Source organism: Dyella sp. SG609 (assembly GCF_012275375.1).
GTDB lineage: Bacteria > Pseudomonadota > Gammaproteobacteria > Xanthomonadales > Rhodanobacteraceae > Dyella_D > Dyella_D marensis.
Map to the genome: position 1 here is coordinate 230,686 of NZ_JAAZQJ010000002.1, position 57,004 is coordinate 287,689.

General features: G+C 68.0%; 50 protein-coding genes (2 of these 50 running past the window's edge). 15 read left to right on the forward strand and 35 right to left on the reverse strand.

Features of this window, described 5'->3' with window-relative positions; all coding sequences use genetic code 11:
- From FHW85_RS04325 to FHW85_RS04370, 10 genes are all read right to left on the reverse strand, one after another.
- On the reverse strand, positions 1–74 hold the beginning of the coding sequence (locus tag FHW85_RS04325; RefSeq protein WP_167257384.1) for a class I SAM-dependent methyltransferase. It extends 787 nt beyond the left edge of the window; 74 of the gene's 861 nt are visible here — the first part of the coding sequence; it begins with the start codon at positions 72–74; the stop codon falls past the left edge of the window.
- 213 nt (positions 75–287) lie between these two features.
- A complete protein-coding gene (locus FHW85_RS04330; protein ID WP_168647473.1) occupies positions 288–1,121 on the reverse strand; it encodes a Wzz/FepE/Etk N-terminal domain-containing protein in 834 nt (277 codons plus the stop codon).
- Entirely contained in the window at positions 1,111–2,265 is a 1,155-nt protein-coding gene (locus FHW85_RS04335; RefSeq protein WP_168647474.1) for a hypothetical protein, read from the reverse strand. Before FHW85_RS04335 ends, FHW85_RS04330 begins: the two co-directional genes overlap by 11 nt.
- Positions 2,262–3,188 carry a glycosyltransferase family 2 protein gene (locus FHW85_RS04340; protein WP_168647475.1) on the reverse strand — a complete coding sequence of 309 codons (927 nt, stop codon included), beginning with the start codon at positions 3,186–3,188 and terminating at the stop codon, positions 2,262–2,264. The genes FHW85_RS04335 and FHW85_RS04340 overlap by 4 nt, the downstream gene beginning before the upstream one ends.
- A 2-nt stretch (positions 3,189–3,190) precedes the next feature.
- Positions 3,191–4,441 carry an O-antigen translocase gene (locus tag FHW85_RS04345; protein ID WP_168647476.1) on the reverse strand — a complete coding sequence of 417 codons (1,251 nt, stop codon included), beginning with the start codon at positions 4,439–4,441 and terminating at the stop codon, positions 3,191–3,193.
- Positions 4,438–5,550, reverse strand: coding sequence for a DegT/DnrJ/EryC1/StrS family aminotransferase (locus FHW85_RS04350; protein ID WP_168647477.1), 1,113 nt, complete (start codon positions 5,548–5,550; stop codon positions 4,438–4,440). The genes FHW85_RS04345 and FHW85_RS04350 overlap by 4 nt, the downstream gene beginning before the upstream one ends.
- Complete coding sequence (locus FHW85_RS04355) at positions 5,547–6,482, reverse strand: GNAT family N-acetyltransferase (protein ID WP_168647478.1); 936 nt, start codon at positions 6,480–6,482, stop codon at positions 5,547–5,549. Before FHW85_RS04355 ends, FHW85_RS04350 begins: the two co-directional genes overlap by 4 nt.
- Positions 6,469–7,452, reverse strand: a complete 984-nt coding sequence (locus FHW85_RS04360) for a hypothetical protein (RefSeq protein WP_168647479.1) — start codon at positions 7,450–7,452, stop codon at positions 6,469–6,471. Before FHW85_RS04360 ends, FHW85_RS04355 begins: the two co-directional genes overlap by 14 nt.
- A 5-nt stretch (positions 7,453–7,457) precedes the next feature.
- Positions 7,458–8,123 carry an acetyltransferase gene (locus FHW85_RS04365; RefSeq protein WP_168647480.1) on the reverse strand — a complete coding sequence of 222 codons (666 nt, stop codon included), beginning with the start codon at positions 8,121–8,123 and terminating at the stop codon, positions 7,458–7,460.
- On the reverse strand, positions 8,120–8,545 hold the full coding sequence (locus FHW85_RS04370; protein WP_167257393.1) for an FdtA/QdtA family cupin domain-containing protein: 426 nt from the start codon (positions 8,543–8,545) through the stop codon (positions 8,120–8,122). Before FHW85_RS04370 ends, FHW85_RS04365 begins: the two co-directional genes overlap by 4 nt.
- A gap of 364 nt (positions 8,546–8,909) precedes the next feature.
- Here FHW85_RS04370 and FHW85_RS04375 point away from each other — a divergent pair, with 364 nt between their 5' ends.
- The 8 genes from FHW85_RS04375 to FHW85_RS04410 all read left to right on the forward strand — a co-directional run bounded on the left by FHW85_RS04375 (position 8,910) and on the right by FHW85_RS04410 (position 15,596).
- Positions 8,910–9,485: a cytochrome b/b6 domain-containing protein gene (locus tag FHW85_RS04375; RefSeq protein WP_246866673.1), complete on the forward strand. Its 576-nt coding sequence runs from the start codon at positions 8,910–8,912 to the stop codon at positions 9,483–9,485.
- A 102-nt stretch (positions 9,486–9,587) separates the two neighbouring features.
- On the forward strand, positions 9,588–10,883 hold the full coding sequence (locus tag FHW85_RS04380; protein WP_246866674.1) for a cytochrome C: 1,296 nt from the start codon (positions 9,588–9,590) through the stop codon (positions 10,881–10,883).
- 79 nt (positions 10,884–10,962) lie between these two features.
- Positions 10,963–11,298, forward strand: a complete 336-nt coding sequence (locus tag FHW85_RS04385; protein ID WP_167257484.1) for a c-type cytochrome — start codon at positions 10,963–10,965, stop codon at positions 11,296–11,298.
- Positions 11,299–11,354: 56 nt separating this feature from the next.
- Entirely contained in the window at positions 11,355–12,011 is a 657-nt protein-coding gene (locus FHW85_RS04390; protein WP_343203671.1) for a hypothetical protein, read from the forward strand.
- A 98-nt stretch (positions 12,012–12,109) separates the two neighbouring features.
- Entirely contained in the window at positions 12,110–12,694 is a 585-nt protein-coding gene (locus tag FHW85_RS04395) for a sigma-70 family RNA polymerase sigma factor (RefSeq protein WP_167257396.1), read from the forward strand.
- Positions 12,691–13,338: a zf-HC2 domain-containing protein gene (locus FHW85_RS04400; RefSeq protein WP_168647483.1), complete on the forward strand. Its 648-nt coding sequence runs from the start codon at positions 12,691–12,693 to the stop codon at positions 13,336–13,338. The genes FHW85_RS04395 and FHW85_RS04400 overlap by 4 nt, the downstream gene beginning before the upstream one ends.
- Before the next feature lie 32 nt (positions 13,339–13,370).
- Positions 13,371–14,633: a S8 family serine peptidase gene (locus FHW85_RS04405; RefSeq protein WP_168647706.1), complete on the forward strand. Its 1,263-nt coding sequence runs from the start codon at positions 13,371–13,373 to the stop codon at positions 14,631–14,633.
- 210 nt (positions 14,634–14,843) lie between these two features.
- Positions 14,844–15,596, forward strand: coding sequence for a carbonic anhydrase (locus tag FHW85_RS04410; protein ID WP_167257398.1), 753 nt, complete (start codon positions 14,844–14,846; stop codon positions 15,594–15,596).
- A 365-nt stretch (positions 15,597–15,961) separates the two neighbouring features.
- Here FHW85_RS04410 and FHW85_RS04420 read toward each other — a convergent pair whose 3' ends face one another.
- Both FHW85_RS04420 and FHW85_RS04425 read right to left on the reverse strand, forming a co-directional pair.
- A complete protein-coding gene (locus FHW85_RS04420; RefSeq protein ID WP_167257400.1) occupies positions 15,962–16,501 on the reverse strand; it encodes a hypothetical protein in 540 nt (179 codons plus the stop codon).
- 136 nt (positions 16,502–16,637) lie between these two features.
- Positions 16,638–19,961 carry an autotransporter outer membrane beta-barrel domain-containing protein gene (locus FHW85_RS04425; protein WP_168647484.1) on the reverse strand — a complete coding sequence of 1,108 codons (3,324 nt, stop codon included), beginning with the start codon at positions 19,959–19,961 and terminating at the stop codon, positions 16,638–16,640.
- Between the two features lie 421 nt (positions 19,962–20,382).
- On the opposite strand from FHW85_RS04425, the gene FHW85_RS04430 reads away from it, so the two are divergent.
- Positions 20,383–20,829, forward strand: coding sequence for a GNAT family N-acetyltransferase (locus tag FHW85_RS04430; protein ID WP_168647485.1), 447 nt, complete (start codon positions 20,383–20,385; stop codon positions 20,827–20,829).
- Here FHW85_RS04430 and FHW85_RS04435 read toward each other — a convergent pair.
- Positions 20,821–21,675 carry an NmrA family NAD(P)-binding protein gene (locus tag FHW85_RS04435; protein WP_168647486.1) on the reverse strand — a complete coding sequence of 285 codons (855 nt, stop codon included), beginning with the start codon at positions 21,673–21,675 and terminating at the stop codon, positions 20,821–20,823. The genes FHW85_RS04430 and FHW85_RS04435 overlap by 9 nt on opposite strands.
- 111 nt (positions 21,676–21,786) lie before the next feature.
- On the opposite strand from FHW85_RS04435, the gene FHW85_RS04440 reads away from it, so the two are divergent.
- Entirely contained in the window at positions 21,787–22,704 is a 918-nt protein-coding gene (locus FHW85_RS04440; RefSeq protein ID WP_168647487.1) for a LysR family transcriptional regulator, read from the forward strand.
- Positions 22,705–22,728: 24 nt separating this feature from the next.
- Here the strand turns inward: FHW85_RS04440 and FHW85_RS04445 are convergent, their stop codons facing one another.
- Positions 22,729–24,108, reverse strand: coding sequence for a serine hydrolase (locus FHW85_RS04445; RefSeq protein WP_168647488.1), 1,380 nt, complete (start codon positions 24,106–24,108; stop codon positions 22,729–22,731).
- A gap of 236 nt (positions 24,109–24,344) precedes the next feature.
- Between FHW85_RS04445 and FHW85_RS04450 the strand changes: the two genes are divergently transcribed.
- Positions 24,345–24,791, forward strand: coding sequence for a hypothetical protein (locus FHW85_RS04450; RefSeq protein ID WP_168647489.1), 447 nt, complete (start codon positions 24,345–24,347; stop codon positions 24,789–24,791).
- A 176-nt stretch (positions 24,792–24,967) separates the two neighbouring features.
- Here the strand turns inward: FHW85_RS04450 and FHW85_RS04455 are convergent, their stop codons facing one another.
- Genes FHW85_RS04455 through FHW85_RS04465 form a run of 3 tightly spaced genes read right to left on the reverse strand, consistent with a single transcriptional unit; the run spans position 24,968 to position 28,793 of the window.
- Entirely contained in the window at positions 24,968–25,729 is a 762-nt protein-coding gene (locus FHW85_RS04455) for a LytTR family DNA-binding domain-containing protein (protein WP_168647490.1), read from the reverse strand.
- Positions 25,726–26,814 (reverse strand): histidine kinase, encoded by a 1,089-nt coding sequence (locus FHW85_RS04460; protein WP_168647491.1) that lies wholly within the window; start codon positions 26,812–26,814, stop codon positions 25,726–25,728. The genes FHW85_RS04455 and FHW85_RS04460 overlap by 4 nt, the downstream gene beginning before the upstream one ends.
- A gap of 2 nt (positions 26,815–26,816) precedes the next feature.
- Entirely contained in the window at positions 26,817–28,793 is a 1,977-nt protein-coding gene (locus FHW85_RS04465) for a CocE/NonD family hydrolase (RefSeq protein ID WP_210427707.1), read from the reverse strand.
- A gap of 304 nt (positions 28,794–29,097) precedes the next feature.
- On the opposite strand from FHW85_RS04465, the gene FHW85_RS04470 reads away from it, so the two are divergent.
- Genes FHW85_RS04470 through FHW85_RS04480 form a run of 3 tightly spaced genes read left to right on the forward strand, consistent with a single transcriptional unit; the run spans position 29,098 to position 34,203 of the window.
- Entirely contained in the window at positions 29,098–30,699 is a 1,602-nt protein-coding gene (locus FHW85_RS04470) for a DUF6531 domain-containing protein (RefSeq protein WP_168647492.1), read from the forward strand.
- Between the two features lie 5 nt (positions 30,700–30,704).
- Entirely contained in the window at positions 30,705–33,626 is a 2,922-nt protein-coding gene (locus FHW85_RS04475) for an RHS repeat protein (RefSeq protein ID WP_168647493.1), read from the forward strand.
- Positions 33,627–33,633: 7 nt separating this feature from the next.
- A complete protein-coding gene (locus FHW85_RS04480; RefSeq protein ID WP_168647494.1) occupies positions 33,634–34,203 on the forward strand; it encodes a hypothetical protein in 570 nt (189 codons plus the stop codon).
- Between the two features lie 25 nt (positions 34,204–34,228).
- Here the strand turns inward: FHW85_RS04480 and FHW85_RS04485 are convergent, their stop codons facing one another.
- Together FHW85_RS04485 and FHW85_RS04490 are read right to left on the reverse strand one after the other, a co-directional pair.
- Positions 34,229–35,074, reverse strand: a complete 846-nt coding sequence (locus FHW85_RS04485; protein ID WP_168647495.1) for a hypothetical protein — start codon at positions 35,072–35,074, stop codon at positions 34,229–34,231.
- A 9-nt stretch (positions 35,075–35,083) separates the two neighbouring features.
- Complete coding sequence (locus FHW85_RS04490; RefSeq protein WP_168647496.1) at positions 35,084–35,698, reverse strand: hypothetical protein; 615 nt, start codon at positions 35,696–35,698, stop codon at positions 35,084–35,086.
- 31 nt (positions 35,699–35,729) lie between these two features.
- Here FHW85_RS04490 and FHW85_RS04495 point away from each other — a divergent pair, with 31 nt between their 5' ends.
- Positions 35,730–36,221 carry a hypothetical protein gene (locus FHW85_RS04495; RefSeq protein WP_168647497.1) on the forward strand — a complete coding sequence of 164 codons (492 nt, stop codon included), beginning with the start codon at positions 35,730–35,732 and terminating at the stop codon, positions 36,219–36,221.
- A gap of 77 nt (positions 36,222–36,298) precedes the next feature.
- On the opposite strand, the gene FHW85_RS04500 is transcribed toward FHW85_RS04495, so the two are convergent.
- The 16 genes in view from FHW85_RS04500 to tssF are tightly spaced (at most 45 nt apart) and all read right to left on the reverse strand, a layout consistent with a single transcriptional unit that may run on beyond the window.
- Positions 36,299–37,396 carry a M91 family zinc metallopeptidase gene (locus tag FHW85_RS04500; protein ID WP_168647498.1) on the reverse strand — a complete coding sequence of 366 codons (1,098 nt, stop codon included), beginning with the start codon at positions 37,394–37,396 and terminating at the stop codon, positions 36,299–36,301.
- Between the two features lie 44 nt (positions 37,397–37,440).
- The gene (locus FHW85_RS04505) at positions 37,441–38,031 is read right to left on the reverse strand and encodes a hypothetical protein (protein ID WP_168647499.1); all 591 of its coding nucleotides are present in this window, start codon (positions 38,029–38,031) and stop codon (positions 37,441–37,443) included.
- A gap of 45 nt (positions 38,032–38,076) precedes the next feature.
- On the reverse strand, positions 38,077–39,210 hold the full coding sequence (locus FHW85_RS04510) for a hypothetical protein (protein ID WP_168647500.1): 1,134 nt from the start codon (positions 39,208–39,210) through the stop codon (positions 38,077–38,079).
- Positions 39,211–39,229: 19 nt separating this feature from the next.
- On the reverse strand, positions 39,230–39,811 hold the full coding sequence (locus tag FHW85_RS04515; protein WP_168647501.1) for a DNA/RNA non-specific endonuclease: 582 nt from the start codon (positions 39,809–39,811) through the stop codon (positions 39,230–39,232).
- A 25-nt stretch (positions 39,812–39,836) separates the two neighbouring features.
- Entirely contained in the window at positions 39,837–40,982 is a 1,146-nt protein-coding gene (gene tssA, locus FHW85_RS04520) for a type VI secretion system protein TssA (protein ID WP_168647502.1), read from the reverse strand.
- Positions 40,983–40,998: 16 nt separating this feature from the next.
- Positions 40,999–45,015 (reverse strand): type VI secretion system protein, encoded by a 4,017-nt coding sequence (locus FHW85_RS04525; RefSeq protein WP_168647503.1) that lies wholly within the window; start codon positions 45,013–45,015, stop codon positions 40,999–41,001.
- Entirely contained in the window at positions 45,012–45,779 is a 768-nt protein-coding gene (locus FHW85_RS04530) for a DotU family type IV/VI secretion system protein (protein ID WP_167257417.1), read from the reverse strand. The genes FHW85_RS04525 and FHW85_RS04530 overlap by 4 nt, the downstream gene beginning before the upstream one ends.
- Positions 45,776–47,182, reverse strand: a complete 1,407-nt coding sequence (tssK, locus tag FHW85_RS04535; protein ID WP_168647504.1) for a type VI secretion system baseplate subunit TssK — start codon at positions 47,180–47,182, stop codon at positions 45,776–45,778. Before tssK ends, FHW85_RS04530 begins: the two co-directional genes overlap by 4 nt.
- A 22-nt stretch (positions 47,183–47,204) precedes the next feature.
- Positions 47,205–47,669: a hypothetical protein gene (locus FHW85_RS04540; RefSeq protein ID WP_168647505.1), complete on the reverse strand. Its 465-nt coding sequence runs from the start codon at positions 47,667–47,669 to the stop codon at positions 47,205–47,207.
- A complete protein-coding gene (locus FHW85_RS04545) occupies positions 47,669–48,067 on the reverse strand; it encodes a DUF4150 domain-containing protein (RefSeq protein WP_167257420.1) in 399 nt (132 codons plus the stop codon). Before FHW85_RS04545 ends, FHW85_RS04540 begins: the two co-directional genes overlap by 1 nt.
- A gap of 4 nt (positions 48,068–48,071) precedes the next feature.
- Complete coding sequence (locus FHW85_RS04550; protein ID WP_167257421.1) at positions 48,072–48,623, reverse strand: DUF3540 domain-containing protein; 552 nt, start codon at positions 48,621–48,623, stop codon at positions 48,072–48,074.
- Positions 48,623–49,702, reverse strand: coding sequence for a pentapeptide repeat-containing protein (locus FHW85_RS04555; protein ID WP_168647506.1), 1,080 nt, complete (start codon positions 49,700–49,702; stop codon positions 48,623–48,625). The genes FHW85_RS04550 and FHW85_RS04555 overlap by 1 nt, the downstream gene beginning before the upstream one ends.
- A complete protein-coding gene (locus tag FHW85_RS04560; protein ID WP_168647507.1) occupies positions 49,699–52,317 on the reverse strand; it encodes a DUF2169 domain-containing protein in 2,619 nt (872 codons plus the stop codon). The genes FHW85_RS04555 and FHW85_RS04560 overlap by 4 nt, the downstream gene beginning before the upstream one ends.
- Before the next feature lie 7 nt (positions 52,318–52,324).
- The gene (locus FHW85_RS04565) at positions 52,325–54,907 is read right to left on the reverse strand and encodes a contractile injection system protein, VgrG/Pvc8 family (protein ID WP_168647508.1); all 2,583 of its coding nucleotides are present in this window, start codon (positions 54,905–54,907) and stop codon (positions 52,325–52,327) included.
- Positions 54,904–56,028 (reverse strand): type VI secretion system baseplate subunit TssG, encoded by a 1,125-nt coding sequence (gene tssG / locus FHW85_RS04570; protein WP_168647509.1) that lies wholly within the window; start codon positions 56,026–56,028, stop codon positions 54,904–54,906. Before tssG ends, FHW85_RS04565 begins: the two co-directional genes overlap by 4 nt.
- Positions 55,992–57,004: the 3' portion of a type VI secretion system baseplate subunit TssF gene (gene tssF / locus FHW85_RS04575; RefSeq protein ID WP_168647510.1), read on the reverse strand. 799 nt of this gene lie beyond the right edge of the window; 1,013 of the gene's 1,812 nt are visible here — the last part of the coding sequence; its start codon lies off the right edge, out of view — the gene reads right to left on this strand; its stop codon occupies positions 55,992–55,994. Before tssF ends, tssG begins: the two co-directional genes overlap by 37 nt.

A 57,004-nucleotide genomic window follows, 5' to 3' on the forward strand; every position in this document is an offset into this window, starting at 1 on the left:
TCGAACGCGCGCTGGGTGTCGAGCAGGCGCGCGTGGTCGAGGGCGGCCGGTTCCAGTTCGTGCGGACTGCTCATTTCCAACGTTGGTTCTCCACTTCAGTTTGGAATCCTTCTCCCCGCCGGGGAGAAGGTGGCGGCAGCCGGATGAGGGGTGGGGCTCGCGGAAAGGGATCGACAAGGCGTCGCCCGCTTTCCGCTCCTGCTTCTATGCTCCGCCCGCCCCCTCACCCCAACCCTCTCCCCGGAGGGGAGAGGGGGCTGGCGTTGTGGCTATTGGGTGAGTGCCGCTCAGCCCCGCATCGGTTGCGCCGCGCGCCGCCGCGCATCCAGCGCCACCGCCACGAACAGGCCCAGGCCCAGGCCGCCGAGCAGGCCCACGCCCAGGATCAGCACGCGGTTCGGCGCCACCGGGTGGTCCGGCTGGTAGATCGGCCACGGCATCGAGGTGGCGAACGTGTAGTTGGCGCTCATCCGCGCGGCCAGGTCGCTGCGCGCATTGCGCAGCTCGCGCACCTCGGTGTCCTTGTTCGCCAGCAGCAGGCCGGCGGCCACGGCATTGCCCTGCCCGGCCACGCCATCCTTGCCGGCCGCCTGCTGCAGGCCATCGCGTTCGGCGGTCGCCGTGCGCAGGTCGGCCTGCACTTCGTCCAGGCGCGCCCGCGCCTGCGCCAGGGGCTCGGCCAGCAGCTGGCCGTGGATGGCCTGCAGGCGCTCGACCGTCGCCAGCACCAGGCGCCTGGCCTGTTCCGGGGAGGCCGCGCGCACGCTGAGCTTGATCAGGCCGGCATAGAACGACGGCTCGGCCTTCAGGCTCGCGCGATATCCGCGGGCTTCGGGCGAATTCGCCGCCAGCCCCGCGCTCTGCGTCACCTCGTCCTGGAACGAGCGCGTCTGCAGGCGATCGAGCACGCGCTGGAACGGTTCCGGCCGCGGGTCCTGCCCCGCCGGCGCGGTACCGACCTGGCCCACCTGCACCCAGGCGGTGGCTTCGTAGCGCGGCTTGGCCAGGAACGCGTAGGCGACGGCCAGCGCCACCACGGCCAGCAGCGCCACGGCGAAACCGCGCCACTGGCGGGTGAGCAGGCGCCACAGATCGATCAGGTAGATTTCGTCATGGTGCATGGTGGTCGACTCGGGACAAGGAGAAGGAAGGCGGCGGCCGGCGCGGCAGCCAGGCGGCGAACAGCTGCATCAGCAGGCATAGCGCGATGAAACCCGCGCTCATGAAGGTGTAGGCCTGCGGCGCGAACGGCGCCATCGCGGCGACATAGGCCATGCGCAGGAAGATCAGCAGCGAGAACAGCGAGGTGGACGCGCACAGCCGCCGCGCGCTCCACACCAGCATCGCGTACAGCCCCAGCATCGCCGCCACCGCCCCGGCGGGACCCAGCGCGAGCAGGAACGGGAAATACTCGGTGCCGACATTGATCGTCGGCGAATCCAGCGGAATGCCGGTGCCGGCGGTGACGATGGAACCGCGCAGCGGCACCACCTGGTTCAGCAGGAAATCCGCGTTGTGATACCGCTTGGCCAGCATCGAGGCGAAGTTGTACGGCCCCGCGGTGAGATACAGCAGCAGCCATTTCACGCCAGGCGGCGCTTCGCGGTACAGCGCGCCGAACGGCAGGGTCACGCCCTCCAGCGGCCCCGAACGCAGGATGCCCAGCACCGCGAACAGCACCGCGCCCACCAGGCCCAGCAACAGCACCGCCGGCCACGGCAGGCGCAGCCCGCCCTTGCGCCGCAGCACCAGCACCAGGGCCACCGAGAACAGGCTGGCGAAGATGCGGTTGCGGTCGATCACCAGGATCGGAAACACGATGCCCGCCAGCACCATCGCATAGCGCAGGCCGCGATGGCGCACGCATAGCAACCCAACCGGCGGCAGCACCCAGCACCACGCGGAAAGATGCCGGATATGTTCGCGGCCGCCTTCCATCTGCGCATAGGCGGAAGGTTTATCCAGCAGCGGAATCGGAAACAGCGCCAGGTCCAGCACGCAGAACACCGCCACCAGCGCGCAGAACGCGAAGGCGACCATGGCCTCGCGCGTGCCCGCGTACTCGCGCAGCGCGAAGCGCTCGAACGGCGGCAGGCGCACGCCGCTCAGGGCATCCAGCGCCAGCATCGCCACCGCGCCGGCGATCAGCAGCAGCACGCCGTCGAGATAGCCTTCCGGCAGGTCGTACGTGAGCAGCGTCGCCCCGCAGGCCAGCAGCATCGGCAGGCCCAGGTACGTGGAGGGACGGCGCAACAGGGCTTTCATGCCCGTTCCGCCTGCGGATGCGCCGACGGCAGGCGCAGCTTCGCCAGGCCGCGCAGCGCCAGGCAGGCGGCCATGCGCCAGGCCAGCCGCAGCGGGCGGTGCTGCAGGAAGGCGATCTTGGCGCCGATGAAATGCGCCTGCGCCTTCAGCAGCTGGCGGTCCGGCCCGTCGAACAGTTCCACCCGGCGCAACGCCACCCGTCGCGACTCGGCCAGGTTGGCCACGCGCGTGGCGACGTGGCGGGTCTTGCTCAGGTTGGCATCGTGCAGGCGGTAGGCGCAGACCGGCCGGTCGATAAAGCCCAGCGCATCGCGCGCGACCAGGCGCAGGAAGAAATCCCAGTCGTCGATGCGCAGTTCTTCCGTCCAGCCGGAAATCGCGCCGGGCACGCTACGCCGCAGCAGCGCCACCGGGCCGCCGATCGCCCAATGGCGGATCACCGCGCGGCGGATGCCGTCGTCGGTGGCGTACTGGCGCTTGTCGGCATGGTGCAGGCTGCGCATGCCGCTTTCGTGCACGCGGTTGCCATAGCAGTCGACCACCACCGAATCGCCCACCACCGCCCATTTGCGCGGATGCGCCTGCAGATAGCGCACCTGCGCCTCCAGGCCGCCGGGCAACAGGAAATCATCGCTGGCGCCGAGCTTGAGGAAGTCGCCGCGCGCCAGCGAAGCCAGCTCGTTGAGCGTGGCCGCCACGCCGCGGTTTTCGCGGCGCCGGTAGACGATCGGCAGCGTGCTTTCGTGCCGCGCGATCCACTGCGCGATCTTGCCCGGCGTGCCGTCGATCGAACCGTCGTCGATGATCACCACTTCCTTCGCCGGGTAGGGATCCTCCAGCACGCTGTCCAGGCAGCGCAGCACGAAGCGCTCGTGGTTGTGCGCGGGAATCAGCACCGACACCAGCGGCCATTCGCTGCCCATGGCTACAAGCTCCTCAGGTAGCGGCGCGCCACCAGCAGATTGAAGGCGAGATAGAACAGGTAGTTCACCGCGAACGCGTACACGGCGCCGGGCAGCCCGTACCAGCGGGTAAATACGAAGACCAGGGCCAGATAGCTGGCGGCGAAGACGAATTCCGACAGCACGAACAGGCCGGTCATGGCCTTGGCCAGCATCAGGTACGACAGCACGAACGAGGCGATCTTGATCACGTCGCCGATCAGCTGCGGCCCGTACAGCGCATTGGCGGCGGCGAAGTCGGCGGTGAACAGCGCGCGCGTCACCCATTCGCGCGCCACGTACACCAGCAGGGCCAGCGTCGCCGCGGCCGGCAGCAGCTGGCGCCAGGCCTGGCCCAGCTCGCGCTTCAGCTCCTCGCGCTCGCGCACCGCGGCCAGCCTGGGCAGGTAATAGACGTTGATCGCGGTGGTGAGGAACAGCAGGTAGGCGTCCGACACCCGCGTCACCGCCTGCCAGTAGCCGACCTGCTCCCAGCCGAACTGCGCGGCCAGATGGTCGCGCACCGCGATATTGACCAGCGGCGCGCACAGCGCGGAACTGAGCGTCATCAGCGAGAACGTGGCCAGCCGCACGATCATGTCGCGGTCGTAGCCGGCGCGCAGCATGCCGGGGCGGAAATCCGGGCTGCGCCACCACGCCGGCAGGCCGATCGCCAGCCACAGCAGCTGGCCCAGCACCAGCGCCAGCAGCGCGCCGTACAGACCCTGCTGCCACGACAGCCACGCCGCCAGCAGGATGCTCAGCGCCGAACCCACCACCTGGATGAACACCAGCCGGCGCACGTCCATGAAGCCGTTGATCACCGCCAGCAGATAGTTGCTTACCGCAATGCCGACCTGCGCGAATGCCAGCACCCGCAGCAGGCCTTCGTAGCGCGCATCGTCCAGCAGCCACAGCGCGAGCTGCCGGCTGAACAGCAAGGCAGCCAGGCCCATCAGAATGGCCGCGCACAGCGCATAGCCCAGCGCCGCGCGCAGCAGGCGCGCCAGGCGTTCCGGATCGTCGCGGTACTCGGCCACGTATTTGACGATGGCCGCGCTGATCCCGCCGCCGGCCAGCACCGCCAGCAGCGACATCAGGCTCATGAACTGGCCGAGCTTGCCTACGCCGTCCGGCCCGGCCGCCCACGCCACCAGTTTCACCACCACCAGGCCCGCGAGCAGGCGCGCGGCGGTGCCGATGGCGCTGTACAGGCCGGCGCGGGCGATGCTCATGCGCTGCCCTTGAAGCTGCGGCAGGCGGCGATAACGCGTTCCACCGCCGCGTCGTCCAGCGCCGGATTCAGCGGCAGGCTCAGCACTTCCGCATGCAGCCGCTCGGCCACCGGCAGCTGCAGGCGATGCCATTGCGCATAGGCGGGCTGGCGATGCGCCGGCACCGGGTAATGCACCTGGGTGTGGATGCCGTGCGCCTGCAGATGGCGCTGCAAGGCATCGCGCCGCCGGCTGCGCACCACGAACAGATGCCAGACGTGGCCTTCCTCGCGCGCCACCGGCGGCAACGCGATGGCCGGGTTGTCGATGCCTTCGCAATAGCGCCGCGCGATGCGGCGGCGGAGCAGGATCTCTTCGTCCAGATGCGCCAGCTTCACCCGCAGCAGCGCGGCCTGCATTTCGTCCAGGCGCGAATTCACGCCCTGGAACTGGTGCTGATACTTGGTTTCGGAGCCGTAGTTGCGCAAGGCCGCGACACGGCGCGCCAGCGCATCGTCGCTGGTGGTGACCGCGCCGCCGTCGCCGAGCGCGCCGAGGTTCTTGGTCGGGAAAAAGCTGAAGGCCGCCGCATCGCCGAAGGCACCGGCCTTGCAACCATCGAGCGATGCGCCATGCGCCTGCGCGGCATCCTCGATCAGCAGCAGTCCGCGGCGGCGCGCCAAGGCGGCCAGCGCCGGCATCTCGGCCAGCTGCCCATACAGATGCACCGCGATGATGGCGCGCGTGCGCGGCCCGATCGCCTGCTCCACCTGGGCCGGATCGAGATTGAAGGTCAGCGGATCCGGCTCCACCGGCACCGGCACCAGCCCGCTCTGGCTCACCGCCAGGAAGGTGGCGATAAAGGTGTTGGCGGGCACGATCACCTCGTCGCCCTCGCGCAGCGCACCCAGGCCGCGCCAAGCACGCAGGATCAGCGCCAGCGCATCCAGCCCGTTGCCCACGCCCAGCGCATGGCGCACGCCGCAGTAGTCGGCGAACTCGCGCTCGAACGCTTCCAGCTCCGCGCCCAGGATGTACCAGCCCGAGTCGATCACGCGCGCGGCCGCGGCTTTCAGCGCCTCGGCGTAGCGCGCGTTGACCGCCTGCAGGTCGAAGAACGGGACGCTCATGCGAACTCCCATTCGTAGCAATCGTGCACCGCGGCGCGCGCGCCGAAGCGCTCCTTCTGCGCGACCAGCCCGGCGTTCAGCACGCGCCCGGCCTGCTCGGTGGAAATGCCGAAGCTGAAGTGGCGCTTGTGCGCATAGCTGTGCTCGATCAGTTCGGCCAGCAGCAGGCTCAGCGCATGGCGCTGGCGGCCGGCTTCGGAGGCGGCCAGGTATTGGGTGTGGGCTGCAGGACCGAGGTCGTAGACGAGCGCGGCGGCCAGCACTTCGTGTTCGTCCGCCACTTCGTGCAGCACGATCTGCTGCGGGAAACGGCCCTGCAGCAGGCGCAGCTCGGCCAGCGAATGGACCGGCGTGGCTTCGTGCCTGGCCAGTACGTCCGTCAGCAGCGCGTGGAAGGGTGCGAGATCGCCGCCGGTACGCACACTCAGCCCGGCCTTGCGTGCCTTGGCCACCGCACGGCGGCGCTCGCCGGTGAATTCGAACGGCTCGCGCAATGCGATTACCGAAGACAGGTCGCGCCGCACCAGCCGGGCGCCCAGGCGATGCAGCGCATAGAGATCTTCTTCCGCGGGATAGGCATGGAATACATGCGGCACGGCCTTGTAGAGCAGCCGCTTCGCACCCAGGGCGCGGTAGTGCCCGGCGATCTTTTCGAATGCTTCCAGCGCCGCCTCGGCACGCAGCGCCCGCGAGCTGATCAGCCCCGCATAAGTCAGCCCGCCATGGCTGCTGACCTGCTCGCCGTCGCGGTTGGCCGGCAGCACGGCGACCGGTTCGCCGTCCTTCTCGATCAGCAGCGAGGCGTCGGCGAAGCGCTCGGCGTGATAGTCCATGTAGCCGCGCAGGTGCAGCAGGTTGCCATTGCGCGAACGCGCCACCAGCGCATCCCAGGCCGCGGCGTCGGCGGGCGTGTAAGGCTTAACCGAGAGCATGCGCGCCCTCCGCGACGGCCTGGTCCGCCTTGCCTTCGAACGTAGCCTCGGCCAGGCCGAAGCCGGCCATGCCCATGTCGTTGCCGTTGTAGAACATCAGCAGCTTGCTGCCGTGGCGCAGCAGCGCCGGATAGCTCAGCGCGCGCGCATCCCAGCCGTCGCGGGACGGCGCGATGCCCAGCGCCTCGTCGTGGCGTTCCCAATGCACGCCGTCGTCGCTGAACGCCACGCCGGGCTGATAGCGTCCCGCGCGGTCGCCCCAGGTGAAGTACATGACGTAGCGTCCGCCGAGCCGGTACACGCGCGGCCGCCCGATACGGTATTCGTCGCCGCGGGGCAGCAGGCAGATGCGGTCGCCGCGCGGGATGGCGCCAAGGTCGCGCGTCTCGGTGCAGCAGATGTGATAGCGCGGAAACGGCCGGCCGCCGATCGATTCCCAGTCGTCGCCTACCGCGTACCACAGGCGCCACAGGCCTTGCTCGTAATGCGCGCTGTGGATGGCGGCGATGGTGCTGCGGCGCGGCGCGCGATCCAGGATCGGCGTCTCCTGCACACGCTGGAAGCGCTGTCCGCCGTCGGTGGACAGCGCCAGTCCGCTGAAGGCGAGGAACTTGGCCTTGGCCACTTGCTGGAAGCCCACGTAGAACAGATGCAGCCCGCCGGGTGCATCCACCACGTCGCCCAGGATCATGCCGTTGTCGTCGAAGCAGCCGCCGCGGCCGACATCCAGCGCCGGCCTGGTGCTGACGCCGAGCACGCGCGTGGGCTCTGCCGCCGCCAGGTCGACATAGCCGAGCCGGCTGACGCCGGCATCGTCGCGAAAGCCCGCATAGACGCGGATGCGCTCTTCGTCGAGCCGCCACGGCGTGGGCGTCAGCGCCGAATGGCGCATCCAGCCGCCGACGCCCTGGCGCGCCACGTCGAAGACCAGTCCGCGCTTGGTCCAGGCGAGTGGGATGGCGGCAGGCATGCGCGCTAGAACCTCACATCCAGGCTGGAGCGGTCCGGCAAGGCGCGCGCAGGCGAGCCGACGTAGACCTTGCCCGGTTCGGTATCGCGCACCACCAGGGCGCCGGAGCCGATCACATTGTCGGCCGCCACTTTCACGCCGTCGTTGAAGGTGGCGTTGACGCCGACGAAGCTGCTTTCGCCGATGTCGCAGAAGCCCGAGATCACCGCGTGCGAGGCGACGAACACATGGTCGCGCACCACCGTGCGGTGCCCGACGTGATTGCCGCTCCACAGGATGCAGTTGTTGCCCACCGTGACGAAGGGCTGGACCACGTTGTGCTCGAAGATGAAGCTGTTCTCGCCGATCTCCACATTGCGCCAGACGAAGGCGCGGCTGCTCACGTAGCTGGCGAAGCGGTAGCCCCTGGCCTTGGCGTCGAGATAGAAACGCGTGCGCAGGCGGTTGAGGCCCGTGGCGGGAATCGCCACGAACAACTCGGCGTCGCCGGGTGCGTAGCGCGAGGCAAGCTCCTCGTAAGCCAGCACCGGGCGGCCTTCCAGCTCGGTGTCCTTCAGGTGCGCGCGTTCTACGCTGAAGGCGACCACGTCGTAGTCGCTGTCGTGCTCGAAGTATTCGAGCGCGATCCGCGCCATCTCGCCCGCGCCGATCAGCACCAGCGGCCGGCTCATGCCACCGCGCCCCCGAGGCGGCGGAAGCCGTTGGCTTCGCGCAGGAATTCGTCGTAGTCGGTGATGTAGTCGGCCGGATCGTAGAACTGGTCGGCCAGCACCATCAGCACGCAGTCGTCGCTGAAGCCGTACAGCTCGCGCCACACCATGTCGCCCAGCAGCAGGCCCTGGCTCGGGTCGTTCAGCACCACCTCGACCGGGCCGGTACCGTCGTCCAGCAGGATGGTCACCGAGCCGCGCACGGCCACCGCCAGCTGCTTGAGGTGGCGGTGCGCATGGCGGCCGCGGTGCACGTTCGGCTCGGTGGCGTACACGTAGTACACCCGCCGGATCTCGAACGGCACGTTGCGCTCCTGTTCCAAGGCCACGAGCATGCCGCCGTGGTCGCCGTGCTGCTGAAACTGGATGCGTTCGATGTCCATCGTGGCTGGCTCTTCGCTCGTGTGAGAACGACCTGTTCGAGGCTGAGTGCCGGTGGCGCAGCGAAAGGTTGCAGCGATGCATTCCATCCCAGCGACAACCTGCTCCCTCTCCCCTGCGGGGAGAGGGTTGGGGTGAGGGGCCGGGCGGAGCGGAAAGCGAACGGTCTTCTCAAGCTCCAGAGCTTTTTCTGTGCTTCGTAAAAACACTGTGGCTAGAGCGTCCCCCTCACCCCAGCCCTCTCCCCGCAGGGGAGAGGGAGCAAGTTGTCGCAACCTTTTTGGCTCGATCCAGCACCTACGCCTCGACACGACGCGCGGGGATCGCCGGATGGGTTCGAGGTACCAGGACAAGGCCGACATGCCGATGCCGGGCAGCACGCCCGCCGTCGGCGGCCGCACGGAAACGCAGGAACCGCTGCGCCGCCCGCGCGGCATGGCGATCCTGCACTGGGGCACGGTGCTGCTGCTGATCGCCGCCGCCGCCTTCGCGCTGATCCGCGACGAAGTCGCCGGCCGCGTCGCGCGCCAATGGCTGCTGGAAGGCCATCGCCATACCGGCCTGCTGGTGCTGCTGCTGGCGGTGCTGCGCATCGGCCTGCGCCTGCGTCACGGGCGCCTGCCGCAGGCCGTCCATTCGCGCGTCATCCGCATCGCCGCGTGGCTCACCCATGCCGCGCTGTATCTGATCCTGCTCGCGCTGCCGCTGGTCGGCTGGGCGCTGAGCAATGCCGAGGGCAAGCCGGTGACTCTGTTCGGCGCCGCCCTGCCCGCGCTGGTGGCGGACGACGAAGACCTCGCCGACGCCCTGCTCGTATGGCACCAGGACATCGCCTGGGCCTTGCTCGCCCTGGTGCTGCTGCATATCGGCGCCGCGCTCTATCACCACTTCGTGCGGCGCGACGACGTGCTGCGCGCGATGTGGCCGTGGCGTTCGCGCTGAATCTTTCGCTGTAACCCCTCGCGCAAGTCCCCCATCCCGACACACCAAGGAGGTTTCATGCTGTCTCTGCCGTATCGCCGGATGGCGCGCCGCACGCGGAACATGACCGTGCTGTACGGCGTGGGCGCCGCCTTCTCGCTGGCCTGCACCACCGCGCAGGCCATTCCCGTCTATGCCCGCCAGACCGGCGCCGCCTGCGCCGACTGCCACGCCGGCTCCTATGGCCCGGCGCTCACGCCCTACGGCATGCGCTTCAAGCTCAACGGCTATACCGACACCGACGGCAAGGGCTTCAAGATCCCGGTGGCCGCGCAACTGATCGGCACGCGCTCGGTGCCGGCGCGCGGCGAGAGCTCCAACCGGCTGACCGAAGCGGACGTCTATCTGGCCGGACGCCTGACCGAGCAGGTCGGCGGCTATGTGAAAGTGACCAGCAACAACGACGGCCACAACCGCTTCGACACCAAGCTGAGCGACTTGGACCTGCGCTTCGTCGCCAAGGAGCTGAAGCTCGGCGGCAAGGACCTCACGCTGGGCGTGAGCGTCAACAACAATCCCGGTTTCCAGGATCCGATCGCCGCCCTGCCCGCGGCATCTTCGCTGGGTCCGCCGGGCGTGACCGGCACCGTGCTCAATCCGTCCAGCCCGAATGCGCCGGCCAACCGCGTGTTCGGCGCCACCGTGTACGGCTTGTACGACTCGCGCTGGTACGGCGAGCTGGGCACCTACAACTCGATGCAGCGCTCCACCCAGGACCGCCTCGGCTACAACCCCAATGGCGACCCGGGCAAGCTGCACGACACCGGCTATGCGCGCTTCGCCTACATGCGCGACATGCGGCGGCAGTTCTTCTCCGCGGGCGTGGTCGCGCTCACCACCAAGCGCGAGCTGCCGCGCACCGGCGGCCCGATGGACCGGCTCACCGACCTGGGCTACGACCTCACCTACCAGTTCCTCGGCAACCGCGAGCACATCGTGCAGCTGAGCTACGTGAACATCCTGGAGCGGCGCAAATACGGCAGCACGCCGGCCAGCCCGATCGCGCCGGGCCTGCTGGCCAAGCCGCGCGGCACGGTGCACGACCAGACCCTGACCGTGGCCTACACCTTCAAGCAGAGCTATACCCTGCTGTTCTCGCACCTGGTCAGCACCGGCTCACGCGACGATGCGCGCTTCGTCCCCTACGGCGTGCCGGATACCACCGCCAACCTCGTCAGCCTGTACTGGGCGCCGTTCGGCAAGGACGACTCGTACACCTCGATGGCCAATCTCAAGCTCGCCGCCAACTGGTTCCGCTTCACCCGTTTCAATGGCGCCCGCGACAACATCTTCGGCGCGCCGGGCACCAATGCACGCGACTTCAATGCCTTCTCCCTTACCGCCGCCGTGGCGTTCTGACCGGATCCGATGCGTGAAGACCTCAAGCCTTAAGCGAAACCTTCGAAACCTCGCCCTCGCCGCGCTGGCCTGCGCCTGGATGGCGGCCTCGCCGGCCTTCGCCGGCGATGCGTCGGCCGGCGCCGACGTGTTCAAGAGCGAATGCGCCGAGTGCCACAGCATCAAGGAGGGCCGCAACAAGAAAGGCCCCAGCCTGTTCGGCGTGCTGGGCCGCAAGGCGGCGACGGTGCCGGACTATGAGTACTCCGATGCGCTGCGTGCGCAGTCGTCATGGGTGTGGACACCGGAACAACTGCACAGTTATCTCGCTCAACCGGCCAAGCGCGCCAATCCCGGTACGAAAATGAAATACGATGGGCTGAACGATGCAAAACAGCTCGACGATCTCATTTCCTACCTGGGCACGCTCCACTGACGACACGTTCCGCCGCTGTATGCACTGCCTTGCCGCTACGCCGGATGCTTCCCGGCGTGGCGGCCCTCTGCATGGCGCTGCCGCTGCATGCGGGCACGCTCGGCGGCGGCATCGCACTGAGTTCGCAGCTGGTCGACCGAGGCCAGGCCATCACCAGGGCCACGCCGGTGCTGCAGGGCGTGCTGTCGTGGACCACGCCGGACGGCTGGGCGCTGGGGCTTTCCGCCAGCGCCCAGGCACGCTCGCCGGGAGGCATGGTGGAAGCGATGGGCCAGGTCGCGCACTACTGGACGCTGTCGGACGACTGGTCCATGCAGGCCAGCGCCATCTACTACAAATACCCCATGCGCAGCCGCTTCTTCGACCGCGGCGAAGGCGGACTGCACTGGACCTACCGTGACGTGCTGACCTTCGGCGTGTCGGCCACCCGCTTCACCCACGCCGACCACGAGCGCACCCGGCCGGGCGCGGATGCCACCTTTCACTGGCCGCTGACCGAAGAACTGTCGCTGTCGGTGGGCGCCGGCGTGGCCAAGTCCTATTTCGACCCCTACCCCTATTACCGCTACGGCCATGCCGGCCTGGCGTGGACCCGCGGCGCCTGGCGGGTGGAGCTGGACCGGGTGGCGGCGGATGTGAAGACGCCCCGCTACTGGCGTTCACGTTCGCCCGAGGCGGAGCCCTGGGTGGCGACCGTGCTCTGGTCGTTCTGAGCGCTTGCGACGGATCCCAACCCCGGCGCAACCTTTTCCTATCCGGTCGGCACTCATGGGGACAGCCACGCCGCCCTCCGACCGGTGACCTGATACCCATGAACGAAGCCGATATCGAAGCCGATGCCACCGACCGCGCGCTGTTGCAGCGCATGGCGGCGGGCGACCGCGTGGCCCTGGCCACGCTGTACCGCGGCTACCACGGCCGCCTGACCCGCTTTCTGACGCGCCTGACCCGGCGGCCGGACGTGATCGAGGAAGTCATCAACGACTGCTTCTGGATCGCCTGGCAGAAGGCCGGCACCTTCCAGGGCGATTCGCGGGTATCCACCTGGATCATGGGCATCGCCTACCGCTGCGGCCTGAAGGCCCTGCGCCAGCATGGCGACGAGCCGATCGAGGACGACGCCCTGTACGGCGACCGCGCCCCCAGCCACGACCCCAGCGAAGACCACGAACTGCGCGACTGGCTGGGCAAGGCGCTGGAGCGCCTCACCGTCGACCAGCGCGTGGTGCTGGAGCTGGTCTACGGCGTGGGCCATTCGCTCAACGACGTGGCCGTGATCATGCAGTGCCCGGTGGGCACGGTGAAGGCGCGGCTTTTTCACGCGCGGGTGCGCCTGCGCAATGTGTTGCCGGATCTTGCCGGCGAATCCTCAGCGCACGTTGGAGGTGCGCCATGACGTTTTCGATCAACGCCAGCCGGGATTGCGCCCGCGCCTGGGAAGCCATGCCCTGGGTGCTGCAGGGCAATGCCTCGCCGGAGCAGGCCGAATGGCTGGACGGCCATCTCGCGCAGTGCGAAGCCTGCCGCGCCGAATATGCGCAGCAGATCCGCCTGCGCGACGCGCTGGCGCTGCCGGCCGATGTCGCGGTGGACGCCAACGCCGGCCTGAAGCATCTGCTCGACCGCCTGGACGCGCACGACGCCGAAGCCGCCGCGCCCGCCAGGGCACGCGCGCGCAGCAGCGGCTGGCTGCTGCGCGGCCTGGCCGCCGCGGTGCTGCTGCAGGCGCTGGGCATCGGCATCCTCGGCCTGAAGCTGTATCGCGAACAGGGCGCGGCCGACTACCGCACCTACAGCAGCCAGGACGGCGCCGCCGCGCCGGCCGGGGCGATCCGCGTGATCCCGGATGCCAGCATGAAGGTGGTGGACTGGAATGCCGCGGTGCATGCGCTGCACCTGCAGGTGGTGGGCGGCCCCAACACGGTGGGCGCCTATACCGTGGTGGCCGCCGACACCGCTACCACCCAGGCCGAAGTGGTGCGCCAGCTGCGCGCCACGCGCGGCATCCGCATGGCCGAGCCGGTAGCCTCGGTCCCGTGAAAGCGACGCTGCGCGCCTGCCTCGCCTTCGCCATGGCGCTTGCGCTGGGCGCCTGCGCGTCGGCGCCGGCCGGGCGCGGCAAGGCGGCGGCAATGCCTGCGGCCGCGGCGTCGATGAACAGCCAGCGCGACATCGTGCTGGCCGTGGCCAACCCGCTCGATCCGCCGGGCACGCATGCCGGCTCCAGCCTGCTCGGCTATGCGCCGCCGGGCCATTACGGCGCCGGGCAGCGCGCGGTCTCGCAGCTGGACGAACTGAAGCAGCGCTACGGCCTGCGCGAAGTGGTCGGCTGGCCGATCAAGGCGCTGGGCCTGTTCTGCATCGTGGTGGAACCGCCCGCGGGCGCCGACCGCGAGGCCCTGCTGCAGAACCTGGCCAAGGACGAGCGCGTGAAGCTCGCCCAGCCGCTGCAGGACTACGAAGTCTATGCGGATACGCAGCAGCAGGCCCCGCACAAGTACAACGATCCCTACGCCGACCTGCAGCGCGGCTTCGTCGAGACCGACGCCGCCACCGCGCACGAGACCAGCCAGGGCGGCGGCGTGCACGTGGCCATCGTCGATACCGGCGCGGACGTCACGCATCCCGACCTGCAAGGCCGCATCGCCGACACCCACAACGCGGTGGACGGCGACGCCGCCGCCTTCGACCGCGATGCGCACGGCACCGAAGTGGCCGGCATCATCGCGGCCATGGGCGACAACCACCAGGGCATTGTCGGCATCGCGCCCAAGGCGGTGCTGAGCGTCTACAAGGCCTGCTGGTATCCGGACCGCAACGCCGGCGCGCGCTGCAATTCGTTCACCCTGGCCAAGGCGCTGGCGGCGGTGCTGGACACCGATGCGCGCGTGGTCAATCTCAGCCTGGGCGGCCCGGCCGATCCGCTGCTGGGCAAGCTGCTGGACGAACTGCTGCGGCAGAAGCGCATCGTGGTGGCGGCGCGTCCGCCGGACGGCGACGCCAAGGGTTTTCCCGACAACTCGCCCGGTGTGATCGTGGTGCGTTCCGCCGCCGCCACGCCGGCGCCGCCGGACGTAGTAAGCGCGCCGGGCAGCGACATCCTCACCACCCAGCCGCATGGCGGCTACGACTTCACCTCGGGTTCCTCGATGGCGGCCGCGCACGTCACCGGCATCGTCGCGCTGCTGCTGTCGATCCAGCCGGATCTCGATGCCGCATCGATCCGCAAGCTGCTGCTGATGGATGGCAAGACGGCCAACGGCCAGAGCCAGGTAAACGCGGCACTGGCGGTGCGGGCCCTGCAGAGTTCGCTGCACCACGCCGGGTCGCCTTGACGGCCGCTGCTTCGCGGCCGCGCGCCGCATAGACCTCGACGCTCAGCTCCCTGGCCTTAAATGACATGGCGCAACCGCGCCCGTCATTTTATTCGTATGCGCCTGCGCGATCCTTTACATCTGCGCGGCTCCCGAAGCTCCGGCGCGACATGCCGCGCAGCTTCGCCCGCAACGCCGGCGTTGCGCTTCCCCGATACGAATACCCAGACCATGACGCCCCCTTCCCGCCGCCAGTTCCTGCAGCTCTCCGCCCTTGCCATGGCTTCGGCGGCAACGCCCTGGGCCGACCTCCAGGCCCGCGCCCTGCCCTCGCCCGGCTTCCCGCCGCTGCCGGCGCACCGCCCCACGGGGCAGGAGGCGCTGGACCGGCTGTTGCAAGGCAATGCGCGTTTCGTCGCCGGCAAGGGCTCGGCCGCCTGCCGCACGCCGGAAGACTTCGCCAAGGTGGCGCAGGGCCAGGCGCCGTTCGCCGCCATCATCGCCTGCGCCGATTCGCGCACCGCGCCGGAAATCATCTTCGACCAGGGCGTGGGCCAGCTCTTCACCGTGCGCGCCGCCGGCAACGTGGTGGCCGGCAGCGGGCCGGTGATGAAGGGCAGCATCGAATACGCGGTGGCCGAGCTTGGCGTGTCGCTGATCCTGGTGCTGGGCCACAGCGAATGCGGCGCGATGAAGGCCGCCATCCAGTTCCGCCACGAGCAGAACAAGCCGGCCGGCGCGATCGACGACCTGCTGGAACTGATCTATCCGGCCGTCGATCAGGCCGTGGCGCAGGACGACAAGCTCAGCGGCAAGGCGCTGCAGAAGCAGGTGACCTACAACAACGTCAGCAACGGCGTGCAGCGGCTGCGCGGGCTGGATCCGATCATCGCGCCGGCGGTGCGTTCGGGGGCGTTGATGGTGGCGGGTGCGGTGCATGATCTGGCCACGGGTACGGTGACGGTGTGGCCGAAGCTGGCTTGATGCTGGCCGAAGCAATGCTCGTCATTCCGGCGCAGGCCGGACGAGCGCGCAGCGCGAAGAACGCCCGCAGGGCGGCCCCGAAGGGGTGAGCGAAGCGAATCATCCAGTAACCGCGCCGCCTGGTTTTCGGCAGAACGTTCAAGAGCAGCGCTCTGGGACTGCACGCTCCATAAAGCGCATCGCTACTGGATTCCGGCCTGCGCCGGAATGACGGAGGTTGGGGCTCCGTGCCTGCGGCGATATTCCGCTGGCGTTACTCCCAGGTACTGCACAAACGCACGCCGCAGATGATCGGCGTTGGAGAAGCCGCACAGCGCGGCCACCTGCCTGGGCGCATGGGCGCCTGCTCCAGACGAGCAGCCGGCTCACTCGCCGATCGCGTGGAAAACCTTGTCCGACGCCAGCGAGAGCAGGATCTTCGAGGCAGGCAGATAGGCGCAGCGCACGGCATCGCCCTTGCGCAGCTCGTTGAATACGCGCTCGGGCACGGCGAAGTTGCCGGGTTCCTTCAGCGGCGGCACCACCACGCGGATCAGGCAGTCGGGCGTGCCGCCGTTGCGGGCGAGATAGAAGCGGTCGCCGACGATGCCGTCGACGACCAGCTTCGAACCGACTTTCAGATCCTCGGCCAGCCGCTTCGCCTTGCGGCGCAGCGCCCACAGGAAGAAACCCGCCATCGGCAGCAGCATGCCGCCCAGCATCAGGAACACCCAGGCGTGCTTGTCGTGGCGATGTCCGAGGAAGGCGCCGGTCAGGCCGATCAGCAGGCATAACGCGCCGACGGCCATCATCAGAGTGGAGGCAACGGCGAGCACGCCTCGCGCCGTGCGCTGCGGCGACGCCGACCAGTAGGCCTCGACGGCCTCGCGCTCCCGCGGCGTGAGCCGCACGCGCGTGCCCGGCATGGCGGGGACTCGACGAGCGGCCATCTAAACCATGGCCCGCTGCGTTCTTACCGATCCCATCGCGCATTCCCTCGCAGGCCGGACCGCCCGGCGGGCCGCACCATGACATGCAGCCCGCCGCAGCGACAAGCCGCGGCTAGAAATTCACACGGAAGCCCGCCGAGGCGCGCCATCCACCGGCCAGTGCATCCGTCCGCGATGCATGCCCGGCTTCCGCATACGCACTCCACGTCAAACCGAACGCCACCCGCCCGCCCACGGCCACCTCGCGTGTGGTGGCGTGGCGCGCCGGCAGGATCACCGGCAGCGAACCACCGTCGAGCGAGGCGGTGATATCGGGGCGGTCGCCCACCGTATGCACCACCGCCACGCGGGCGTAGGCATCGCCGGTCAAGGTCGGGCCGAGGAAAAAGCTCTGGCCGAACAGCATGCCGGCGCGGGACATGAAGGTGTGGTTGCGCTGCGTATCGAAGCGCACGCGGTTGCTGGCCGTGTACCCGACCGCCCCGATCGAACCATAGGCCGCCTGCACCTGCGGCTCGATATAGCCGCCATGTTCGCCGCGGAAACGGCGGCCCACGCGCACCGACACGCTGGATGCGCGCGCATGGTAGCGGCCGGAGGTGACGCCGAAAGCGTCGCGCGAGGTGTAGTTGTCGCCCAGTCGCCCGGTGCGCGCCACAGCGTCGGCAAACAAACCGTTGCCCGTATTCCACACGCCATAGACGCCGACCGAATCGCCGCGCAGATCGGCGCTGCCGTTCTGCAGGTCGGCGCGGGATTGCGCATGCGTATACACCACGCCGACAGTGCCGCGGCCCTGGTCGGCATCCGCGCGCCATTCCGCACCGGCGCTGACGTTGGTGGCGTTCTGCCGGTAGCTGCGGCCGTCCGCGCTGTCGCCCTTCAGGCTGCCGCCGTCCGTATCGGCCCAGAAGGCGGAGCCGGCCGGCGCGTCGTCCAGGCGCGATGCTTCGCTGCGGCGGGAGACGGCGCGCTCGTCCAGTTGCCAGAGATTGGTCAGTGCAAGCGCGGCGTCGGCGGCGACCAGTACGCCGGTGGAGGGCGCGATCGCCACGTTGCCGGCGGCCGGATCGGAAGCGGCCGTGCCGGTGGCGGGTGGCGTGCCGCCGCTTGTAGTGGTGCCGCTGCCGGTGTTGGCATTCCCACCCGTCGTCGTGCCGCTGCCGGCGCCGGTATTCGAACCCGTCGTCGCGCCGCCGCCGCCGCCGGAGCCGGAGCCGGAGCCGGTGCCCGTGGTGCCGCCGCCATTCGGCGGCGCGCTCGATCCATCGCCAGCGATATCGATACCCGCCAGCAGGATCTGCCGATGATCCGCGCTCAGGCTCACCCGCGGCGTATAGCTGAAACGCACCAGCGCGTTCTGATAGGTGCCGCTCCACTGACCCGACAACCCGGCAGCGGCCAGGAAATTCGCCGTGCCGTTCGCCGCCGTGCTGGCGTCGACGATCACGATCGGACTGGCGGCGAGGATCGACGTGCCGGTGCGCAAGCTGGTGGCATTGATCCAGGACGTATCGTCCAGCGCCGGGTCGTACGCCAGGCGCACGTTCTGCGTGCCTTGCGCGCTGAACGAGCTGACGCCGCTGCCGAACACCACCTTGTCCGCCGTGCCGTTGCGCACGTCGCTGAGCAAGGTGAACGCAGCGCCGTCGGCAAGACTGACCGCCGCGCCGCTACCCGCACTGCTGCCGATCTGCAGCGTACGCAGGCTGTATGCCGGCACGCTGCCAGGCGCAAAGCTGCCCCAGCTGGCGGCCATGTCGATCGCACTGCCGCTGCCTACGCTGAGGCTGCCGGCGCCGAAGTCGGTGGCCAGGGCGCCGCTGCCGGCGGCGATCCAGCGCGCGCCGTTGTTCACCACCAGGTTGGCCGCGCCCACGGTGCCGTCCGTATCGGCCAGCACCAGGCCGTTGAGCCAGGAGCCGGAAGTATCGAGCTTCAGATTCAGCGTGCCGAGGAAGCCGCCGCTGTTCGAAGCGGTGAGCACATCGCCCTGGATGGCGACGGCATGGCCGCCGCCCTGGTTGATGTTGGTGGTGGCCGACGCCCCGGCCGTGGGCCGCGTGACCACGCCGTAGTGATTGGCCGCCGTCGAGCCCGCCGCCTTGGCGATGGACAGCGCGCCGTTGAAGTCCGCCGCGCCGTAGTTGGCCACACCATAGGTGGCGCCGGCCTTTTCCGACACCGTGATATCGACATCGCTGGCCGCCGTGAACGACATGCCGTTGCGGATGCCGTACGCCGAATGCGTGCCCTGGTTGCCGGTCGGCAGCAGCCGCACCAGCTTGCCCGCGGTGGCCAGGGTCATGCGGCCGTTGTTGTCGATGCCCAGCACGTCCGAGTCGCCCTCGAAGGTGCCGTTGGTGGCGGTGACGGTCAGGTTGCCGTCGAAGCGCATGTAGCCGTTGCCGCCATTGCCGCCGAAGTTGTACGCGCCGACGGTGTCGCCGAAGCGGTTGGGGCCGCCCTGCACGGTGATGGTGGCGTCGCCGAAGAACTCGGTCTTGGACAGGCGGTGGCCGGCATTGACGCCGAAAGCGGTGCGGTTGCCGAACGCCGTGATGGTGGTGGTGCCGACCACGCCGATATAGCCGTTGTTGCGGATACCCATCACCGTCGAGCCGCGGGCGATGGCGTACAGCTTCAGGTTGCCGCCGATCTCCGTGCGCGTGGATACGCTGGGGTTCCAGATGCCGTTGACGTTGTCCGACGGGTAGATGCCGCTGGCGGTGAGGTCGACGTTGCCGCTGATGCGCAGGATGCTGCGCCCGTCGCCCATGATCGCGTAGTTGGTGTTGTTGCTGTCCGACTCGGCCGTGAGGTTGCCGTTGATGGTGATGCGGCTGCCGTTGCCGGTGAGATAAATGACGCGCCCATAGCCCGGCGTCGACGCGTGCAGCGTGGTGTCGCCGTTGATGGTGATGCTGGCGAAATCGTCCGCCCACAGCGCGTAGGCATTGCCGTAGATGCTGCCGTTGCCCTTGGAGTTTTTGTCGTTGGCGGTGACGCTGATGGGCCCGTTGACGGTCACCGATTTCGGATCGGACTGCGGGCTGGAGGCAAAGATGCCGATGGCGCTGCCGCCGGTGGTGCCGGTGGCCGGCACGTCGCGCGTGGCGGTGATCGACACGTTGCCCGCGGTGGCGTCGATCACGCTGGACGAGGAAGACGAGGTGATGCCCACGCCCACCACTTGCGTGTTGGCCGATTCCACGTTGATGGCATCGCCCTGGGCCAGGGTGTAGGTAGGCGTGCCGTTGTTGCTGGTGATGATGTAGCCGGGGTTGTAGCCGCCGCTGCCGCCGGGCGCATCGTTGCCGGCCACGCCGGTGACCGGTTGCGTATAGACCGTGGCGGCCGCTTCGGCCGGCACCGCCACGCAGGTCAATGCCACCGCGATCGACAGCGCCAGCTCTTGCCTTCTTGCCTGGAGCATGGCCCCGGCACTCCCCTTCGTATGCTGCGTCTTGCCCATGGTCTGGTTTCGGCCGCCGATAAAACGTTGGACAAAGCACGCCACGGCTGGTCATTTCGGGCCAACCCGCGGGAGCTTCATCATGGACGGCGCCACCTTCGGGACACCGCGTTGTCGCGCTGCCGACGCATGCCCTTGCGGGCAAACGGCACGTCCCCTGTAGAACGCGGTCGACTTGCTTGGCGGTGGCTTTAGTAACACACGGGCCGCGCCAGGTGCCGGCGGTGTTGGCGCGGGCGTGACTGCAATCACGCGGGGTTTTTCAGTGCGGTGAGCGGGCGCACATACCGCGAAAAAACATAAAGCAGGTGGTGGATATCGAAAAACATCCACCATTCGCACCAGGCGCGGTCCAGGCACGCCACGCGCTAGGCTGTGCGGCATGACCATCGCTATCCGCCTCGCCACCGACGACGACCGCCCCGCTCTGCGCGAACTGTTCCTGCAGGCGCGCCGGGCCACCTTCACCTGGGCCGCCACCGACAGCTTCCGGCTGGAGGACTACGACGGCCAGACGCGCGGCGAGCGCGTGCTGGTGGCGCTGGACGGCGACGGCAGCCTCGCCGGCTTCGTCGCGCTGTGGGAGTCGGACCGCTTCGTGCATCACCTGTATCTCGCCGCCGGACAGCAGCGGCGCGGCATCGGCCGCGCGCTGCTGCAGGCGCTGGGCTGGCCGGAGCAGCCGCTGCAGATGAAATGCCTGCGCCGCAACGAGGCGGCGCTGGCGTTCTACGAGAAGCTGGGCTTCGCGGGGATCGGCCAGGGCCAGGGCGCCGACGGCGAATACGTGCTGCTCGCCTCGCACCGGGCGCGGGCCGTTTCAGGCTGAGCGCTGCACGATCCGGCGCAGCGCCGTTTCCAGCGAGGTGGCCGCCTTGCGCGGCGCGCCTTCGAAATCGATCCAGCCCTGATTGAAACCGTCGAGCATGCGCATGCGCGGCTGCGGGTGCTGCGCGCCTTGCTGGCGAAACAGCGCTTCCCATTGTTCGCGCGGCACCGCCTGCGCACCTACCGGCTGGCCGAGCACGGCGGCATAGGCGCGGGCGATGTCCTCGGCGCCGTAGCGCGCCGGACCTTCCAGCTCCTGCACCAGGCGGCCGTTCCAGCCGCGCAGCAGCAGCTCCGCCGCCACCGCGCCGATGTCCTCGGTGGACACCATCGGGATACGGTGATCCAGCGGCTGCAGGAAGCTGTGGATCGTGCCCTCGCGCGCGCCGGGCAGGTCCCACGCCGCGTTCTCCATGAACCAGGCCGGGCGCAGGAAGGCCACCGGTATCGATACGCCGCCGAGCGCGCGCTCCATCAGCCCCGCATTGTTCAGCAGGTTCGGTTCGGCGACGTGCGCGCCGACGGTGGAGAGAAACAGCGCGCGTCCCGGCTGCGCCTGTTCGAGCGCCTGCCTGAAGCGTTCCGCCAGCGCATGGATCTGCGGGAAGCCCGGCGCCGGATCGTAGTCCGGCGGCATCATCAGGAATACGCCGTCGACGCCTTCGAAGGCGCGCGCCAGCGCGTCGCCGTCGTCGTAACCGGCCAGCGCCACCTCGCAGCCGCGCGCCCGCCAGGGCTCCCCTTTGGCCGCATCGCGCACGACGGCGCGTACCGCCGCACCGTGTGCCAGCAGCGCGCGCGCCACCGCGCCGCCAACCTGCCCCGTGATACCCGTGATCGCATACATGTCGAAGTTCTCCTCAAGCCAGGCGGCGTACGGCCGCGTCGGCGGGCATTGTTCGACTTCGCCCGCCCTGCGGCGATAACATCAATGGCATTTCATCCATGACTGGCGCGCATGAGCGGATTCGACGAACGCACCCTGGCCGGCCTGCGCGTGTTCTTCGCCGTGGTCGATGCCGGCAGCTTTGCCGGCGCGGGCGAGATCCTGGACATGTCGCAGCCGGGCGTCAGCCGCGCCATCGCGCGGCTGGAACAGCGCCTGGGGCTGCGCCTGTTCGACCGCACCACGCGCGCGGTCGCGCTGACCGAGGAAGGCCGCCGCTTCCACCGGCAGGTGACGCCGGTGCTGGCGGAGCTGGAGGAAGTGGTCGACGAGGCCGCGGGCAGCGCGGGCGCGGTGCGCGGCAAGCTGCGCGTGGGGCTGCTCGATCCGCTGTTCGCGCAGCTGCTGCTGGCGCCGCGCATCGAGGCCTTTCTCGCCCGCCATCCGCAACTGCAGCTGGAACTGCTGGTGCGCGACCAGCCCGGCGACCTGGTCAGCGAAGGCATCGACCTGGCCATCCGCTTCGGCGAACCGCGCGCTTCTGCCCTGGTGGCGCGCAAGCTGCTGGAAACGCGCGTGGTCACCGTGGCCGCTCCTGCCTATCTGCGCCGCCATGGCCGGCCCGCCACGCCGCAGGCCTTGAGCGCGGACGGCCATACCTGCATCGACTTCCGCGATCCGGCCAGCGGCCAGCCCTATGCCTGGGAATTCCACCGCGGACGCAAGCGGCTGAGCGTGCCCACCGGCGGGCGCCTGATCGTCAACGACGTCGGCACCATGCTGCACGCCTGTCTCGCCGGTTATGGCATCGCGCAGATGATGTCGCTGGGCATCGGCGAGTTCCTGGCCAAGGGCAAGCTGGTGGAATTGTTTCCCGACTGGCCGGACGAGCGCTTTCCGCTGTACGTGCTGTATCCGTCGCGCAAGCATCTGCCCGCGAAGACGCGGGCGTTCGTGGATTTCCTGGTGGAGATGTGCGGCGCAGGCTGAGCGCTGCGCCGCGGCCGGAACCCTTCAGCGATATGCCTCGATCGCCGCCTTGATCAGCGCCAGATCGTCGCGCATGCCGTAGTACGGCGGTGCGGAATAGCCGAAGCGCGTGATCACCAGGTGCGCCGAGGGAATCACGTAGATGCGCTGGCCCATGGTGCCGCTGGCGTAGAAGCCTTCCTTCGGATAGCCGGAATCGATCCGCCACTTCGCCTCTTCGCTGCGTCCGTCGTTGGTCCAGAAGCCCGCGCCATACGGGGAATTCAAGGTCGAGCGGCGCGACCAGTCCATCCAGCCTTCCGGCAGCACGCGCTTGCCGTCCGGCGCGATGCCGTCGCGCAGGTACAGCCAGCCCAGGCGTGCGTAGTCGCGGGCGCTCGCATACACGTAGGTGGAGCCGATAAAGGTGCCCGCGCCGTCGAATTCCATCGTCACGTCGCCCATGCCCAGCGGCGCGAACAGCTCGCGGCGCGCGAACTCACGCATGCCCGGCGCACCGCCGCCGACCACGCTGCCAAGCTTGCGCGCGAGCAGCACGGTGTCGGCCGAGGTGTATTCGAACGTACGGCCCGGCGGCTCCTTCGCCGGCTGCGCGGCTGCGAAGGCAGCCATGTCGCCGTGCAGGAATTCCATCTTCGCCACGGGGCTTTCGGCGGACTCCGCTTCCTCCACCGCCAGGCCGCTGCGCATGCGCATCAGATCTTCCAGCGTGATGACGCGGCGCGGATCGTTCTTGTCCTTCCATTCCGGCGGGTTCAGGGGTTCGTCCACGCGCAGCTTGCTCTCGCGCACCAGGATGCCGAACAGCGCGTTGGTGAACGACTTGGCTACCGAGAAGCTGAGCAGCGGCGAGTGCTCGTCGATGCCGTCGGCGTAGCGCTCGGCGACGACCTGGCCGTCCTTCACGATCACCACCGCCTTGACGCGCTTGACCGGCTGGCCCGCATGTTCGGCGAACACGTTGTCGATCGCGGCCGTGACGGCCGGCTTGCTGGAAGCGACGCGCCCCTTCGGCGCGAAGCCATCGGCCCTGGGTGCGATGGGTGCGTCGGCGACCGTCGGCAGCGGCTGGTCGCCCGGCAGCACCAGGCGGCAGCCGTAGCCGGGCGTGAAGCGGGCGCGCGCCAGCTCGCTCAGCGGACCGGACACTTCGACCGTGCGGGTGTCACGCGATACGTGCACTTTCAGCATGCGGCCGAAATCGCCGAGCACCGGCATGACGAGTTGGTCGAAGGTCTGGTCCGGATCCTGCCCGCCGACGAAGGTCATCGAGCAGACGTGGTGGGCGGCGACGCCGGCGGCCACCGGCAGGATCTGGCTGAGCTGCGTAGTGCCGTAGGCGCCGGCCGCGGCGGCGAAAGCCGTGGTGGCGAGGCTGGCGAGCACGATGGATGTCTTGCGCATGGCGGTCGGTCTCCGTGGGTGTGGCCAGAGTCTGCGGAGACCGGCGGGACGGAGGGGGACGGGCTGGGACGAAGGCCCCGGGGGCGGGGACGAAACCCGGATGGGCTGGCAGAGAGGCCGGAAAACGGTGCCCGTTTGCCGCGGACTTCCAGGCGGGCCATGCCATCGGCGGCCGCCCCGGTGTCATAGGCGGCTATGGCTCAGCCCCTCCCTCCCATCTGAAAACAGGTGCCCGCATGATCGAAACCACGCATCGCACGAAAACGATGTTGCTTATCTCACTGTTCGCCTGGATGGCTTCGCCCGGGGCGCCGGCGCAGAGCGCGCCGCCCCCGGACGCTCCGGCCAGCCTAAATCTGCAGCTTCCGCCCCAGCCCGCGGGCGAAAACCACGAGGCAAAAGAGCGTAGCGACTTGAACGGCAAGGCTCAGGCCGAACTGCGGCAGGAAATGCGTCGGGGCGTTCCGCGAATGCGCTTTACTGATCCGGAAGAACAGCGCCCCTCTTCCATCACTACGGCCGAACGGCAGTTCGAAGCCCACCGGAACATGTTCGACCGTCTGCCCGCGTGTCCCACACCGTTCGGACCGCCGCAGGCGCCGACGACGATGTCACCGGAACGACAGCAGCCTCGATGCCGCACTTGGCGAAAATCCAGGAATGGCTGGCAAGACAGCCCATAAAACAACGCGATGCCCAGCCCCCTCTCCCCTCCGGGGAGAGGGTTGGGGTGAGGGGCCGGGCGGAGCGGAGAAGCAGGAGCGGAAAGCATGCGCTGCGCTGTCGATCTTCTTCCGCGAGCACCCGCCCCTCATCCGCCTGCCGGCACCTTCTCCCCGGCGGAGAGAAGGATTCTTCGTCAGATGGATATCGACAACCCCGGCGGCAGGTTCTCCAGATACCGCTTCGTCCACGTCACCCGCGCCCCATCCCGCAACAGTAGCCGCTTCTCCCCTTCCGGCCACGGCTGCACTTCGCGGATGGCATCGATCTGCACCACGGTGGAACGATTCACCCGCACGAACCGCGACGGATGCAGCCGCGCCTGCATCGCATCCAGCGTGCCGCGTAAACGGCGCGGTTCGCCATCGACGAAGACCTGCAGATAATTGCGGTCCGATTCGATGCGGTCGATGCGCTCCACCGGCACCAGCTCCGCCGCATCGCCCACCGGCAGCAGCAGGCGTTCGAGATAGCGTGCCGGCGGCGGCGCGTTTTCCAGCAGGCCGTCGACGCGGGTGCTCACGCTCAGCGATGGCGCAACCTTCTCGCATAAACGGCGGATTGCAGCCTGAAAACGCTCAGGGCCAACGGGCTTGAGCAGATAGTCGAACGCATGCACTTCGAACGCGCGCACGGCCTGGTCGTCATGCGCCGTGACAAAGACGATCTCCGCCGGCAGCGGTTCGCCCAGCGCCTGCAATACGGCAAAACCGTCCATGCCCGGCATGCTGATATCGAGAAAGACCACGTCGGGATGCTCGCGCTGGATCAGCCGCACCGCTTCGCGCCCGTCGCCGGCTTCGCCCACCCACACGACACCTTCGGCCTCGGCGAGATAGCGCCGCAGCTTGGCGCGCGCCGGCGCCTCGTCGTCCACCACCACCGCGCGCAGCGTCATGCCGCCTCCCAGCGCCGCGCGGGCAGCCAGACGGTGACCACGCTGCCGCCTTCCGGCAAAGGCTCGAGGCGAACACCGGCCTCGTCGCCATAGAGGTGCCGCAGACGGGCCTCCACATTGCCCAGCCCGATACCGTGGCCCGCGCGTGCGACGCCACCGCCGCCATCGCGCACTTTCACGGTGAGACGGTTGGCATCGCGTCCGGCTTCCACGCGCACCAGGCGACGGTCGCCCTGCCCGCCATGCTCGATGGCGTTTTCCACCAGCGGCTGCAGCAGCAGGAAGGGAATGCGCAGATCGTCCAGTGCGGCGTCGCCCTGCACGTCCGCGTCCAGGCCGGCGCCGAAACGCGCCCGCTGGATGTCCATATACAGCGCCAGCAGTTTCCACTCGTCGGCCAGGCGATGCTCTTGCGCACCGGCCGACAGCGTCGCGCGCAGCAGCGAGCCGATGCGCGAAAGCATCTCGTCGGCGACGGCCGGCCGGTCGTACATCAGCTCGGACACCGCATTGAGCGTGTTGAACAGAAAATGCGGATTGAGCTGCAACCGCAGCGCCTCCAGCCGCGCCTCCGACAGCGCCGACTCCAGCTGCGCCGCGCGCAGCTCGCGCGCCCGGCCTTCGCGGTAGCGGTCGAACAGCCACAGGCCGAGCGCGATCAGCACGTAGAAGAACAGCTGGGTCGGCACTTCCATCACGTAGCGCCATACGGTGGGCGCATAGTCGTCCGCCGGGGCCCCCACCAGGCCGAACACCAGCAGGCGCAGCCCCATCATCAGGCTGGTCTGCGCCACCGACAGGCCGGCGAACACGGCGAGGTGCCACGGCAGGCGCCAGCGGCGCCGGCGCAGCCAGCGCAAGGCGTAGAAAACCGGCGGCAGGAAGGCGCCGAAGCTGAGCGAGCCGGTCAGCTCCTCGATCAGCAGCGGCGGAAACGGCGCGACGTGGCCATAGGCCACGCCGACCAGGTAGCGGTTGAGCGCACGCATCGCGCCGATCGCCACCAGCAGCAGCACCCAAAGCACCAGCGCGTACCGCCGCCATACCGGCGGCGGCGCGGCCGCGCTGCCCTGCTCCGCTGCCATGCTCAGTGCGCGCCGGCCTGCTCGGGCACTACGGTCAGCACGATCTTCGACGGATAGGCGCTGCTGTGGTGCACGGCATTGTTGGCGATCACGCCGGCCGCCTCATCGAAGTTGTTGCCGCCGGTATTGAGGTTGCGGTCGAAGCGCGGGAAGTTGCTGCTGGACACCGCGATGCGCAGCTTGTGCCCGGGCTTGAAGTAGTAGCTGGTGTCGATCGGCTGGAACGTCACCGGATACACCTCGCCGGCCTTCATCCACGCCAGCGGCTTGTCGTAGCCGTTGCGGTAGCGCATGCGCTGGATGTTCTCGGTGATGTTGAAGGCCTGCCCGTCCGGATAGACGTCGATCACCTTGAAGGTGAAGTCGGTGTCCTTGGCGCTGGAGGAGACATTCAGCGTGACCGTGATCGGCCCGCTCACCTCGGTGCCCTGCGCGAACGCCTCGCTGTCGTAGACCAGCACGTCGTTGCGGGCTTCTTCCTTGCGCTGGTCGAAGGAGCCGAACTTCACCGCGTTGCCCTGGCAGCAGCCGCCGCCGCCATAGGTCATCACCGGATTGGCCGGGTCGTAGACGAACCGGTCCGGATGATCGTCGGCTTCCGGCTGGGCGACGAGCTTGCCGTCGCCGTACATGGTGTTGGCCTTGCCGCCGCTGGCGAAGTAGAACTCCCTGGTGGTGGCGCCCGCCGGCGGCCACGTCGCCGACTTCTTCCACTCGTTCTTGCCCATCAGGTAGTACATGACCTTGGGCTGCTTCTTCACCACCTCGCTGTCCTCGCCCTTGAGGAAGCGGTCGAACCAGCCGAACACCAGGGCGTTGTAGTCGTAGCGCGCATCGCCCATGTCCAGGTCGCCGACCATGGTGTGCTCGCTGGCGCGGGTGTAGGCGCAATGCAGCACCGGCGCGATCACGGCGTACTGCTCGTCCGCCACTTCCTTCGGCGCCGTGCGGCGCACTTCGTTATACGCGGCGAGGTTCGGCGACACCGACACGTCGAACCAGCTCATGAACCACAGGCCCGGCTTGGCGATCTTCATGTTGTCGTGCCACAGGCCGCCCTTGTACCAGGCCGGGTCGTTCGGCGCGCGCGCGATCATGTTGCCGCCGGTGGCCACCGGCATGCGCGTGTCGAAGATGCCCGGCGGGCCGTCCAGCGCCTTGATCATGTCCTTCACCGGCAGGTGCCAGAACGCCTTGTCCCAATCCACCGGCGGCATCTGCGTGGCCAGGTCGAAATAGCGCGAGGCGTTGACCAGCTCGGCCTGGGTGGTATTGGCCGGGAAGTTCGGCCGCACCTGGTTCTGGATGCCGTAGTCGTAGATCCAGGCAATGAACAGCATCTGCACCGCGCCGCCGCGGTACCAGTTGCCCTGCTCATAGTAAGGACCGACCCGGCCGACGCCGGCACCGAAACCCTGCACATTGAAGGTGGCCAGCGACGGTTCGTTCTGCGCCACCACCGCCATCTGCCACTCGGCGGTGGACGAACAGCCGGTGGTGCCGACCTTGCCGCTGGACCAGGGCTGCGAGGAAATCCAGCGCACCGCGTCGACGCCGTCGGTGACCGGCGCACCGAGGATGTCGTAATTGCCCTCGGAGAAGAAATGGCCGCGCTCGTTCATTTCGACATAGGCGTAGCCGTGCTTCACCGCATCGAGCGCGCGCGTCATGTCGCGCGGGGCGCCGAGTTTCACATCCCAGTAATTGAAGTTGTACGGCGTGCGCGAAAAGATCGTCGGCACCTTGCCCGCGCCCTTGGGCCGATAGATGTCCGCAGCCATGCGCTTGCCGTCGCGCATCTTCACCATCACCTTGCGGTCGACCACCGCCACTTCCTGCAGCGACTGCTCGGTGGCGTTGCGCTTGGCGATCTGTTCGGCCTGGGGATCCTTGGCCTGGGCGGCGGCCGCGAACGGCAGCGCGAGACAGAAGGTGGCGGCCATGCCGCCGAACATCGTGGGCAGGTGCTTGCGTAGCATACGAGTTTTCCCCAGGGACCAAGCCGCGACTATACGCGAGCTTGCGCGGCGGGAATGGTGCGCCTGCACATCGCGGCGCCCACGGCGGATGCGCCGCTATCTCTTTCTGTCCTAAATGTCGGTCTTTGGCGGCAAGGAGCCAGGCCGCCTCGCCTACCATCGCGCCCAGAAATTCCCAACTGAAAGTTGCGCGCGCCCCGTTCAAGCGCAGGGCGTCACCCATTGACGTTCAAGGCGAGAGGGAGATATGGGAAGGACTTCGATTCATCCAGGAAAGCTTGCGCCGATTCACCGAGTGCCATCCATGCATCGAATGCGCCGTCCGTGCCGCATCGTGGTGCAGATAGCCCTCGGCATAGCCCTGCCGGCGATTTCCCATGCACAGGCATCGGAAGACGAATTCTTCTATGTCATCGACACGCGCCAGTACGACACGCTGGACGAGGCCTGCCATGCCGGCTACGACGCGATGAGCGAATCGCTCAGAAAACACTACCAGGCAATACCCGACCTTGAAGTGATCGTTCGCCCCTACAAAGCCCCGGAACGCTGGAGCGGATCGGGCGATACCCCAACCTATTACGACTGCCGCACGTACTACGACGTCGTCCATGCCGACTTTACCGACAATGATTACGAGAGCACTTTCATCCAGCAGAAACGCAGGCGCTGCCCCGCCGGCCAGCAACTCGACTTCATGTCCGACACCTGCAAGCGGCCAGCGGATCACCAGCTGCGCAAGGAACTGGGCGATCCTGGCCTGCCGCTGCTGGGCGGGCCTTCGCTCTGCGTAGGCAACCCGATCAGCGCGTCCACCGGCAACAAGTACCAGGAGGAGGAAGACTACCGCGATGCCGATGGCGAACTGCAGCTGGTCCGCCACTACAACGGGCTGAGCGGGCTGTGGCAGGTGAACTATGGCAAGGCGCTCTACATCGACCCCTATGGCCGCGGCTTGACGCTCTTCCACGGCGATGGACGCCAATCGCAATTCGCGCTGAACCATGGGTCCGCCACGGCCGAGACAACGGAACAAGGCAGCCTGGAAAAGATGGACGACCATTGGATATACACCGCGCCGAACCTTGAGCAATACAGCTTCGATGCGCAAGGCGCCTTGACGGCCTGGCGATTGGCGGACGGCCGGGTGCAGACACTCGCTTACCGCCCCATGGGCCCCGGCGCACTGACGATCGTCGTCACCGACTCTTCCGGTCACAGCCTGCAACTGCTGGTGGTCAATGGCCTGCTTGCCCGCGCGAAGACAGGCAAGCTCACCGTGACGTACGGATACGACAGAGCCGCCCGCTTGACAAAGGTGACACGTACGTGGCCCGGCCATGCGCGTTCGCGAAGCTATCTGTACGAAGACACGGCGCATCCCGGAGCCCTCACCGGCATCGTCGACGAACGGGGCGTGCGCTATGCCACGTGGCGGTACGACGCGTCCGGCCGCGCCATTTCAAGCGAGCACGCCGGCGGCGCGGACAAAACCACGCTGAGCTTCAACGATGACGGCTCGACCACCGTCACCAACGCCCTCGGCAACGCGGTTACCTATCGCTACCGGGTCATTCAGGGCGTCAAGCGCGTCACGGCCATCGAGGGCGAGCCTGCGCCGGGCTGCCCCGCCAGCAATACCACCTACACCTATACCGGGCTCGGACAGGTAGCCACCAGGACGGATGCCCTGGGCACCGTCACGGCCTACGACTACGACGCGAAGGGCCGCGAGATCCGCCGGGTGGAAGCCAAGGGCACTGCGCTGGAGCGCACGACCGCCACGACCTGGGATGCCACCCGCTCCCTCCCATTGACGGTGACCACCGCCGACCGGGTCATCACCTACACCTATGACGACCAAGGCCGGGCGCTGAGCACCAGCGTGCGCGCCACCGAGGAGTGACCACCGTGAACAAGCGATTCCGCTGGGTCATTGCCGGCCTCGGCCTGCTTATGGCCGTAGCACAGGCCGCGGCACCCGAGCGCACCACGAGCAGGATCTACGACGCTCAGGGGCGGCTCACCGGAGTGGATGGCCCGCGCACCGATGTCGACGACGTCACCCGATTCACCTATGACACGCAAGGCCGCCTCGCCAGGGTGACCGACCCGCTCGGCCATGCGACGAGTTACGGCGCGTATGACATGTACGGCCATCCGGGACGGATGACCGATCCGAACGGCGTGGTGTCGGTCATGACGTACACGCCCGAAGGCTGGCCCCTCACTGTCACGCTCGACAGCACCGGCACCCCGGCGACGACAACGCTGACCTACGATGCGATCGGCAACGTTACGCAGTCCAAGGATGCCGATGGCGTCAACATCCATTACGCCTATGACGATGCGGGTCGCCTCACCGACATCACGGATGCGATGGGGAACCGCATTCACTACACGCTGGACGCTGCCGGGAATCGCCTGAAGGAAGAAATCTTCGACAGCGCCCATACGCTGAAGCGGACCGTCTCGCGCACGTACAACGCCCTCAGCCAGCTGATGGCCGTAACCGATGCTTTCCATCGGACCATCCTCAGCTACGACCGCACGGACGGCTACGACGCGGCAGGCCATCCGATCCATCGCTCCGACACGGTAGGCGTGCAGCAGAAGCGGACGTACGATGCCCTGCACCGGCTGGTCAGCACCATCGACGACTACAACGGCACCAACGCGGCGACGAAGAACACGCAAAGCGTCTACTCCTACGATGCCGGCGGCCATCTGGAGGGTGTGGGCGATCCCGATGGACTGAATACGCTTTACGACTACGACGGATTCGATGACCTCAAGTCGGTGCAGAGTCCGGATACCGGCAGGACCAGCTATGTCCACGACGCCGCGGGCAATGTCATACGGCGTACCGATGCAAAAGGAGTCACGAGCACCAGCACGTATGACGCGCTGAATCGGCGGACGGCACTGAGCTACGGCGACAGCTCGCTCGATGTCGCGTATCTCTACGACGAGCCCGACACCGTCACCGGCTGCGCCGCCTCCTATCCCGTGGGCAGGCTTACCCGGATCGTGGAGCGTGCGGTCACCACGACGTATTGCTACGACGCGCGCGGAAACGTAGTGAGGAAGGCCCAGACGCAAGGTGCACACACCGACACGGTAAGCCACACGTACTCTCTCGCCGGCCGCCTGACCGGCACCGTGACACCCGGCGGGACCTCGATTGAATACGACCGGGATGCCACGGGCCGCATCAGCGGCGTAAGGGTGCGTCCGCCCGGTGTCGGCGTCGCAAACGCCGCCACTCGCATCACTTACCTGCCCTTCGGCCCCATCACCGGCTACACGCTGGGCAACGGGCAGGCAGTGACGCGCAGCTACGACGCAAACTACGCCTTGACGGACGTGGTGAGCCCCGCGCTGAACCTGCATTTCGCGCGCGACGCCATGGGCAACATCACCGCCCTCGGCAACCGCGAGGGTGCCGATCCGGCGACCGAGACCTATCGCTACGACGCGCTGTATCGACTGGCCAGCGTCCACGGTCCTTCCGGAACCGCCATCGAGGCGTACACGTACAGCAGGACCGGCGACCGCCTCGGCAAGACCGGCTCTGGCTTGGCCACGGGCGCTTACGGCTACAAGGCCGGCACGCATTGGCTCACCAGCATGGGCAGCAGCGCGTTGAGTTATGACGCCAACGGCAACGTCACCGGCTACGCCGCCGGCGGAGAAATCTTCGGTTTTGGATACAACGGGCGGAACCGGCTGATCGCCGTGCAGCGCAACGGACAGACCGTTGCCAGCTACGCCTACAACGCCGCCGGCCAGCGCATTGCCAAGATCGCGTCGATACCTCAGGCAAGCAGCCAACGCTTTGCCTACGACGAAAGCAGCCGGCTCCTGGGCGAGTACAGCTCCGCGAACAGGGACTACATCTGGCTGGGGGACATACCGGTTGCCGTGGTGGACTCGGTAGGTACGGCGAGCACGGTGAGTTACGTTCATGCCGACGGGCTCAATACACCGCGTGCGGTCACCGACACCTCAGGCTCGGTCCTTTGGCGCTGGGACCTGCAGGGCAATCCGTTCGGAGAGAAAGCAGCAACCTCCTCCCATGGATACGTCTTCAACCTGCGCTTTCCAGGGCAGTATGCCGATACGGAATCCGGCCTTCTCCACAATGGCTTCCGGGACTATTGCGCGGCCTGCGGGCGATACATCCAGAGCGATCCGATAGGACTCGATGGTGGGCTGAGTACGTATGGATATGTGAGCGGGAATCCGCTGATCGCGATCGATCCGCTTGGTACCGAACAGAGAAGCCCGGATGTACTTCTGGCGCTTGTCCCGGGACAAGGTGCCTGGGATGCCGCGATCAATGCCTGGGAGGCGGGTCGCTATGGCCCGGCGGCCGCATATGCCGGCGCGATGGTGAGTGAGCAGTTACTGTATGTTGCTTCGTTCGGGCAGTCGCAGGCGTGGCGTACTGGTGCTCTGTGCGCCGGGAAAGTAGTAGCCAGAGCCGCTGCCACAGAAACTTATGTAGGAATTGGAGCCAACGGCAGGATTGGAGAGGAGGCCTTAAAGTCTCTTGGAGGCCAGTCTCAGGTTTACTTCATGACAAGTCGTGGCGCACGCTATATAGATCAATTTGCAAATGGCGTAGCGTATGAAGCGAAAGTTGGACACCTAAGCATGTCACCTAGGGTTAAAAATCAGATTGCCAAAGATCAAGAGCTTCTAATGAAAGAGATCATCTTGTCCGCGGAGTGGCATTTCTTCATGAGTCCAACTACCGGCAAGGTCGGTGCGGCACGATCAGTAATAGACATGCTGAACGAGGCAGGCATTGGCGTTGTCATGCATTGAGAAAAAAATGAGCTATCACATCATCCAGCCACCATTTACTCTTCGCTTTACTGAAATGACCCGAGGAGAACTGAAGGAATACTTCGCCTGGTTTCAATCGGTCCTTCAGACCCGAATTGATGAGCTGGCAACTTATGTCCAGGAAGATCCTGCATCCAAGGACTGGAAGCCGGCTTACAGCCCAACTTCTTTGGAGGCGCTTGGCGATTGGCTTGCTAGACATGTCTCGACCCGAAAACGTACGCAAGAAGAGAAAGATGAGATCGAAGCGCGACTGAGCCATTTCATAGCCATCCCCAACCATGATCTGACGAACGAGAGTTACTCGCTTGGATTCGATGTCGGAATCTACTTCGGCCTCACGTTGCTCAAGAATCATCCTACGCTTCAGTGGGACCAGAACCTAAAAAACAAGAAGTTCGCCGACTACGGTCAACCTATTATTGTCGGCTTTGGCGCCGTCCCACTTAATCCGGTGCGAATTGGCCTAAATTTCGCTTATGGCTTTTCCAGCAAGAAAATTTCAAGCAGGCGGATTCACGAAGTCTACGAGGCTTGGTCAACTCAGATGCAGTGATTGACGAAGCCCATATCAGGCACCCTCAGAACGCCCCCTGGCCACCACCCTTACCCGTCGAACTGGCCGTCGAAACGTGCCGCGACAAAGCACCGGTGCTGGAAGAAGTTGTGCTCTGCCTCGCACCCGTGCTGTTAGCCGATAACGATGGCGGCGGCTGATGCGGTGCCGGTGCCGTAGGGAAATGGGGTCCGGAAGCCATGCTCGAAAGACTGAGCGTGCCGGGCGGTCTGGAGCTCGAGCTCTGCGCCGGCACCGATGGCGTGGGCCGGATACCTGGAGGAGGCGGGACCGCCAAAGGTGGAGGCATCGACGAGGCGGCGCTTGAAGACGCCGCGCGCAGCGTCGATGAAGAAGTTCCCGGACTGGAACTGCTGCCCATGCTCGACGCGGCTGCCGCCGGGGCTGCATTGAGCGCAATGGGCTTGGACATTTTCACTTCGTACCGCCCTGTTCTACGCGGGACGCCTCCGCTCTTGTCCTTGATTTCCCTGCGATAGAGAAATTGCGCCGAATCGGCCACAAATCGTCCTGACGAGTCTCGATGCCCATCGGCGAAATCCCTGATCGCCCGCTTGCTTATCTTGTAATTGTGATCGCCGCTGACCAGGTCGAACACCAGGCGTTGTTCGGTATGGACGGGCATGCGCTGCCTGCGCCGCTCGAACTCCTGCTTGATGCCTGGCTCACCGTTCTCTGGCTGATAGAACTCGCGCATGAATTTGCCAGGCTTGTACAGCGGGACCTTGAGATCGAACGCGATGGTCTTGTAGCTGCCGTCGCCCTGCCGGGAACGGGCTACCCAATCCGGATAGGTCTGCCCAACCCCGGAGGCAAGTTCCTTTCCCTTGTCGACGCGCTGCTGCTCCACTCCCTGGTACTACCGTCCGGCATACAAAGGCTCCAGCGCCACGCTGCGCGAAGATCCGCCCTGGCCGTTCGGCCCGGCCAGGGCGCTGCTGAAGGCAGGGGCATCGCCCAAGCCGCGCCTGCGCTGGAGAAACTCCAGATGCTCCCTGGGCGCTCCCGACGCGCCGACAGAACGCGCGTCCAGCTCGCTCAGCGCCCTGATGGAAAACCTGGCGGGATCACGGGTGCGCCGCATCTTGTCGCTCTCCGGCAGATCGCGCTTGCCCGCATCTCCCGCGATGGGATGCTCGACGTTCTCCTTGTAGCGGGATCCCGGCGCAAAGCGCGGCTGCCCGCTCCACCACGACCAGTTCCTGGAAAAACGATGCTCGGCCGCGCCCCTGGATTTATTCAAGTCCTCCCATGACGGCGGCCTGGACGGCACCGCCGACGTCGATGGTGCGGCAAACGCCGAAACCGGCATCGGCGGCGCCGACGGCCCCGGCTGCGGTGCCGAAGAAGAGGAGCTGGCATGCGACACCGGCGCAAAAACCGGGTGCGCCGAAGGCTGGCGCGCTATCGGCGATGGCGATCGGCTACGCCAGGACGGAGAGTCGGCGTCCTGGATCGGGTCGAGTTCCTCCATCGAAGAGCTACGCGGGCGCGGGGGTCTCTCGTTGCGTGGCCGCGGCGACAGCGATGGCGATGACGAGAACTGCAACCGCGGGATGCGGCGGCTGCGCGGTCCGCCCCGCGGCGTCCGCGACCCCACCGGCGAGGATGTTGACGTGCCGCCACGGGAACGCGCACCGCGCGATGGCGGCTCATCGTCTTCGATGGGGTCATGCACCGCGGGGGCAAGCGGCTCCGGCGGAAAGGGGCCGAACATCGACGAGATCGTCCGTCCGCCGCCGGAAGAAGGCGCCGAAGGTGCCGCAACGCCGCCGATCCCGCCAGGAGCGGCAGCGCGTCTGGAAGCATTGCTCGGCGACAGCGAAGGGCCATGCCTCGCGGCGGGTATGGGGGACGGCATGCGCGACGGCGGCGGGGAGACGTCTTCGATCTCGTCGATCGGCGATGGCGGCGCAAGCGGCGGGTGGGTCGCGTCCCGGCCCCGGCCGGCCTTCCTGCCGTCGTTCGGGTTCGGCTCTCTGCCGCCTTGCATTTGATCGGACGAGCGCTTTTTCCAGCCCTTGGACATCGGGAACCCTTATCGTGACCTCAGTGGAACCCGTCCATCCCGCGCTCAATCCTTGTACCGCTTCACCATATCGCTCACCGGCGTCGGCGCCGGCGACTTCCCGGTCAGCCCATGCCAGGCCTTGCTTATCCCGGACCGGTTGTCGAACAACGCATCCCCCTTGGCGATCGCATCATCCGTATCGCCGGGCTTCGCCTTCGAATAATCGGCACGCGCCTTCAAGCCGTGCTCCGCGCGCAACATGTTTTCCGTCGGGTTGAACGCACCGCGCGGTGTCTTGGACAAGCCCACCGTCTCGAACTCCTCCTGCAGATGATTGGTATGCGAGACCACATTCTTCAGGTGCTGCCCGAACGCCACGTTCTGCGCGGAATCCGCCTGCGAACCCAGCGAGGCGGGATTGGTGAACAGCGCATGGTTCGGCTGATTGACATCCGGTACGCCCACCGCCTTGCCGTGCGCCAGGCGGTGCGCATGCACCATCTCATGCCCCAGGCCGATAAAACGGTTGGCTTTCGCCTCGTTCGGGTTGATCCGCACCTCGCTGCCCCAGCCCTTGCCTTCCTTGCCGTCGAAGCGGTAGCCCTGGCCCACGCTCTGCGCGAGTCCTTGCCCAGGCGCGATATGCGGGGCATTCATGTTCGAGGTCTCGCCGGGCTTGGTCGAACTGATATGCACGCCTGCATGCTCGCCCGCGTGCTGGCGGTTCTGCGTGATGCGTGCGTCGAGCTCTTTCATCATCTGATGCCCGCCCGGCTTGCTCATCAGCGTGTGCATGGACCGGCGGGCATCGGCAGCCAGGTCGGTGAACGCGGCCGCGCTCTCGCCGGCGCTGCGCTTCACATGCACATTGGACAGCTCGCCGTGCACCTGCACCTTCTCCACCCGCTTCAGCTTCTGCGCCTGCGCCTGCAGCAGTTCCGGCGTGAATCCCGCCGCCGAAGTGCGCGCCACGCGCGCCACCACCGGCGCCCAGCGCTTGGGGATATCGGCGCGCTTGCCCTCGGCATTCGCCTTGGAAAGCTTGGACGTAATGTCCTTGACGAAGCGCTGTTCGCGCGGAGCCACTTTCGGTGCGACGCCTGCGCTGTTGGCCGCCGCGAACTTCTCGACCACCCGTGTTCTCAGACTGTCCTTGGGCATGGGGAATTCCTTGAATAATGGCCTTCGCTACGCAACCGCCGGACTCAGGTGCGGTTGAAAGTGAATTTGTGGAAAGTACGGTTGCCGGTGACCAGATGCTTGACGCTCACCATGTACAGCCGCCCGGTGGGCTGCCCCGCGGCGTTGAAGGTCTCCCTCACCACGATGCCGCCGCGCACCCTCGTAGGGTTCGTATTGCCGCCGCTGGCCGCGTGCAGCAGCCGCCCGATACGGTTCTCGATCACCTTGTGCCCGCGCAGATTGATCGAGCGCCGCTCATTGGAAAGATTGTTCTGGATGCTCGGCCCGCCGAACTTGTCGGCGATCAGATGCGATTTGTTGCGGGGCACCGGCAGGTGCCCGGGGTTAAGCACATTGGTCGCGGCCAGCAACGCCCGCGCGGCACCGGTCCGGCGCAGGCGCAGCTTGCTCGACGCATAGGCGCGCTGTATGCCAAGGCCGGGGCCGTGCGGTACCTGCCGATGGCCGAAGCGCGTGCCGGGCGCGCGCGCCGCATTGGCCTCGGTCTTGAACGCGCGGTAGCTGGCGCGGTCGGAGACGGCATAATTGACGCGCCCGAGGGTCTGGTTGCCCTCCTTCACCGGCGCCCAGGTCCAGTTGCGGTTCTTCGGCATGTCGGTCTCCTCTTTACGTGCGTCGCATGGACGCCGGGGCTGCGGTCAATGGCCGCGGCTGTTCTGCGGCGGCGCCACCGGCAGCATGCGCGCGTCGCTGAGCGAGCGTTGCCGGCGTCCGCTGGTATTGGTCTTGGTCGCCATGTGGTGCAGCGACTTGGTGGTCAGGTCGCGCGTATCCGACTCGACCGATGTATTGATCGGCGGCTTCTTGTTGGTGCTGTGCGCGTCGCTGCGGAACGCTTCCATGGCGGCGCGCGGCTGGTTGCCGTGCGCGTGCAGATAATTGCTTATCACCGGCGGCACCATCCCGGCCAGGCGCGCGTCGCCGCGCATCACCGCACCGACCTCCCATTTCTTGCGCTCGCGCTCTTCCTGCACGTGGGCGACCAGATTCTTGAAGTGCTTCTTCTTGCGCAGATCCTTGCTGCCGGTAAGCGCCGCGTAGCGCGCGCCCGGCAGCGCTTTCACATGCGGCCTGGCCAGCTTGAGCCGGGTCGACGGATCGGACATGTACTTGATGGTCGCCAGCGAGCCCATGATCAGCGTGTCGGTAAAGGGCTTGGGCGAATTCGCGTCCTGCCGGGTCTGGTCCACCGCCAGCTCGCGCAGGCCGTCGCGTCCGCTGCCCGGCCGGCCATTGCCATGGCCTTCGGTAATGGCTCCTGAGGTTCCGCCGACTGCCTTGGACTTGATCGCCGGCGTATGCCCGGCGATGGGCTGCCAGCTGCCCACGGCAGCGCCCTGGTTCGGCGGCGGGTTGTACCAGACCAGGTCGGCGGTACGCGAGCGCGTATCGAACAGGTTCTTCGCCTTGCGTTTGCTGACGCCTCCCCACAAGGCGCGCATCTTCAGCAGGCGCGTGGCCACGTGCTCGTCCAGGCCGATGCCGACGAAACTCTGCATGGCGCCGGCGCGGCTGGTCAGCGTCTTGTCGGTGCGCACGCGAATCTTGCTCGAATACTGCCCGCCGCCGCCCTTCCTCACCCAGGGCACCCATTTGCCGCGCAGTTGCTTCAGCTCGGCCCTGAGCGGGCCGGCCAGGCCGCGGCGGGCCAGCTTGCCCAGCTCCTGTTTCTGCAGCGAAGGCTTGCCCGCCTTCTTGTAGCGCACGGTATTGCGCTTCTGCATGGACAGATGCAGCGGCGTCGGTTTGTCCTTGGCGGGATGGGATGGCATGCGTACCTCGTGCTCGGCGTCAGATCGGCTTGAATTCCAGCTTGTGATAACTGCGCGTATTGGTCGTGTGGTCCTTCACGCTGACCATGTACGTGCGCCCCGTCGGCCTCCCGCCAGGCGAATAGGTTTCCCTCACGATCATGCCGCCGCGTGTCCGGTTGGCATTGGTATCGCCCGGCGCGGTGACGTCCTTGATCAGGCGGGCGATGCGGTTCTCGATGCGCTTGTGGGCGCTGAGGTTGATCCTGCTTTTCTCGTTCACCAGATTCTGCGCATTGCTCGGTCCGCCGAAGCGGTCCGAAGCCAGGTGGGCCTTGTGCACATTGGCCGGCACGTAGCCGGGATTGACCACGCCGATCCCCGCCAGATTGTCGCGCGGCGCTCCAGTCGGGCGCGTGCGCAGCTTTGCCGACACATAGACTTTCTTGACGCCGCCGCCCACGCCCGGATACGTGCGCTGCCGCTGCCCGAAGCGGTTCTGGCGCGCGATGTTCGCCTTCTCCTTCATCGAGCGGTAGCGCGGCTGGTCGATCTGCGCGTAGTGGATGCGACCGATCGTCGTGCCGTTTTCCTTGATGTCTCGCCGTGTCCAGGCAGGCATGTCGTGTATCCCCTGTTGATCGCCGTCAGGCGTCCGCTTCGCCGCCGAGCAGCTCGAAGATCTCGATCCGCCCGCCCCCTTTCTGGAACACTTCCCGATACAGCTCCGCCGCGTTCAACCCGCCCCACGCCACCGCGCGGCGGATCAGGTACGGCACGGGGCTGTGCGGCTCCACCTGCATCAGGTATTCGCCGATCTGCGCCAGCACCTGGTAGGCGCGTTCGCGCTCGCCGAACAGATCGCCGGCCGCGTGCGGCGCACCGTCCTCGTCCTGCTCGTCCGCTTCCTCGTCGAACGGCATCGGCGCCGCCGGCGGCAAGGCCGCCGGGCCGCGCCGGGTCAGTTCGCCGCGCAGCAGCGCCTCGATGCGCGCGAGGAACTCGTCGAGCCGTCCCAGCGGCGGCGTCTCCGGCCCCAGCCGTTCGCGCAAGGCGTGCTCGAAAGCGGCGATGGCGGCGCGGCCTTCGCCAATCTCGGCGTGGCGTCCGCGCAGGTCGCCGGCATCCATGCGCGCCAGCAGGCCTTGCAGGTCCTCCAGCGTGGCCGCGTCCTGCGCTTCCTCCGGCAGGTTGCCGTGCACCGCGCGCATGCGCTCGTGGTAATGCGCCAGCTCCCATTGCGACCAGCTGGCGACGTGTTCGTCGTCTTCCACCAGCGGCAGCAGGGCGATGGTGTTGAGCAGCTTCTCGTTGATCCAGCGCACGATATTGCAGCGCGCGTCGTAGCCGTCGCCGTCCTCACGCGGATGCAGGCCGTCCCACCAGGTTTCGCACAGGCCGCGCAGCAGCGCGAAGCACGGCTGCAGCGCGGCATAGCCGCCTTCGTGCAGTTCCGCCTCCAGCATCCAGGCGGCCAGCTGCAGGTCCTTGCCCACCGTGTCGAGCATGCCGGCCGCCAGCTGCGACACCTTCGGCCAGTTGGCGCGGCGCGGCTCGATCGCCCAGGCGCCCATCGGCAGGCTGGCGTCGTCGCTCTGGCGCAGCTGCTGGATCATGCGGAAACCCATGCTGCCGCGCGCGGAAGCGCCGGCCGGCTGCGGGCCGTCCAGCGGCGCGAGCAGCCGGGCCAGCGGCACGCCAACGCGCCGTTCGAAATAGCCGCCGTCGTCGCAGCCTTCGGCCACCGCTTCCGGCGTGGCCTCCAGGTTCCTGGCTTGCGCGTACTGGCTCATCGCATTGCTCCGTCGGTCACCACAGCACGGGCGCGTCGCGCGGGAACGCGGGCGCCTCCAGCGGCACCGGCGCCTTGGTCGTGGCGTCGGTGCCGGAAAGTTTCAGGATCAGGTACAGGTCGGCCTTGTCCGTGGCCTTGGCATCCCTCGGCGCGCTGCCGTCGAGCACCGGCACGGCGAAATGCAGCATGCGCTGGCCCGGATCGAGCGCGCCGTTCTCCGGCGGCGCGGCATGCGCATCCAGCCAGCGCAGCAGCGCCCAGGAGCCGCCGGTGTCGAACACCGCGTGATAGCCGCTGGCCCGCAGCTCCGGCTGCGCGGCGTCGGGCACCGGCATATAGCGCGAGCGGTCGGCCCATTGCAGATCCAGCGACAGCGGCGTGCCCACGCTCCAGGCGAAGCTGTCGTCCGCGCCCGGCCATGCGGCGCCCTGCGCGCCGCCCGCGCGCAGGGTCCAGCCGATCAGCTGGTTGCTGATCGGCGAGCGGTCCGGCAAGGCGCGGAAGCCCACCTTCACCTGGATCGGCAGGCTCTGCGGCTGCGCCGAGAGATTGCCGGCGAAGAATGCTTCCACCGCATCGAGCTGGCCGATAAAGGCCTTCATCCTGGCGGCGCGCGGGCCGGTGGCGTGTTCCAGCCAGGCCTTGAGCTCCGGCTTTTCCTTGCCGTAGTAGACGAAGAACGCCTTCACCACCGCCGGCGACACTTCGCGCGAATCCACCGGGCCGAACGGATAGCGCCCCGCCAGCTGGCTGTTGAACAGCATGCCGATGCGCGCGTAGTGCAGGTCCGAACTGGCCTGCCCGCGGCCCGAACACGCCGCCCTGGCCAGCTTTTCCATATCGCCGCGGCGCGAAGAGAACAGATCGTTGCCCACCGCGGCCGGCACATACGCGGCCAGGGTCGCCTCGCAGTTGGCATAGCTCAGGCTGGCCAGCTGCTTGAGGAAGAAATCGTTGAGGTGCGCCACCTGCCCCGCGGGGTCGGCGAACTGCACCGCGCGGTTCAACTCGCTGATGGTGCCGCCCCAGTAAGCGTCGACCTGGGTATTGATGCGCTGGCTGTTGTTGACGCCGCGCGTCTGCTTCAGCAGCGTCACGAACGGCGCCGCGTAGCGCGACAGCACTTCCGCGCGCTGCAGCTGGCGATCCAGGTAGCCCTGCAGCACCGGCACGCTGCCCAGGTCGAACAGCGGCGCGCTGTCGTCGCCGCCGCTGGGCGCGGGCGGGTCGTACAGATGGCTGGCCGAGGCCAGCTCCGACACATCCAGCAGCATGCTCGAGGCATAGTTCTGCGCGCACTGCCCCACCTCGTCGGCCAGGCTGCCGAAGCCGAGCTGGCGCATGCGCTGCTGGGCCTGCAGCAGCGGCTCCACCGAGGCGGCCAGGCTGGAGCTTTCGTCCGCCAGCTCGCGATCGAGCTGCGAGGTGGCGTCCAGTCCCGTATCGATCGCCTGCACCTGCCCGCGCTGGTTGCGCGCCAGGCTGTCCTGCAAGGCGAGCTGCAGCTGGGTGCGCGCCAGGCGCTCGTACAGCGGCTGCCCCGTGCTGCTGCCGGTCTGGTCGATCTTCTCGTGGCTGGCGAATTCCTGGTATTCGCGCAGCTGGGTCAGCAGTTCGTCGAAGGTGCTCGGCCGCCAGCCGCCGGCGGCGCCGTTGCAGCTGTACTGCTGCGGCGACTTCACCTGCATGAAGGCGGTGCCGGCCAGCGTGCGCAGGCCGCCGACTTCGCGGCCCAGGCCGGGGCTGATGCCTTCGAGCTGGTGATTGCTGGGATTGACCACGAACAGCGCGCCATACGGCGCCAGCGTGGCGCTGCGCAGGCTGTCCACCGCGGGCTGGTAGCAGCTGTCCAGGTCGAAGAAGCCCAGGGTGGTGCGCAGCTCGGGGTCGTAGTGGTGGTTCTTGATCAGGTGCTCGATGCCCGGCGCGATCTCCTCGCCCATGCGCGTGCAGGGGTTGTCCTGCGGCGTGCTCAGCAGCCAGCTCTTGTGCACCCAGGCCAGCCAGCTGTTGAAGCCGCGCAGCGTATCGAGCAGCGGCGGCTTGCCTTCCTGCAGGGCCGACAGCAGCGGCACGCCGTCCGCCGCGCGGTGCAGCAGGTCGTGCTCGGCCTGCGCGGCCATGCGCTCGAACTGCTTGCCCAGCCGCTCGCGCAATTCCGGCGAAATCGCCGGCGCGTCCGCATAGGTGGCCACCGACAGCGCGTCGGCCAGTGGGCTGTCGCGCTTGATGGTGTCGGCCGGCAGTGGGCTGCCGTAGAGGTAATCGGCCAGCGCGCCGAAATCCAGCAGCTGGGCGTTGCGGTCGGCCATGCCCGGCTGGGCGATGCGGCCGAAGCGCATCAGGCCGCCTTCCAGCGCCGACAGCTGGTCGAGCTGGCGCTTCAGCTGGGCGAGATAATCGGCATACACCGCATCCGGCGCCACCGTGTTCTCCGACACCTTGAGCGTGGCGGCGGACATATCGTCGATGCGCTGCTGCAGCTTGCACGCCATCGAGGGCAGCACCACTTGCTGCAGCGCGTTCTTGGACACCACCTCGGTAATGCCGCGATGGATGCGTCCGTCCACCCACGACAGCGGAATGGCGGCGTAGCGCGTGTCCTCGCTCAAGGTGGTGATCTGCGCGATCAGCTTGTACACGCGCTCCTGGTCCAGGCAGCCGTGCTGGGCCAGCGAGCGGCTGTTGAGCTGGATGTTGAGCAGCGTGTCGCGCAGCCCCTGCGCATGGTGGTTCACCCGCGCCGCGCTCCACGGCAAGGCCACCGCCAGCAGCACGGCCAGGCCGACCAGCGCCAGCTGCAGGCGGCGGATCAGCCGGTTGCGCGCCAGCAGGCCCTTCTGCGTGCGCTGCGCCAGGCGCTGCTCGCCCAGCACCTTGTCGCGGACCAGGCTTTCGGTGAAGGCGACATCCTTGCGCGGCCCGGCCACCTCCGGTCCCTTGCCCGCATCCACCACGCCGCAGAAGTACAGGCCGCGGCAGAACGAGCGCGTCTCGTACACATTGGTCTTGAACAGCGTGGAGAGGAAATCCAGCGCTGGCGCCTGCAGGCTGCGCATGTGCTGCGGAAACAGGAAGAAGCCGTCGACGTCGTCGATATGGTCGTGGCTGGTGGCCGCTTCCAGCACCAGGCTGCGCATGCCTTCGATCACCTTGTCGAAGGCCTTGGGCACCCAGTCGGCCGGCAGGCCGTTGTCGTCGAGCGTGGGGCTGGACCAGCCCACGATCTGGCGCTGCAGCCGCGCGTCCTGCGTGCGCCAGAAACCGTCGAAGCCGGGAATGCTGTCGCAGTGGCTGAACACCACGTACACCGGCAGCGCGTAGGCAAACGCATCCTGCAGCTCGTGGATGCGCGCATACGCATAGCGGCCCATCGCCGCGCGCTGCTCCGCCGTGGCCTGGCACAGGCGCTCGGCCGAGATCACCCACACGATGCCGTCCAGCGCGCGGTCCGGGCGCAGGCTGTCGATATCGGCCAGCATCTCGCTCCAGCGCGCGCCGGGCGTGTCGGTGGGGGAGCCGCCGATGCCGGCCGCGGGCTTCAGCGGTTCGCCCAGCACGCTGTCCGGATCGATCAGAATCCCCCGCTCCAGGAACAGCCACTGGCTGTTCGGCACGGCCTGGCTGAGATACGCCTCCTGCTTGGCCTCGCGCTGGTGCGTGGCGCGCTGCATGTCCTTGGGCAGCGAAGCGGCGAGGCTGCTCTTGCCATCGCCGGGGAAGCCCATCAGCAATACCCACGAGCTCTTGTAGCGCCAGTCGCGGCGCGCCCACAGATAGCGCAGCGCGCGCTCGATCACCGCATAACGCCGGCGCGCGCCGTCGCGGAAGCGCACCCACCCGCTCTGCCCATCGCGGTTCTGCGCCGGACGCGTGGCGATGGTCTTGGAGCGCGCGCGCCACATCAGCCAGGCGATCAGCAGAAACGCCAGCGCCGCCAGTACCGCCAGCACCAGGAACAAGGGATCGAAGCCGCCGCTGGACGCGGCGGCAGTGCTGGAAGCGGTAGCGGGCGCGGGGTTCGGGCTCATGTCGCTCCGCTGTTGATCGCGTCCAGCAGCGACCAGGTGAGCAACAGCCAGACCAGCGACGACAGCACCAGGTAGATCGCCGCGCCGTAGGCCGCGGCGCGCAGCCACGGCGCCAGCGCGATGCGCGTGTTGTCGCGGTCGGACACCACCGTGTAGTCATAGGCCTGCGGAAACGCGCGCGCCTCCACGCTGCCGAGCTTGCGGCCGCTGGCCAGCGGATACAGCCGCGCGCGGTACTGGCGCAGTTTCTTCAAGCCTTCGGCGCCGCGGTACATGCCCTGGAAGCCCAGCTGCATGGCCAGCAGCAGCACGGCGGCCAGGTCCGCATCCAGCGTGCTGCGCTCGCCCGCGCCCATCAGGTCGTCGACCAGGTCGAAGAAGCGCCGGCCGGCCACGCGCGAGCGTTCCACCGTGTATTCGAGCAGGTGCTCGGGCCAGTGTTCGGCGCCGGCCCAGTGCAGTTCGAGAATGAAGATCTCGTCGGCCAGCGCCACCATCGCGTAGCGCGCGCGGCGGTAGGCCTCCAGCTCCGCGCTGGTGGCCGCGGCCTGCACGTCGCGCGACTGGCGGTCCAGCACGGCCAGCAGGCGGTGCGCGATGCGCTCCACGCTCTGGTGCGCCTCCAGCTCCCCGTGCGGGTTGTCCGGCTGCAGCAGCCGCGTCAGCTCGCCCTTCTGGATGGCGAGCTTGACCTGCGCGACTTCCTCGTAGAACGCCGCGAAGCGTCCCAGCAGGAAGTTGGAGGAGGCAACCGTTCCGTTCATGGCCGCGCGGTGGCTCCTTCGCGCGGCAGGTACAGGGTGATTGCGGCCGGCACGTGCTCGTCCGGCTCGCCGAGGATGACGAAAGTATGGCCTTCGCTGATCAGCGGCCGCGCCGCACCGTCCTCGCCCTCGATGGTGGCGTTGTTCACTTCGTAGACGAAGGCGCCGGGACGCAGGTTGATCGCGGCCACCTGCTGCGGCGTGGCCTCCTTCACCGTGGCGCCGGGATAGCGGCGGCGCACCAGCAGGTAGATCAGCTCCTCGTTGGCCATGCGCGCGCTGCCCAGCCACTGGCTCATGGTGGCGGCGTTCTGGCCGGCGCGCGGGGCCAGCTCGATCAGCAGCTTGCCGGTGTCGATGCCGCGCGGCAGCTGCAGGCGGAAGCCGGAATTACCCACGCGCTGGAATTCCAGCACGCGGAAGTTGGCATTGAGCCGATTGAGCTGGTCGCGCACATAGGCAATGGCGCGGGTGAAACCGGGCACGCAGTCCTCATGCTCGTAGGCGCCCAGCACCGGTGGCGGCGGCGCACCCGGCGTGGCGGCGACGAAGCCCACCAGCTGCGACAGGCCCAGATAAAGATCGGCCGGATGCGTATGCGGCGACTGCAGCATCACGTCGAAGGTCGGCATCGCCATCACCAGATGGCGCGCGGCCTGCACCTGCGCGCTGCTCTCGCTGTCCAGGCGCGGCTGGCCGCGGTCGTCCAGGCGCACGCCGAGCAGTTCGCGGTATTTCTTCCACAGCAGTTCCGACAGCGAGGCCAGCGAGCGCTGCAGGCTGCCGTCGCCCTGGAACGCCGAGGCGCCGATGTTCAGCATCGGCGGATGGAACGGCGCCAGGTGCACGCCGCGCGAATCGCCGTACAGCTCAAGCAAAGGCACCGAGCAATAGCTCTTGGCCACGTTGTCGCCCGCGGCCAGGCTGAGCTTGGGCCGCATGCGGTCGACCACGATCTCGTCCTTGCCGGTGTTCTCGTCCGCCTCCAGGTTGCCGCGCTCGATGGTGTAGCGCTGCATGTCGCCGATGTCGCTGGCCGCGCCCTTGCCGCGCACCGGCACGCGCAGATGCACGCGGACCTGCTTCTGCTGGTTCCAGTCGGTGCCGCTCAGGTCCAGCGACAGGCCCGCCGGCGCGAAATGGCCGGGATAGTCGATCACCAGCCCGTCGGTCATCACGCAGCGCAGGCGCTGGAACACCACCCGGCCCTTGCTCAGTTCCGTGGGGTCCAGCGCCATGTCCAGCACGCCCCAGGCATGCGGCTGCAGCATCACCAGGCGGCGGTGCAGCAGGTTGTTCCAGTAGATGTCGTTCTGCTGGAAGTGATGCGGCGACAGCAGCATGCCCTCCGACCAGGAGACCGGCTCCGGCAGGCTGTCCAGGGTATCGACGGTGGCGTTCATGGCGCTTCCCCTGCTGTCGCGTTCATGGCTGTTCGGTCACGGCGAGCTGGGTGGCCTGCAGCCACACCACCGCCCGGCGGAATTTGGTGAGATCGGCGCGCGCCTGCCCGTCGGCCGACAGATAGTTGGCAAAGGCATACACGGCCACCGCCTTGCCCGCGCGCTTGGGCAAAGGCACCGGATCGATCACCTGCGCAGGCGGGATCTCCAGATGCACCGCATCGACCGAGATGCCCAGCCCGTTGATCAGCGCGGTTTTCTGCGCGAACCACTCCGGCCCGGTCTTGGGCAGCATGGCTTCGTTCTTCAGGTCGTACAGGAACACCAGGTCCAGCTGCACCGCCGAATTGAGATTGGCGCCCGGCGGCGCGGCCACGCGCACGCTGGACAGCGTGGTGGTCGGCGTGCGGCCGAGCAGCTTGTTGACCGAGCTGCATCCGGCCGGCGCGGCCAGCAGCAGCAACAGCAATAGAAGTCGCGCGCGCATCAGCTCAGCACCAGCACGGTGACCTGGGCGGGCGTCAGCGACACTCCCACCATGTTCGGCAGCAGGCCGTTCTGGCCCACCAGGCCCAGCATGTGCGTGCAGGGAATGCCGCCCATGAACACCTTGAAGCTGCCCAGGATCGAGCGGAACGGCCCCATGAACAGATGCGAGACCACGCCGCCTTCCGCACCCGGCTGGTCGCCGTTGCTCAGCGCGCCCACGGTGACCAGGTTTTCCGCCAGGCCGCCGCCGACGATCACCTCGAACTGCGCGGGGATGTCCGCGAACGACAAGGCGATATTCGGAAACGGCATCGGCGTGGGCACGCCCAGCACGGGCACGAAGCACACGTCCGGGAAGGCCAGGTTGAGCACGCCGAGATTGGTGTTGACGAACATGGGCTTATCCCAGGCTGATACGCTCGGCATCGATCTTGGCGTCCTGCCGCGCGGTGATCATGGCCTGCTCGCCATGCAGCCGCAGGAACTGCCGCGCGTCGAGCAGGAACTGTTCGACCTGGCCGACATAGGTGCGCGCGGTCTGCACCAGCGACTCCGCGGCGCTGGCGAACAGCTGCCGCCCGCTGAGCGCGAGCGCGCCCTGCACCGCCGTCACTTCCACGCCTTCGCCGGCGCGCAGCGCGATGTTGCGCGTGGCGGCGATATCGACCTCGGCCTGGCGGATCGACACGGCGTCGGCGCCCGGCACCGCCAGCGTGGCGCGGCCGCCTTCGGCGCGCGCCAGCACGTGCAGCACAAAGCATTCGCCGTCGGCGGTGGCGACCAGCAGCACGCGGTCGCCCGCCTGCGGCGTGACCAGGCAGGACACCGCCTGGCGCGCGCAGCGGCCGTCGTCCAGGCGCCAGCCGTCGCGGCCGGCGGCATCGCGGATGGTGGCTTCGAACCAGGCGGGCGCGGCCGCTTGAACGGGTTTGGCTTGGCGGGCGGCGAACATCAGGCGGTCTCCAGGGCAAGGGCGCGGGCCTCGGCGGCGAGGCGGGAGGACGAGGTGCCGCGCAGGCGCTGGGTCTGCGCCGCGTGCAGGTCGGCTTGAACAAAGCGGGTGTTGTGGAAGCTGGCGTGGTCCAGCCGCGCGTGGCGGAAACCGACGCGTCCGCCGCTGGCATGGTCGAAGCGCGCATAGCTCAGCGTGGCGTGGCCGAAGTCCACCCCGGTCAGCCGTGCGTGGTCCCACACGCTGCCGGTGCCGCGCGCTTCCACCAGCGACACTTGCTGCAACTCGGCGGACTGGAACAGCGCGCCTTCGCAGGACAGGCCGGCCGCATCCACCTCGCTCCAGCTGGAGTCGAGCAGCAATGCGTTGTCGAGTTTCGCTGCGCGCAGGCTGGCCTTGGCGAAGACGGCCTTGCGCAGATTGGCCTCGCGCAGGTCGGCGCCGTCCAGCCGCGCGCCGGTGAAGTCGGCGCCTTCCAGCAGGCAGCGCTGCAGCACCAGACCGCGCAGGTCCATGCCGCCGAAAAGCCCGCCTTGCAGCACCGCCGCCTGCGCGACCAGGCCGGTGACGTCGATCACGCGGAAGTCCGCGCCGGGCAGCACCGCCTGCGCCAGCGTCGCATGCGCAAGCACCAGGCCGGCAACGTCGCATTGGGTGGCGACGGTGCGATGCAGGAGCGCATGCGCGAAGCTGGCCAGGCGCAGATCCGTCTGGGTGAAGGCCGACAGCGCCACTTCCGCCTTCGTCCACGACGACGCCGACAAGTCGGCCAGCGCAAACGAACACTGCTGCACATTCGCCCCGCCCCAGCGCGAAGCGCCCAGCTTGCAGCGCGTAAAGCTGCAGCTTTCCAGGGTCGCGCCGCTGAAGTCCGCCTCGCGCAGATCGCAGTCGATAAAGTTCACGTGCTGCAAGCGCGCGCCATGCAGATCGGCGCCGCGCCAGCTCACCTGGTTGAACAGCAGCGATTCGATCGCGCGGCCGCTGCTATCGAGCACGCCCAGGTCGACGCCGTTCACCGGACGCCCCAGGCGCTGCAGGTGGGCGATATCGTCCCAGGAGATCGCCGCCGCGCTCATGGCAGCCTCCGTCCCGGCTCCAGCCGCACGCCTTCCAGCCGCGCGTGGTCGAAGCGCGCCTCGGCGCATTCGGCCTGCACGAAGTTCGCTTCGCGCAGGTCCGCCTCGCGGAAGTCCGCGCGGCGGCACATGGCCTGGTAGAAGTCCGCCGCTTCCGCATGGCAGCCGGTGAGTTCGCCGCCCATGAACAGAGAGCGGTAGAACAAGGTGCGTTCCAGCACCGCATGCGGCAGGCGCGCGCCGCTGAAATCGCATTCGCGGAACTGCCCCTCGGCCAGGTTGGCATCGGCCAGGTTGGCGCCGCGCCAGCTGCTGTGGTCGGCGCGCACGCGCTGCAGGTCGGCGCGCGACCAGTCTGCGCCGCCGCCGCCCTGCACGCGGGCCAGGTCGGCGCCGGCCCAGTGGCTGTCGGTAAGCCGGCATTCCATCAGCACGCTGCGCGACAGGGCCGCCTCGCGCCAGTCGCTGCCGGCCAGGCTGGAACCCAGCGCCACCGTGCGCTGCCAGGCCGCATGCGCCCAGCGGCTGCCGTCGGCCTTGGCGTGCAGCAGCACGCAGTCGGCCAGGGTGGCGTGTTCCAGGTTGGCGCCTTCCAGCACGATGTTCGGCGCGATCCAGCGCTCGAAGCGCGCACCGGCCAGGTCCGCGCGGCTCCAGTCGGCATCGCCGGCCTGCGTGCCGGCGAAGCTGGCGCCGCGGAACACGGCGTCGTGCGCGCGGGTGCGGGCGAGGTTGGCGCCGTCGAAGCAGGCGGCGGCGCAGTTGGCCGCATCCATGGTGGCGCCGGTCAGCGCCACTTCGCTCAAGTCCGCGCCGTCGAGCTGGGCGCCGCGCAGATCGGAAGCCTCCAGCAGCGCGCCACGCAGATCCGCACCGGACAGCATGGCGCCGCGCAGGTCCGCGCCGGCCAGATCGCAACCGTGCAGCGAGCCGCCTTCGCGCACGCGCAGCAGCAGCCATTGGCCGATCGCGGCCGCCACCGCCGGTTGCAGCGGCAGGCCCGGCACGCTCGGTTGCGGCGAGGCCAGGCGGCCCTTGCGCTGCAGTTCGTGGATCTGTTCCACCGCCACCGGCGGCACGCCGGCCAGCGCGCCGAACTCACCGAGCGCGCCCATCGCGCCGCCCTGCCCGGCCGCGCGCGCCAGCGCTTCCTCGGTGGTGGCCGGCACCGCGGGCGGCAGCTCCGGCAACTGCGCCAGCTGCGCGGCGGCTTCGTCGCGCCGCGCCTGCGCCTGCTCCTTCGCTGCGCGGCCGATGCGTTCGACGGCGTCGAGCATCGGGCTGAGATCGAAATCGCCGCGGCGGATCGCGGCTTCGCCGGGCACCGGCAAGTCCACCGCCAGCGGCGCTGGCGCCGGCGGCGGCGCGGGCATGCCGGAAGACGCTTCGAATTCCGCGGCCAGGCCCGCTTCGCGCGCCGCGCGCACGGCGACGCGGCGCTGCTGTTCTTCCTGCACTTCCGTCTGCCGCGCGGCGCGCAGGGCGGCGTCGGGTTCCGGCGTCAGCTGCGCTTCGTTGAAGACGTGGCGCGCGGCGGTGTCGCGGTTGAGCCGCAGCGCCAGCACCTCGCCGTAATGCGACAGCGCACGCGGCGCATCGTCGGCATGTTCGTAGGCCACCATCAGCGCTTCCACGTCCAGCGCCAGGCTGTCCTCCACCTCGATCTCGCCGCGGTGGATGGTCACGCCCAGCTCCGCGTCGGGGAAGAACCACACCGTGTCGAACGACAGCGCCACCTCGTCCACCGCATCCGCCGGCTGGCCCGCGCGATGGGCAAACGCGCGCGGCCGGAACTCCGGCAGGCAGCCTTCGATCACCGGCAGGCGCGGATGCATGCCTTCCAGGCGATACGTCTCGCCGCCGGTGAAGAAGCCTTCGATGCGCTGGTCCAGCGGCGCCGCGTTGAAGAATTCCGGATGCGTATCGTCGGCCAGCCCCGGATAGGCCTCGCTGCGCCAGCGCTTGCCGTAGCTGCCGATCCACTGCCGCCGCGGCGTCCAGCCCACGTCGAGCTGGCCGAAGCCGGCCGGCGCGTAACGCCGGCGGGGGCTCCGCACGGGCCGCTGCGGCTGTTCCACGTTCGGCATGTCGCCGTGGTTGCGGCCGAAGAATGCGGCGAGCGGATGGCGCGCGTAGCCGCGTCCTTCCGGGTTCGCCGGATGGCCCGCGCCGCCGTAGGCGCGGCTCCAGGTCAGCGGCATCTGAGTGAACGGCAGCGGCTCGGTCACCTGCAGCCAGGGCAGCATGCCGTACATCCACTGGCGGTCGCCGACCACGCGCAGGCGCTTGTCCACACCACCCGATTTCCCGCCGTTCGACATCGCGCTGCCCACCACCAGGCGCACCATCTGCTCGGTCACCGCCAGCCCGTTCGCCGCATGCGCGCTGCCGGCCAGCAGCACTTCGCCGCGGGTCTTGGGCATCAGCTCGTCCAGCGGACGGCCCGGCGGCAGCGCGGACATCACCTTGCGCCACTGCAGGTTGTCGCGCAGCAAGGCATCCGGCCGCCCGCCCAGCGCGAAGAAACCCAGCGTCGCCACCAGCAGGCGGTCGCGCCCCTGCCAGCGGTACGGGCGGTGCATCAGGCCGAGGGTCATCGGTTTGACGATCTTCATGCGCGCCTCATACGTAGATATAGACCACCGGGATCGACACGCTCAGGCCGACGATTTCCATCGAGATGCGTGCGCCGGCGATGGTCACCGAGGTGCCCACGCCGGTGATGTCCACCGAACTGGACGAACCGTGGATGCTCATGCGCGTCTCGCTGCCGGTGACGCCGACTTCGGTGCTGTCGCCGGTGACGTTGATGCCGGTACTGCTGCCGGTGACGTTCATGCGGGTGGTGCTGCCGGTCACGCCGATCTCGGTGCTGCTGCCGGTGACATTGATGCCGGTGCTGCTGCCGGTGACGTTGATATTGGTGTTCGAACCGGTGACGCTGGTCTGGCTGGACGTACCGGTCACCGAGATCATGCTGCTGCTGCCGGTCGCCGAGACCTGCTCGGAGATGCCGGTGACATTGGTGCTGTCGCTGCTGGCGGTGATCGCGGTCTCGGTGCGCACGCCGGTGAGCGACACCTGGTCGGCCAGGCCGGTAAGCGACACCGCCGCGCTGCGCCCGGTGCTGGACATCGTCGTGGTCATGCCCATCGTCTCCACCCCGTTGTTGATGCCGGTGGTGGTGAGGTTGCTCTGCATCGCGGTGGTGGTGACGCCGTTGACGATGTTCTGCGTGGTGATGCGCGTGGAGGTGCCCTCCACCGTGTCTTCCGCATAGGTATCGCCGGTGACGGTGCTGTAGCTGGTGCTGTCGCCGATGGTGCTCTTGCTCCAGGTCACCGCCGCTTCCATGGTGCTGTAGGTGCTGCCATAGGATTCGCTGCGGCTGAGCAGGCCGCTGGCGCCGTTCTCCGAGGTGGAATAGCTGTAGCTGGCGCCCTGCGCATAGCTGGTGTCGCGGTACTGGCCGCTCTCGTAGGCGCCGTTGACGATGCTTACCGCGTGGTCGAGGTTGTAGGCCGAGTGCAGGCCGTAGCGGATGCTCTGCCCGTCGCCGTAGGTGGTGGAGTAGTTGCTGCCCACATGGGTGTTGGCGGTCCAGCCCGACGGGGTGACCACCAGGCTGCCGTTGGGCGCGATCAGCTGCTGCACTTCCGGCAGCTCCGACTCGTCGCTGGCGCGCGTGACCAGCACGGTGGCGCCGATCTCCGGCACTGTGTTCATGCTGGCCGACAGCTTCACCCACACCGGCCCGGTCGCCGCGCCGGGGCTGGAGAACTGCACGTACACGCCCTTGGCCATCAGGTTGGGCGGCGCGGCCTGGCTGTCGCGCAGGCGGCTGGTGGCCGGATCGAAATTGGCCGGCTCGTAATAGCGCCAATCGGTGGGGCCGCGCCCGGCCATGTCCACCACCTTGGCCAGGATGCCGCCCTGCTGGGTGTCCTGCACCGAGAACGCGGTGAGCATGGCCGCCGCGTCGGTGGACTCGAACTGGTTGGTATAGCCGCCATCGGCGGTGGCCTGATGGGTGACCTTGCTCAGCACGAAGGCCTTGTTCTCCAGCGACGGGCGCACCGGCGCGGGCGAGGTGCCTTCGGCCATGTCGCCGCGCATGGTGAACTGGGTGCCGACGCGGAAGCCCGCGCAGGTGCTGCTGCCGGTGAGCTGCCGGCCGGAGGCGGCCAGCGTCGACGCGGTGGTGCGCACGTATTCGCGCACGGTGCCGCTGCTCATGCCGTACTGATAGGTGCGGTACTGGTTGAACGGCAGCTCGCCCGGATCCGCCGGCGTGAACGCGCCGAAGGTCTGGAAGGTGGGAATCGGATCCTCGTCCGGTGCGTTCTCCTGGTGCGCGAAGCGGCCGCTGACGCCGGTGCTGGTCAGCGACTGCTGGTAGCTGTACTGGAACACCACGTCATCCTGCTGCATGCCCAGCTCGTCCAGCGCCGTATAGGTGTAGCGCAGCGGACGGTCGAACGCCTGCAGGTAGGCCGGACGGTTGGCGAACACCACGGTATGCCCGTTGCCGGTGTGCTTGAAGTAGTAATAGATGTGCGCCTTGGACATGATCCGGCGCAGGAATTCGTAGTCGCTTTCGCCGGCCTGCAGCCAGTCCTGCACGCGGGCGATGGCGATATTGTCCTCGCCGGAAACGGCATCGAGCGAACAGTCGATGTAGTGCTTGCGCATCAGGTCCGCGATCACGTCGCGCACGCTCATCTGCGCATGCACTTCGTAGCGGTTGGTCAGGTTCAGCCGCCACAGCGCGGGCTTCATGCCGACGCGGTACACGCCCGGCTCGTCCATGGCGAAGGAGCCGACGATGCCGTTGTAGAAGCTCATCGACGGCGCCGAACCGCTGCGCAGCGCCTGCGCGAAACGCGCGGCGGCGTCCGGCGCCTGGCCTTCCACCGGGCGGTTAAGCCCTACGGTGACGGGGCGGCCGATCAGCGCATCGAAGGTGAGCGGCGGATTGAGCTTCGGATCGGTATTGCCGCGCAGCTGCAGCTGGAAATCGAAGGGCTCGGACACCGATTCCTGGCCCTCGAACGAGAGCAGGCGGAAGGTCTCGTCGGCCAGCCAGCGGTTGCCCGGCAACCCGATGCCGCAATGCAGGTACAGCAGCGGCGAGCTGGCCTGGCCCTGCTGGCCGATCGGCTGGATCGCGGTGCGGCCGGCGGTGTCGGTGGGCAGCGCACTCATGCGGCCTCCTGCACGTCGTCGGCGCGGATGGTGAAGGTCACTTCGCGCTTCGCTTCCGGACGGCCGCTGACCCACGCGGTCTGGCCCAGGCGCAGGCCGTGGCCGCTGCCGAAACCGGCGAGGCGGCGCGGCTTGCCCATCCAGGAGGCGGGGATATCGGCTTCGTCCACCTCGATGGTGACCACCGCATCGACGTGGCGGTCGAACAGGTAATGCACCATCGCCGCCAGCCCGCGATAGCCGTTGCCGAACTGCGCGTCGTGCGCGCCGCCCGGCAGGTGTGCGCGATCCGGCAGCAGCAGGCACAGGCGCGCATACGGCACCGGGCCGATGCGCAGGCCTATAGCCGCATGGTTTACCCATACGCGCCGGCCCAGCGGCGCGCCGTCGCCCAGCACGCGCCGGCCGAGCAAGGTGCGGTCGCGCGCTTCGATGTCGCGCCAGGCGCCGACCAGCGCCTGCACCTGCACCGGCGCCTGCAGATACACGCCCAGCACGATCTGCGCCTGCGCCGCGCTCTTGCGTCCGTTCGCCACCAGGCCGGCCAGGGCCAGCAGTGCGCGGCGCGGCACCGGCACGCGGCGCGCGAGGATCGCCGCGCCCTCGCCTTCGAAGGCCGACAGGCCCATCAGCGCGCCGGCCGCGTCGGCCTGGCGCGTGTCTTCCGGCCGCACCGCGTCGAAGGCCGGCACGCTGGCGGCCTTCAGTTCGTAGCGCAGCGTGCTGAGCCGGTGATTGAAGATGTCCAGGAACTGCGCCATCGCCGGATCGCGCTCGGCCAGGCGCTGGCGCGCCCAGTCGGCGAAGCTGTCCGGCATCGGCCCCAGCACGCCGGACAAGGCGAAATTGGCCACGAACAGTTCCAGCCGCGGATCGTCCAGCGCCATGCTGCGCTCTTCGCGCAGGCGGCCCTTGGATATCTCGCTGCCGGGAAACACCGGCGACATCTCGCCGCGGAAGCGCAGGCGCGGCGACACGTAGCGCGCGCCGTCGCGGCGCGCAGGCGTACCGCGGCGCGGCCACGACTGCAGCCGCACCCACTGGAAGAAATCGAAGCTGGCCGGCCGCCGCAGCAGCCGGTCGGCTAGAGGCTCACCTGTGCGCCAGTCAGGGGTGGCCATGACTTGAGCTCTCCTCGGCGGTCGGAAGATTCGAGAATCAGTTCGATGACGGTATTGACCTCCGCATAGAGCGCCAGGAAGCGGTGCAGCACGCTGCCGAACAGCACCGCGCTGCCGCCTTCGAAATGGCCCAGGTCCACCTGCAGGCGCACCTGCAGGCAGTCGACGAAGCCGCGCCAGGCATCCCGGCGCGGCATGCGTTTCTGCACGCGGCGGGTGGACATGGCGCGCAGGCCGTCGATCTGCCGGTAGCCGGTGAGGCTCGCCGGCCCCACATGCAGGCGCAGCATGTTCTTCAGCACCGGCGGGCCGCGCTGGCCGTCCACCAGGGACAGATGATTGAGCGACAACTGCGACACCAGCGCCCACGGCCGCTCGCCCACCATCTGCGGCGGCTGGTTCGGCGTGGGCTTGCACGCCACCCGCAGCGAGGTCACGGGGCCGGCGCCTTCCAGGAACAAAGTGGTGCCCACCACCAGCTGCGACGGCAGGCGGCGGTTGGTGCACAGCGCGGTGCCGCCGATCATTTCCTCCGCCGGCAGCACGGTGTCGAATTCCGGATCCAGGAAGGACACGAAGGTTTCCGTGCCGTGCACCGCGCCGGTCTGGTTGACCTCGCGGCGGGTGGCATAGAAGTAGTCGATCTTGTCCAGCCGCTGCATCTCGTCCAGCGCGAAGTACGGCGCGATCGGGCGCGGGCTGCGGTCCGGGCGGATCGAGACCAGCTCGTCCAGGCTGTATATCTCGCAGTAGCGGTGGTTCTGCTCGTCGGCGACCAGGCGGTATTCGTACTGGCGCTGGTCCAGCACGAAGGGTTCGATGCGCTGCGGGAACAGGTTGATCAGCGGCAGGCAGTTCAGCCGCAGCAGGTGCTTGTCGTAGTGGTGGTCCTTGGACGGCGGCACGTCGAGCAGGAACAGCAGCTCGAAGTCCTTGTCCACGCCGGTCAGGTCCATGCCGGCCACGTCGAAGAACA

Bases quoted from the DNA above. Each gene is read 5' to 3' on its own strand.
- FHW85_RS04330 (WP_168647473.1), bottom strand. From the start codon at position 1,121: ATGCACCATGACGAAATCTACCTGATCGATCTGTGGCGCCTGCTCACC.
- FHW85_RS04335 (WP_168647474.1), bottom strand. From the start codon at position 2,265: ATGAAAGCCCTGTTGCGCCGTCCCTCCACGTACCTGGGCCTGCCGATG.
- FHW85_RS04340 (WP_168647475.1), bottom strand. From the start codon at position 3,188: ATGGGCAGCGAATGGCCGCTGGTGTCGGTGCTGATTCCCGCGCACAAC.
- FHW85_RS04345 (WP_168647476.1), bottom strand. From the start codon at position 4,441: ATGAGCATCGCCCGCGCCGGCCTGTACAGCGCCATCGGCACCGCCGCG.
- FHW85_RS04350 (WP_168647477.1), bottom strand. From the start codon at position 5,550: ATGAGCGTCCCGTTCTTCGACCTGCAGGCGGTCAACGCGCGCTACGCC.
- FHW85_RS04355 (WP_168647478.1), bottom strand. From the start codon at position 6,482: ATGCTCTCGGTTAAGCCTTACACGCCCGCCGACGCCGCGGCCTGGGAT.
- FHW85_RS04360 (WP_168647479.1), bottom strand. From the start codon at position 7,452: ATGCCTGCCGCCATCCCACTCGCCTGGACCAAGCGCGGACTGGTCTTC.
- FHW85_RS04365 (WP_168647480.1), bottom strand. From the start codon at position 8,123: ATGAGCCGGCCGCTGGTGCTGATCGGCGCGGGCGAGATGGCGCGGATC.
- FHW85_RS04370 (WP_167257393.1), bottom strand. From the start codon at position 8,545: ATGGACATCGAACGCATCCAGTTTCAGCAGCACGGCGACCACGGCGGC.
- FHW85_RS04375 (WP_246866673.1), top strand. From the start codon at position 8,910: ATGCCGGGCAGCACGCCCGCCGTCGGCGGCCGCACGGAAACGCAGGAA.
- FHW85_RS04380 (WP_246866674.1), top strand. From the start codon at position 9,588: ATGACCGTGCTGTACGGCGTGGGCGCCGCCTTCTCGCTGGCCTGCACC.
- FHW85_RS04385 (WP_167257484.1), top strand. From the start codon at position 10,963: ATGGCGGCCTCGCCGGCCTTCGCCGGCGATGCGTCGGCCGGCGCCGAC.
- FHW85_RS04395 (WP_167257396.1), top strand. From the start codon at position 12,110: ATGAACGAAGCCGATATCGAAGCCGATGCCACCGACCGCGCGCTGTTG.
- FHW85_RS04400 (WP_168647483.1), top strand. From the start codon at position 12,691: ATGACGTTTTCGATCAACGCCAGCCGGGATTGCGCCCGCGCCTGGGAA.
- FHW85_RS04405 (WP_168647706.1), top strand. From the start codon at position 13,371: ATGGCGCTTGCGCTGGGCGCCTGCGCGTCGGCGCCGGCCGGGCGCGGC.
- FHW85_RS04410 (WP_167257398.1), top strand. From the start codon at position 14,844: ATGACGCCCCCTTCCCGCCGCCAGTTCCTGCAGCTCTCCGCCCTTGCC.
- FHW85_RS04420 (WP_167257400.1), bottom strand. From the start codon at position 16,501: ATGCCGGGCACGCGCGTGCGGCTCACGCCGCGGGAGCGCGAGGCCGTC.
- FHW85_RS04425 (WP_168647484.1), bottom strand. From the start codon at position 19,961: ATGCTCCAGGCAAGAAGGCAAGAGCTGGCGCTGTCGATCGCGGTGGCA.
- FHW85_RS04430 (WP_168647485.1), top strand. From the start codon at position 20,383: ATGACCATCGCTATCCGCCTCGCCACCGACGACGACCGCCCCGCTCTG.
- FHW85_RS04435 (WP_168647486.1), bottom strand. From the start codon at position 21,675: ATGTATGCGATCACGGGTATCACGGGGCAGGTTGGCGGCGCGGTGGCG.
- FHW85_RS04440 (WP_168647487.1), top strand. From the start codon at position 21,787: ATGAGCGGATTCGACGAACGCACCCTGGCCGGCCTGCGCGTGTTCTTC.
- FHW85_RS04445 (WP_168647488.1), bottom strand. From the start codon at position 24,108: ATGCGCAAGACATCCATCGTGCTCGCCAGCCTCGCCACCACGGCTTTC.
- FHW85_RS04450 (WP_168647489.1), top strand. From the start codon at position 24,345: ATGATCGAAACCACGCATCGCACGAAAACGATGTTGCTTATCTCACTG.
- FHW85_RS04455 (WP_168647490.1), bottom strand. From the start codon at position 25,729: ATGACGCTGCGCGCGGTGGTGGTGGACGACGAGGCGCCGGCGCGCGCC.
- FHW85_RS04460 (WP_168647491.1), bottom strand. From the start codon at position 26,814: ATGGCAGCGGAGCAGGGCAGCGCGGCCGCGCCGCCGCCGGTATGGCGG.
- FHW85_RS04465 (WP_210427707.1), bottom strand. From the start codon at position 28,793: ATGCTACGCAAGCACCTGCCCACGATGTTCGGCGGCATGGCCGCCACC.
- FHW85_RS04470 (WP_168647492.1), top strand. From the start codon at position 29,098: ATGCATCGAATGCGCCGTCCGTGCCGCATCGTGGTGCAGATAGCCCTC.
- FHW85_RS04480 (WP_168647494.1), top strand. From the start codon at position 33,634: ATGAGCTATCACATCATCCAGCCACCATTTACTCTTCGCTTTACTGAA.
- FHW85_RS04490 (WP_168647496.1), bottom strand. From the start codon at position 35,698: ATGGAGGAACTCGACCCGATCCAGGACGCCGACTCTCCGTCCTGGCGT.
- FHW85_RS04500 (WP_168647498.1), bottom strand. From the start codon at position 37,396: ATGCCCAAGGACAGTCTGAGAACACGGGTGGTCGAGAAGTTCGCGGCG.
- FHW85_RS04505 (WP_168647499.1), bottom strand. From the start codon at position 38,031: ATGCCGAAGAACCGCAACTGGACCTGGGCGCCGGTGAAGGAGGGCAAC.
- FHW85_RS04510 (WP_168647500.1), bottom strand. From the start codon at position 39,210: ATGCCATCCCATCCCGCCAAGGACAAACCGACGCCGCTGCATCTGTCC.
- FHW85_RS04515 (WP_168647501.1), bottom strand. From the start codon at position 39,811: ATGCCTGCCTGGACACGGCGAGACATCAAGGAAAACGGCACGACGATC.
- tssA (WP_168647502.1), bottom strand. From the start codon at position 40,982: ATGAGCCAGTACGCGCAAGCCAGGAACCTGGAGGCCACGCCGGAAGCG.
- FHW85_RS04525 (WP_168647503.1), bottom strand. From the start codon at position 45,015: ATGAGCCCGAACCCCGCGCCCGCTACCGCTTCCAGCACTGCCGCCGCG.
- FHW85_RS04530 (WP_167257417.1), bottom strand. From the start codon at position 45,779: ATGAACGGAACGGTTGCCTCCTCCAACTTCCTGCTGGGACGCTTCGCG.
- tssK (WP_168647504.1), bottom strand. From the start codon at position 47,182: ATGAACGCCACCGTCGATACCCTGGACAGCCTGCCGGAGCCGGTCTCC.
- FHW85_RS04540 (WP_168647505.1), bottom strand. From the start codon at position 47,669: ATGCGCGCGCGACTTCTATTGCTGTTGCTGCTGCTGGCCGCGCCGGCC.
- FHW85_RS04545 (WP_167257420.1), bottom strand. From the start codon at position 48,067: ATGTTCGTCAACACCAATCTCGGCGTGCTCAACCTGGCCTTCCCGGAC.
- FHW85_RS04550 (WP_167257421.1), bottom strand. From the start codon at position 48,623: ATGTTCGCCGCCCGCCAAGCCAAACCCGTTCAAGCGGCCGCGCCCGCC.
- FHW85_RS04555 (WP_168647506.1), bottom strand. From the start codon at position 49,702: ATGAGCGCGGCGGCGATCTCCTGGGACGATATCGCCCACCTGCAGCGC.
- FHW85_RS04560 (WP_168647507.1), bottom strand. From the start codon at position 52,317: ATGAAGATCGTCAAACCGATGACCCTCGGCCTGATGCACCGCCCGTAC.
- FHW85_RS04565 (WP_168647508.1), bottom strand. From the start codon at position 54,907: ATGAGTGCGCTGCCCACCGACACCGCCGGCCGCACCGCGATCCAGCCG.
- tssG (WP_168647509.1), bottom strand. From the start codon at position 56,028: ATGGCCACCCCTGACTGGCGCACAGGTGAGCCTCTAGCCGACCGGCTG.